Origin of the sequence: Klebsiella sp. JN_Kp127, assembly GCF_040062505.1 — a bacterium.
In the GTDB taxonomy this organism is placed as follows: Bacteria; Pseudomonadota; Gammaproteobacteria; order Enterobacterales; family Enterobacteriaceae; genus Klebsiella; species Klebsiella quasipneumoniae.
This window is the reverse complement of sequence record NZ_JBEAHS010000043.1, coordinates 1-57,010: the sequence shown is the minus strand read 5'-3', so window position 1 is coordinate 57,010 and position 57,010 is coordinate 1. Positions and strand designations below refer to the sequence as shown.

Annotated in this window: 52 protein-coding genes and 4 tRNA genes (1 of these 56 cut by a window edge); 42 read left to right on the top strand and 14 right to left on the bottom strand. The window is 58.0% G+C overall.

Going from position 1 to position 57,010, the window contains the following annotated elements:
* From rfbA to ABLV04_RS16590, 12 genes are all read left to right on the top strand, one after another.
* Positions 1-787: the 3' portion of a glucose-1-phosphate thymidylyltransferase RfbA gene (rfbA, locus tag ABLV04_RS16645; protein WP_023291555.1), read on the top strand. Its footprint begins 95 nt before the window's first position; 787 of the gene's 882 nt are visible here — the last part of the coding sequence; its start codon lies off the left edge, out of view; it ends in the stop codon at positions 785-787.
* Entirely contained in the window at positions 765-1,439 is a 675-nt protein-coding gene (rffC, locus tag ABLV04_RS16640) for a dTDP-4-amino-4,6-dideoxy-D-galactose acyltransferase (protein ID WP_180266335.1), read from the top strand. The genes rfbA and rffC overlap by 23 nt, the downstream gene beginning before the upstream one ends.
* 4 nt (positions 1,440-1,443) lie before the next feature.
* A complete protein-coding gene (gene rffA / locus ABLV04_RS16635) occupies positions 1,444-2,574 on the top strand; it encodes a dTDP-4-amino-4,6-dideoxygalactose transaminase (RefSeq protein WP_044521751.1) in 1,131 nt (376 codons plus the stop codon).
* A 1-nt stretch (position 2,575) separates the two neighbouring features.
* Positions 2,576-3,826 (top strand): lipid III flippase WzxE, encoded by a 1,251-nt coding sequence (gene wzxE / locus ABLV04_RS16630; protein WP_032454508.1) that lies wholly within the window; start codon positions 2,576-2,578, stop codon positions 3,824-3,826.
* Positions 3,823-4,899: a TDP-N-acetylfucosamine:lipid II N-acetylfucosaminyltransferase gene (locus tag ABLV04_RS16625; protein ID WP_048296403.1), complete on the top strand. Its 1,077-nt coding sequence runs from the start codon at positions 3,823-3,825 to the stop codon at positions 4,897-4,899. Before wzxE ends, ABLV04_RS16625 begins: the two co-directional genes overlap by 4 nt.
* Positions 4,896-6,242, top strand: a complete 1,347-nt coding sequence (gene wzyE / locus ABLV04_RS16620; RefSeq protein ID WP_032454510.1) for an ECA oligosaccharide polymerase — start codon at positions 4,896-4,898, stop codon at positions 6,240-6,242. Before ABLV04_RS16625 ends, wzyE begins: the two co-directional genes overlap by 4 nt.
* 11 nt (positions 6,243-6,253) lie before the next feature.
* Positions 6,254-6,994: a lipopolysaccharide N-acetylmannosaminouronosyltransferase gene (wecG, locus tag ABLV04_RS16615; protein ID WP_023291561.1), complete on the top strand. Its 741-nt coding sequence runs from the start codon at positions 6,254-6,256 to the stop codon at positions 6,992-6,994.
* Between the two features lie 206 nt (positions 6,995-7,200).
* Positions 7,201-8,586 carry an amino acid permease gene (locus tag ABLV04_RS16610; RefSeq protein ID WP_117136957.1) on the top strand — a complete coding sequence of 462 codons (1,386 nt, stop codon included), beginning with the start codon at positions 7,201-7,203 and terminating at the stop codon, positions 8,584-8,586.
* Positions 8,587-8,688: 102 nt separating this feature from the next.
* Positions 8,689-8,765 (top strand) — tRNA-Arg (locus ABLV04_RS16605).
* Between the two features lie 55 nt (positions 8,766-8,820).
* A tRNA-His gene (locus ABLV04_RS16600) sits at positions 8,821-8,896 on the top strand.
* Between the two features lie 23 nt (positions 8,897-8,919).
* Positions 8,920-9,006, top strand: a tRNA-Leu gene (locus tag ABLV04_RS16595).
* A gap of 42 nt (positions 9,007-9,048) precedes the next feature.
* A tRNA-Pro gene (locus ABLV04_RS16590) sits at positions 9,049-9,125 on the top strand.
* 462 nt (positions 9,126-9,587) lie between these two features.
* Here the strand turns inward: ABLV04_RS16590 and hemY are convergent.
* From hemY to hemC, 4 genes are read right to left on the bottom strand one after another with little or no spacing between them, the layout of a single operon-like run.
* Complete coding sequence (hemY, locus tag ABLV04_RS16585) at positions 9,588-10,784, bottom strand: protoheme IX biogenesis protein HemY (protein WP_023291562.1); 1,197 nt, start codon at positions 10,782-10,784, stop codon at positions 9,588-9,590.
* Between the two features lie 3 nt (positions 10,785-10,787).
* Positions 10,788-11,969: a uroporphyrinogen-III C-methyltransferase gene (gene hemX / locus ABLV04_RS16580; protein ID WP_023291563.1), complete on the bottom strand. Its 1,182-nt coding sequence runs from the start codon at positions 11,967-11,969 to the stop codon at positions 10,788-10,790.
* Positions 11,970-11,990: 21 nt separating this feature from the next.
* The gene (gene hemD, locus ABLV04_RS16575) at positions 11,991-12,731 is read right to left on the bottom strand and encodes a uroporphyrinogen-III synthase (RefSeq protein ID WP_147734144.1); all 741 of its coding nucleotides are present in this window, start codon (positions 12,729-12,731) and stop codon (positions 11,991-11,993) included.
* On the bottom strand, positions 12,728-13,669 hold the full coding sequence (gene hemC / locus ABLV04_RS16570) for a hydroxymethylbilane synthase (protein ID WP_032454513.1): 942 nt from the start codon (positions 13,667-13,669) through the stop codon (positions 12,728-12,730). Before hemC ends, hemD begins: the two co-directional genes overlap by 4 nt.
* 358 nt (positions 13,670-14,027) lie before the next feature.
* Here hemC and cyaA point away from each other — a divergent pair, with 358 nt between their 5' ends.
* Positions 14,028-16,580 (top strand): class I adenylate cyclase, encoded by a 2,553-nt coding sequence (gene cyaA / locus ABLV04_RS16565; protein ID WP_002883383.1) that lies wholly within the window; start codon positions 14,028-14,030, stop codon positions 16,578-16,580.
* A 133-nt stretch (positions 16,581-16,713) separates the two neighbouring features.
* Here cyaA and cyaY read toward each other — a convergent pair whose 3' ends face one another.
* Positions 16,714-17,034: an iron donor protein CyaY gene (gene cyaY, locus ABLV04_RS16560; protein WP_023291566.1), complete on the bottom strand. Its 321-nt coding sequence runs from the start codon at positions 17,032-17,034 to the stop codon at positions 16,714-16,716.
* 138 nt (positions 17,035-17,172) lie between these two features.
* On the opposite strand from cyaY, the gene ABLV04_RS16555 reads away from it, so the two are divergent.
* From ABLV04_RS16555 to corA, 7 genes are all read left to right on the top strand, one after another.
* Complete coding sequence (locus tag ABLV04_RS16555; protein ID WP_004886794.1) at positions 17,173-17,376, top strand: lipoprotein; 204 nt, start codon at positions 17,173-17,175, stop codon at positions 17,374-17,376.
* A 35-nt stretch (positions 17,377-17,411) separates the two neighbouring features.
* Positions 17,412-18,236 (top strand): diaminopimelate epimerase, encoded by an 825-nt coding sequence (dapF, locus tag ABLV04_RS16550; RefSeq protein ID WP_002883394.1) that lies wholly within the window; start codon positions 17,412-17,414, stop codon positions 18,234-18,236.
* Entirely contained in the window at positions 18,233-18,940 is a 708-nt protein-coding gene (locus ABLV04_RS16545) for a DUF484 domain-containing protein (RefSeq protein ID WP_044521756.1), read from the top strand. Before dapF ends, ABLV04_RS16545 begins: the two co-directional genes overlap by 4 nt.
* Positions 18,937-19,839 carry a tyrosine recombinase XerC gene (gene xerC / locus ABLV04_RS16540; protein WP_044521758.1) on the top strand — a complete coding sequence of 301 codons (903 nt, stop codon included), beginning with the start codon at positions 18,937-18,939 and terminating at the stop codon, positions 19,837-19,839. Before ABLV04_RS16545 ends, xerC begins: the two co-directional genes overlap by 4 nt.
* Positions 19,839-20,555: a 5-amino-6-(5-phospho-D-ribitylamino)uracil phosphatase YigB gene (gene yigB, locus ABLV04_RS16535; RefSeq protein ID WP_023291569.1), complete on the top strand. Its 717-nt coding sequence runs from the start codon at positions 19,839-19,841 to the stop codon at positions 20,553-20,555. The genes xerC and yigB overlap by 1 nt, the downstream gene beginning before the upstream one ends.
* Positions 20,556-20,618: 63 nt before the next feature.
* Complete coding sequence (gene uvrD, locus ABLV04_RS16530) at positions 20,619-22,781, top strand: DNA helicase II (RefSeq protein WP_004886784.1); 2,163 nt, start codon at positions 20,619-20,621, stop codon at positions 22,779-22,781.
* Positions 22,782-23,136: 355 nt separating this feature from the next.
* The gene (gene corA / locus ABLV04_RS16525; protein ID WP_002883400.1) at positions 23,137-24,087 is read left to right on the top strand and encodes a magnesium/cobalt transporter CorA; all 951 of its coding nucleotides are present in this window, start codon (positions 23,137-23,139) and stop codon (positions 24,085-24,087) included.
* 84 nt (positions 24,088-24,171) lie between these two features.
* Here corA and rarD read toward each other — a convergent pair whose 3' ends face one another.
* Both rarD and yigI read right to left on the bottom strand, forming a co-directional pair.
* A complete protein-coding gene (gene rarD / locus ABLV04_RS16520) occupies positions 24,172-25,068 on the bottom strand; it encodes an EamA family transporter RarD (RefSeq protein ID WP_064155690.1) in 897 nt (298 codons plus the stop codon).
* Between the two features lie 48 nt (positions 25,069-25,116).
* Positions 25,117-25,581: an acyl-CoA thioesterase YigI gene (yigI, locus tag ABLV04_RS16515; RefSeq protein ID WP_002883404.1), complete on the bottom strand. Its 465-nt coding sequence runs from the start codon at positions 25,579-25,581 to the stop codon at positions 25,117-25,119.
* A 152-nt stretch (positions 25,582-25,733) separates the two neighbouring features.
* Between yigI and pldA the strand changes: the two genes are divergently transcribed.
* From pldA to rhtC, 3 genes are all read left to right on the top strand, one after another.
* Positions 25,734-26,594, top strand: a complete 861-nt coding sequence (gene pldA / locus ABLV04_RS16510) for a phospholipase A (RefSeq protein WP_044521760.1) — start codon at positions 25,734-25,736, stop codon at positions 26,592-26,594.
* Positions 26,595-26,661: 67 nt separating this feature from the next.
* Positions 26,662-28,488 carry an ATP-dependent DNA helicase RecQ gene (recQ, locus tag ABLV04_RS16505; protein WP_032454515.1) on the top strand — a complete coding sequence of 609 codons (1,827 nt, stop codon included), beginning with the start codon at positions 26,662-26,664 and terminating at the stop codon, positions 28,486-28,488.
* Between the two features lie 61 nt (positions 28,489-28,549).
* A complete protein-coding gene (gene rhtC / locus ABLV04_RS16500) occupies positions 28,550-29,170 on the top strand; it encodes a threonine export protein RhtC (protein ID WP_023291572.1) in 621 nt (206 codons plus the stop codon).
* A gap of 44 nt (positions 29,171-29,214) precedes the next feature.
* Here the strand turns inward: rhtC and ABLV04_RS16495 are convergent, their stop codons facing one another.
* Positions 29,215-30,147, bottom strand: a complete 933-nt coding sequence (locus ABLV04_RS16495) for an Rpn family recombination-promoting nuclease/putative transposase (RefSeq protein ID WP_023291573.1) — start codon at positions 30,145-30,147, stop codon at positions 29,215-29,217.
* 162 nt (positions 30,148-30,309) lie between these two features.
* Positions 30,310-30,930, bottom strand: coding sequence for a homoserine/homoserine lactone efflux protein (rhtB, locus tag ABLV04_RS16490; RefSeq protein ID WP_002883411.1), 621 nt, complete (start codon positions 30,928-30,930; stop codon positions 30,310-30,312).
* A 109-nt stretch (positions 30,931-31,039) separates the two neighbouring features.
* Here rhtB and pldB point away from each other — a divergent pair, with 109 nt between their 5' ends.
* The 3 genes from pldB to ABLV04_RS16475 all read left to right on the top strand — a co-directional run bounded on the left by pldB (position 31,040) and on the right by ABLV04_RS16475 (position 33,865).
* Positions 31,040-32,032, top strand: coding sequence for a lysophospholipase L2 (gene pldB, locus ABLV04_RS16485; protein WP_008807942.1), 993 nt, complete (start codon positions 31,040-31,042; stop codon positions 32,030-32,032).
* Positions 32,033-32,076: 44 nt separating this feature from the next.
* A complete protein-coding gene (gene yigL / locus ABLV04_RS16480; protein WP_017899394.1) occupies positions 32,077-32,877 on the top strand; it encodes a sugar/pyridoxal phosphate phosphatase YigL in 801 nt (266 codons plus the stop codon).
* 88 nt (positions 32,878-32,965) lie between these two features.
* Complete coding sequence (locus ABLV04_RS16475; RefSeq protein WP_023291574.1) at positions 32,966-33,865, top strand: carboxylate/amino acid/amine transporter; 900 nt, start codon at positions 32,966-32,968, stop codon at positions 33,863-33,865.
* On the opposite strand, the gene metR is transcribed toward ABLV04_RS16475, so the two are convergent.
* Complete coding sequence (gene metR / locus ABLV04_RS16470) at positions 33,753-34,706, bottom strand: HTH-type transcriptional regulator MetR (RefSeq protein WP_032454519.1); 954 nt, start codon at positions 34,704-34,706, stop codon at positions 33,753-33,755. The genes ABLV04_RS16475 and metR overlap by 113 nt on opposite strands.
* Positions 34,707-34,937: 231 nt before the next feature.
* On the opposite strand from metR, the gene metE reads away from it, so the two are divergent.
* Entirely contained in the window at positions 34,938-37,202 is a 2,265-nt protein-coding gene (metE, locus tag ABLV04_RS16465; protein ID WP_180266334.1) for a 5-methyltetrahydropteroyltriglutamate--homocysteine S-methyltransferase, read from the top strand.
* 59 nt (positions 37,203-37,261) lie between these two features.
* On the opposite strand, the gene ABLV04_RS16460 is transcribed toward metE, so the two are convergent.
* Positions 37,262-38,074 carry a dienelactone hydrolase family protein gene (locus ABLV04_RS16460; RefSeq protein WP_180266333.1) on the bottom strand — a complete coding sequence of 271 codons (813 nt, stop codon included), beginning with the start codon at positions 38,072-38,074 and terminating at the stop codon, positions 37,262-37,264.
* Positions 38,075-38,346: 272 nt separating this feature from the next.
* Between ABLV04_RS16460 and udp the strand changes: the two genes are divergently transcribed.
* The 9 genes from udp (at position 38,347) to tatD (ending at position 46,298) form a co-directional block, all read left to right on the top strand.
* A complete protein-coding gene (gene udp, locus ABLV04_RS16455) occupies positions 38,347-39,108 on the top strand; it encodes a uridine phosphorylase (protein ID WP_002883419.1) in 762 nt (253 codons plus the stop codon).
* 133 nt (positions 39,109-39,241) lie between these two features.
* Entirely contained in the window at positions 39,242-40,690 is a 1,449-nt protein-coding gene (gene rmuC, locus ABLV04_RS16450) for a DNA recombination protein RmuC (protein ID WP_023291578.1), read from the top strand.
* A gap of 70 nt (positions 40,691-40,760) precedes the next feature.
* Entirely contained in the window at positions 40,761-41,516 is a 756-nt protein-coding gene (gene ubiE, locus ABLV04_RS16445) for a bifunctional demethylmenaquinone methyltransferase/2-methoxy-6-polyprenyl-1,4-benzoquinol methylase UbiE (protein WP_023291579.1), read from the top strand.
* Between the two features lie 13 nt (positions 41,517-41,529).
* The gene (locus tag ABLV04_RS16440) at positions 41,530-42,135 is read left to right on the top strand and encodes an SCP2 domain-containing protein (protein ID WP_032454522.1); all 606 of its coding nucleotides are present in this window, start codon (positions 41,530-41,532) and stop codon (positions 42,133-42,135) included.
* Positions 42,132-43,772, top strand: coding sequence for a ubiquinone biosynthesis regulatory protein kinase UbiB (ubiB, locus tag ABLV04_RS16435; RefSeq protein WP_032454523.1), 1,641 nt, complete (start codon positions 42,132-42,134; stop codon positions 43,770-43,772). The genes ABLV04_RS16440 and ubiB overlap by 4 nt, the downstream gene beginning before the upstream one ends.
* A gap of 129 nt (positions 43,773-43,901) precedes the next feature.
* The gene (gene tatA / locus ABLV04_RS16430) at positions 43,902-44,153 is read left to right on the top strand and encodes a Sec-independent protein translocase subunit TatA (protein WP_002883425.1); all 252 of its coding nucleotides are present in this window, start codon (positions 43,902-43,904) and stop codon (positions 44,151-44,153) included.
* A gap of 3 nt (positions 44,154-44,156) precedes the next feature.
* Entirely contained in the window at positions 44,157-44,681 is a 525-nt protein-coding gene (tatB, locus tag ABLV04_RS16425; RefSeq protein WP_023291582.1) for a Sec-independent protein translocase protein TatB, read from the top strand.
* A gap of 2 nt (positions 44,682-44,683) precedes the next feature.
* The gene (gene tatC / locus ABLV04_RS16420; protein ID WP_004886745.1) at positions 44,684-45,463 is read left to right on the top strand and encodes a Sec-independent protein translocase subunit TatC; all 780 of its coding nucleotides are present in this window, start codon (positions 44,684-44,686) and stop codon (positions 45,461-45,463) included.
* A 43-nt stretch (positions 45,464-45,506) separates the two neighbouring features.
* Complete coding sequence (tatD, locus tag ABLV04_RS16415) at positions 45,507-46,298, top strand: 3'-5' ssDNA/RNA exonuclease TatD (protein ID WP_023291583.1); 792 nt, start codon at positions 45,507-45,509, stop codon at positions 46,296-46,298.
* Here tatD and rfaH read toward each other — a convergent pair.
* On the bottom strand, positions 46,295-46,783 hold the full coding sequence (rfaH, locus tag ABLV04_RS16410) for a transcription/translation regulatory transformer protein RfaH (RefSeq protein ID WP_004886742.1): 489 nt from the start codon (positions 46,781-46,783) through the stop codon (positions 46,295-46,297). The genes tatD and rfaH overlap by 4 nt on opposite strands.
* 178 nt (positions 46,784-46,961) lie before the next feature.
* Here rfaH and ubiD point away from each other — a divergent pair, with 178 nt between their 5' ends.
* Positions 46,962-48,437 carry a 4-hydroxy-3-polyprenylbenzoate decarboxylase gene (ubiD, locus tag ABLV04_RS16405; protein ID WP_023291584.1) on the top strand — a complete coding sequence of 492 codons (1,476 nt, stop codon included), beginning with the start codon at positions 46,962-46,964 and terminating at the stop codon, positions 48,435-48,437.
* 49 nt (positions 48,438-48,486) lie between these two features.
* Positions 48,487-49,188 carry an NAD(P)H-flavin reductase gene (fre, locus tag ABLV04_RS16400; RefSeq protein ID WP_004886735.1) on the top strand — a complete coding sequence of 234 codons (702 nt, stop codon included), beginning with the start codon at positions 48,487-48,489 and terminating at the stop codon, positions 49,186-49,188.
* A gap of 193 nt (positions 49,189-49,381) precedes the next feature.
* Here the strand turns inward: fre and fadA are convergent, their stop codons facing one another.
* Complete coding sequence (gene fadA / locus ABLV04_RS16395; protein ID WP_004886733.1) at positions 49,382-50,545, bottom strand: acetyl-CoA C-acyltransferase FadA; 1,164 nt, start codon at positions 50,543-50,545, stop codon at positions 49,382-49,384.
* A 9-nt stretch (positions 50,546-50,554) separates the two neighbouring features.
* On the bottom strand, positions 50,555-52,744 hold the full coding sequence (gene fadB, locus ABLV04_RS16390; protein WP_180266332.1) for a fatty acid oxidation complex subunit alpha FadB: 2,190 nt from the start codon (positions 52,742-52,744) through the stop codon (positions 50,555-50,557).
* A 191-nt stretch (positions 52,745-52,935) separates the two neighbouring features.
* Between fadB and pepQ the strand changes: the two genes are divergently transcribed.
* Genes pepQ through hemG form a run of 4 tightly spaced genes read left to right on the top strand, consistent with a single transcriptional unit; the run spans position 52,936 to position 56,926 of the window.
* Complete coding sequence (gene pepQ, locus ABLV04_RS16385) at positions 52,936-54,267, top strand: Xaa-Pro dipeptidase (RefSeq protein ID WP_032454527.1); 1,332 nt, start codon at positions 52,936-52,938, stop codon at positions 54,265-54,267.
* On the top strand, positions 54,267-54,881 hold the full coding sequence (locus ABLV04_RS16380) for an IMPACT family protein (RefSeq protein ID WP_109546759.1): 615 nt from the start codon (positions 54,267-54,269) through the stop codon (positions 54,879-54,881). The genes pepQ and ABLV04_RS16380 overlap by 1 nt, the downstream gene beginning before the upstream one ends.
* Before the next feature lie 39 nt (positions 54,882-54,920).
* Complete coding sequence (trkH, locus tag ABLV04_RS16375) at positions 54,921-56,372, top strand: Trk system potassium transporter TrkH (RefSeq protein ID WP_004886724.1); 1,452 nt, start codon at positions 54,921-54,923, stop codon at positions 56,370-56,372.
* Positions 56,373-56,383: 11 nt separating this feature from the next.
* Entirely contained in the window at positions 56,384-56,926 is a 543-nt protein-coding gene (gene hemG, locus ABLV04_RS16370; protein WP_023291587.1) for a menaquinone-dependent protoporphyrinogen IX dehydrogenase, read from the top strand.
* Positions 56,927-57,010: the final 84 nt, after the last annotated feature.

Below are 57,010 nucleotides of genomic sequence, written 5' to 3'. Positions count from 1 at the left end.
GATGATCTACTACCCGCTGTCGGTATTAATGCTGGCCGGGATCCGTGAGATCCTGATCATCACCACGCCGGACGATCTGCGCGATTTCCAGCGCCTGCTCGGCGATGGCTCAGAGTTTGGCATTGCGCTGCACTATGCCGTACAGCCGACGCCGGATGGTTTAGCCCAGGCGTTTATCATCGGCGAAGCCTTTCTTAACGGCGAACCGGCGTGCCTGGTGTTAGGCGACAACATCTTCTTCGGCCAGAGCTTCAGCCCCAAGCTGCGCAGCGTGGCTGCCCGCACGGAAGGGGCGACGATTTTTGGCTATCAGGTGATGGATCCTGAGCGCTTTGGCGTGGTGGAGTTTGATGACAACTTTCGCGCGCTGTCGCTGGAAGAGAAGCCGAAGCAGCCGAAGTCGAACTGGGCGGTCACCGGTCTCTATTTCTACGATGGCAAGGTGGCGGAGTACGCCAAACGGGTCAAGCCATCCGAGCGCGGCGAACTGGAAATCACCTCTATCAACCAGATGTACCTTGAAGATGGCGCATTGACCGTCGAACTGCTTGGACGCGGCTTTGCGTGGCTGGATACCGGCACCCACGATAGCCTGATCGAGGCCAGCATGTTCGTGCAGACCGTCGAGAAGCGTCAGGGCTTCAAAATCGCCTGTCTGGAAGAGATCGGCTGGCGCAACGGCTGGCTGGACGACGACGGTGTCAAACACGCGGCGAAGCGGTTGGAAAAAACCGGCTACGGCCAATATCTGCTGGATCTGCTCCGTGCCCGTCCGCGCCAGTATTGATCCCCTGGAGTGGGAGAACCGCTTCTTTGCCGTTAACAGCGCCGTCGTTCACTTTGACGAGCATGCGCCGCGGCTGACGCCTGAGGCGCTGGCGGGGTGGTCGCGAGTGCAGGCGAAGGTAGCCGCCAGCGACACCGTCCGGCTCGACGCGCTGCAGCAGCTGGGTTTTCAGCTGGTGGAAGGCGAGGTCGATCTGACGCTACCGGTGGGCAACCCTGCGGATGCGGGCGCCGACGTCGCCGTGGAGGCGGATATTGCGCCACTGCGCGAGCAGGCGGCGCAGGCCTTTGCGATGAGCCGCTTTCGCGCGCCCTGGTATGCTGCCGACGCCAGCGGCCGTTTCTATGCCCAGTGGATTGAAAATGCGGTGCGCGGCACCTTCGATCATCAGTGCCTGATTTACCGCCATCCAGAGGGCGATATTCGCGCCTTTGTCTCCCTGCGCCAGCTCAATGCCACCGAGGCGCGTATCGGCCTGCTGGCCGGACGCGGCGCCGGGGCGCAGCTGATGCAGGCGGCGCGGTACTGGGCCGCTTCGCGCGGACTTTCTACACTGCGGGTGGCGACCCAGATGGGCAACACCGCCGCGCTTAAACGTTATATTCTCAGCGGTGCTAATGTGGAAAGCACCGCCTACTGGCTATACAGGTGACCCCATGATCCCATTTAACGCGCCGCCGGTGGTTGGAACCGAGCTTGATTACATGCAGTCTGCGATGAACAGCGGCAAGCTGTGCGGCGACGGCGGCTTTACGCGCCGCTGCCAGCAGTGGATGGAGCAGCGTTTTGGCACGGCAAAAGCCCTGCTAACCCCTTCCTGCACGGCTTCGCTGGAGATGGCCGCGCTGCTGCTGGATATCCAGCCGGGCGACGAAGTGATTATGCCCAGCTATACCTTTGTCTCCACCGCCAATGCCTTTGTGCTGCGCGGGGCGAAAATCGTCTTCGTCGATATCCGTCGCGATACGATGAATATCGATGAAACGTTAATCGAAGCCGCTATCACCGATAAAACCCGGGCGATCGTCCCGGTGCACTATGCCGGCGTAGCCTGCGAGATGGATACCATCATGGCCATCGCCGACAAGTACAACCTGTTCGTGGTGGAAGACGCCGCGCAGGGGGTGATGTCCACCTACAAGGGGCGCGCGCTGGGCACCATCGGCCATATCGGCTGCTTCAGCTTCCATGAAACTAAAAACTACACCGCCGGCGGTGAGGGCGGGGCGACGCTGATCAACGATCGCACGCTGGTGGAACGTGCGGAGATCATTCGCGAAAAAGGCACCAACCGCAGCCAGTTCTTTCGTGGCCTAGTGGATAAATATACCTGGCGGGACATTGGCTCCAGCTATCTGATGTCCGACCTGCAGGCCGCCTATCTGTGGGCGCAGCTGGAAGCGGCGGAGCGCATCAACCAGCAGCGTCTGGCGCTGTGGCAGAATTACTATGACGCGCTGCTGCCGCTGGCCCGCGCGGGACGTATTGAACTGCCGACGGTCCCGGCTGACTGCGGGCAAAACGCGCACATGTTCTACATTAAGCTGCGCGATATCGAGGATCGCAGCAGGCTTATCGCCTGGCTGAAAGAGGCGGAGATCCTCGCGGTATTCCATTACATTCCCCTGCACAGCTGTCCGGCAGGCGAACACTTCGGCGAATTCCACGGTGAAGACCGCTATACCACCCAGGAGAGCGAGCGCCTGGTGCGCCTGCCGCTGTTTTACAATCTGTCTGTGGTGAACCAGCGGACGGTGATTAACTCGCTGCTGAGCTACTTCTCCTGATATGTCGTTAGCAAAAGCCTCATTGTGGACGGCGGCCTCGACGCTGGTCAAAATCGGCGCCGGGCTGTTGGTCGTCAAGCTGCTGGCCGTCTCGTTTGGGCCCGCGGGCGTTGGTCAGGCCGGTAACTTCCGGCAACTGGTCACCGTGCTCGGCGTGCTGGCCGGGGCCGGGATATTTAACGGCGTCACGAAGCTGGTGGCTCAGCATCACGACGATCCCCCGCGCCTGAAGCAGGTGGTGGGCACCTCGTCGGCGATGGTGCTTGGCTTTTCCACGCTGCTGGCGCTGGTGTTTTTACTGGCGGCGGCGCCGATAAGCCAGGGGCTGTTCGGTCATACTCATTATCAGAATCTGGTACGGCTGGTGGCGCTGGTGCAGATGGGGATCGCCTGGGCGAACTTCCTGCTGGCGCTGATGAAAGGCTTTCGCGATGCGGCGGGAAACGCCTTCTCGCTGATTGCCGGCAGCCTGATTGGCGTGGCGGCCTATTATGCCTGTTACTACTTCGGTGGTTACCAGGGGGCGCTGCTGGGGCTGGCGTTAGTGCCGGCGCTGGTGGTGATCCCGGCGGGCATCATGCTCTGGCGGCGGGGTAATATTCCGCTGAGCGCCCTGCGTCCGCGCTGGGATAACGGTCTGGCGGGACAGCTATCGAAATTTACCCTGATGGCGCTGATAACCTCAGTGACCCTGCCGGTGGCTTATGTGATGATGCGTAATCTGCTGGCGGCGCATTATGGCTGGGAGGCGGTCGGTATCTGGCAGGGGGTGAGCAGTATCTCCGATGCCTATCTGCAGTTTATTACCGCCTCGTTCAGCGTCTATCTCCTGCCGACGCTGTCGCGGCTGAGCGCCAAAACGGATATCACCCGCGAGATAGTCAAGTCGCTGAAATTCGTCCTGCCGGCAGTGGCGGCGGCGAGCCTGACGGTCTGGCTGCTGCGCGATTTTGCCATCTGGTTGCTGTTTTCCGATCGCTTTACCGCGATGCGTGACCTGTTCGCCTGGCAGCTGGTGGGCGACGTTTTAAAAGTAGGCGCCTACGTCTATGGCTATCTGGTGATCGCTAAAGCGTCGCTGCGTTTTTATATTCTGACGGAAATCAGCCAGTTCACGCTGCTGACCGCATTCTCACACTGGCTTATACCGGCGCACGGCGCGGTTGGCGCGGCGCAGGCGTATATGGCCACTTATATTGTTTATTTCGCCCTTTGTAGTGGCGTGTTTTTACTCTGGCGTAAACGGGCATGACAGCACTGATACATGTACTGGGATCGGATATCCCGCATCATAACCAGACCGTACTGCGGTTCTTTAACGACGAACTGGCCGCCGATCCGCAGGCCAGGAGATTTATGGTCGTCGGTGATGAGGCCAGCGTGCGTGATGGGTATCCGGCGCTGGACATCACCTGCTATCCGGGGAAGAAGTCGCTGGCGCAGGCGGTGATTGCGCAAGCCAAAGCCAACCGTCAGCAGCGCTTTTTCTTCCACGGCCAGTTCAATACCGGCCTGTGGCTGGCGCTGTTGAGCGGCGGTATTCGCCCATCGCAGTTTAACTGGCATATCTGGGGGGCGGATCTGTATGAAAACGCGACCAGCCTGAAGTTCCGCCTGTTCTATCCGCTGCGCCGCCTGGCGCAGGGGCGGGTAGGGCGCGTTTTCGCCACCCGCGGCGATCTTAGCTGGTTCGCTAACCGCCATCCGCGCGTTCCGGGCGAACTGCTCTACTTCCCGACCCGTATGGATCCGGCGCTGAATACCCTGGCCGAAAACGCGCCGCGCGGCGACACGCTGACCATTCTGGTGGGCAACTCCGGGGATCGCAGCAATGAACATATTGCCGCGCTGAAGGCTATCCATCAGCAGTTTGGCGATACGGTAAACGTCATCGTGCCGATGGGCTATCCGGCGAATAACGAGGCCTATATCAATGAGGTTCGTGAGGCGGGGGCGGCGCTGTTTAGTCGCGAGCATCTGCAGATCCTCAGCGAGAAGCTTGAGTTTCATGATTATCTGGCGCTGCTGCGCCGCTGCGATCTGGGCTATTTCCTGTTTGCGCGTCAGCAGGGGATCGGCACCCTGTGCCTGTTGATTCAGGCGGGCATTCCCTGCGTGCTCAACCGCGAAAACCCGTTCTGGCAGGATATGACCGAGCAGCATGTGCCGGTGCTGTTCACCAGCGATGCGCTGGACGTCAGCGTGGTGCGCGAAGCGCAGCGCCAGCTGGCGAGCGTGGATAAGTCGGGTATCGCTTTCTTCCGGCCGAACTATCTGACGGGCTGGCAGCGGGCGCTACGGTTAGCGGCGGAGGGGCAGGCATGACGTTAATGCAATTTAGCGGGCTGCTGGTGGTCTGGCTGCTGTCGACGCTGTTTATCGCCACCGCCACCTGGTTTGAGTTCCGTCGGGTACGCTTCAACTTCAACGTCTTTTTCTCGTTGCTGTTTCTGCTGACCTTTTTCTTCGGTTTCCCGCTGACCAGTATTCTGGTGTTCCGCTTTGACGTCAGCGTGGCGCCGCCGGAGATTTTGCTGCAGACGCTGCTGATCGCGGTGTGCTTCTACGCGATCTACTACGTGACCTATAAAACGCGGCTGCGTCCGGCATCGCGTGAGGTTACGCGTCGGCCGCTGTTTACCATGAACCGGGTGGAAACCCATCTGGCGTGGGGCATACTGATGGGGCTGGCGCTGCTGTGCGTCGGCATCTTCTTCGCCCACAATGGTTTCCTGCTGTTTAAGCTCAACTCCTACAGCCAGATTTTCTCTGCTGAAGTCTCCGGCGTGGCGTTGAAGCGCTTCTTCTACTTCTTTATCCCGGCGATGCTGGTGGTCTATTTCCTGCGCCAGGATTATAAGGCGTGGATTTTCTTCCTCGTCAGCACCGTGGCCTTTGGTCTGCTGACCTACGCTATCGTCGGCGGGACTCGCGCCAATATCATCATCGCCTTCGCCATCTTCCTGTTTATCGGCATTATTCGCGGCTGGATCAGCTTGTGGATGCTGGCTGCGGCGGGCGTGCTGGGCATCGTCGGCATGTTCTGGCTGGCGCTGAAGCGCTACGGGATGAACGTCAGCGGCGACGAAGCGTTTTATACCTTCCTCTATCTCACACGCGATACCTTCTCGCCGTGGGAGAACCTGGCGCTGCTGCTGCAAAACTATGACAAGATCGATTTCCAGGGGCTGGCGCCGATGATCCGCGACTTCTACGTCTTTATCCCCAGCTGGATGTGGCACGGTCGTCCGACGATGGTGCTCAATACCGCCAACTACTTCACCTGGGAAGTGTTAAACAACCATTCGGGGCTGGCGATTTCGCCGACGCTGATTGGCTCGCTGGTGGTGATGGGCGGCGTCTGGTTTGTGCCGCTGGGCGCTGTGGCGGTCGGGTTGATTATTAAATGGTTCGACTGGCTGTATGAGCTCGGCAACCGGGAGAGCAATCGCTATAAAGCGGCAATCCTGCATAGTTTCTGTTTCGGCGCTATCTTCAACATGATAGTGCTGGCGCGCGAGGGGCTGGATTCGTTCGGCTCCCGCGTGGTGTTTTTCCTCGTGATCTTTGGTATCTGCTTGCTGGCGGCGAAACTGCTGTACTGGTTCCTGGATAGCGTGGGACTGATTCATAAGCGCGTAAAACCGCTTTCGCAACCGCAAGTCTGAGAAGGATGGACATGACTGGGACCATTTCCGCGCCGTTGTACCTGTTAAGAGGGCTGCAGCTCATAGGCTGGCGCGATATGCAGCACGCTCTGGATTATTTATATGCCGACGGCGTTCTCCGGGAGGGGACGTTGGTGGCGATTAATGCCGAGAAAATGCTGGCCGTAGAGGATAACCCCGAGGTGCGGGCGCTGATTGAGGCGGCGGAGTTTAAATATGCGGATGGCATCAGCGTGGTACGTTCGCTGCGTAAAAAATATCCGCAGGCCCAGGTGTCCCGCGTGGCGGGAGCCGATCTCTGGGAAGCGTTAATGCAGCGCGCCGGCGCTGAAGGCACTCCGGTGTTTTTGGTCGGCGGTAAACCTGAAGTCCTGGCGCAGACGGCGTCCAGCCTGCGCCAGCGCTGGCAGGTGAATATCGTCGGCAGCCAGGACGGCTATTTTGCGCCTGAGCAACGGCAGGCATTGTTCGAACGCATTCGCGACAGCGGGGCGAAAATCGTCACCGTCGCCATGGGGTCCCCGCGTCAGGAGATCTTTATGCGCGACTGTCGGCGCCTGTACCCGCACGCGCTGTATATGGGCGTCGGCGGCACTTACGATGTTTTCACCGGGCACGTTCATCGGGCGCCGAAGTTCTGGCAGGATCTGGGGCTGGAGTGGTTTTACCGCCTGGTTTCCCAGCCGAGCCGGATTAAAAGGCAGGCCCGACTGCTACGATATTTACGTTGGCATTACACCAATAAACTCTAATATTCCTCTGCATTCTGGCGAGTTTGTATCCATTTTCTGTTTAATGTCTTTACTCGCCTGATACTTTATTTGCCATTTCCATAAAATTCATTAACCATTCGCAGGCTTCATACGCGCGGGGGGAGACCTGCGCGTCGGCAAGGCTATGAGTTCAGTTAATAACAATAACCGGGAGTACCCGGAATACGGCAAACACAAGAGGATATATGACTGAGAAAAAAGCGGAGCTCCAGCGTGGACTGGAGGCCCGGCATATTGAACTGATCGCCCTTGGGGGGACGATTGGCGTGGGGTTGTTTATGGGGGCGGCCAGTACCCTGAAGTGGGCTGGGCCTTCCGTGCTGCTGGCGTACATTATCGCTGGCCTGTTCGTCTTTTTCATTATGCGCTCAATGGGCGAAATGCTGTTCCTTGAGCCCGTCACCGGCTCCTTCGCGGTGTATGCGCATCGCTATATGAGCCCCTTCTTCGGCTACCTGACCGCCTGGTCGTACTGGTTTATGTGGATGGCGGTGGGCATCTCTGAGATTACCGCCATCGGCGTCTATGTGCAGTTCTGGTTCCCGGAGATGGCGCAGTGGATCCCGGCGTTAATTGCCGTGGGGCTGGTGGCGCTGGCTAACCTCGCGGCGGTCCGGCTGTACGGTGAAATCGAGTTCTGGTTCGCCATGATTAAAGTGACCACCATTATCGTGATGATCGTCGTGGGCCTGGGCGTCATTTTCTTCGGCTTTGGCAACGGCGGCCACTCCATCGGTTTTGGCAACCTGACCGAACATGGCGGCTTCTTTGCCGGCGGCTGGAAGGGCTTCCTGACGGCGCTGTGTATCGTGGTCGCGTCCTATCAGGGCGTGGAGCTCATCGGCATTACCGCTGGTGAAGCGAAAAATCCGCAGGTCACACTGCGCAGCGCGGTGGGCAAAGTGCTGTGGCGGATCCTGATTTTCTACGTCGGCGCGATTTTCGTTATCGTCACCATCTTCCCATGGGATCAAATCGGCTCCAACGGCAGCCCGTTCGTACTGACGTTTGCCAAAATCGGTATTACCGCCGCGGCGGGGATTATCAACTTTGTGGTGCTGACGGCGGCGCTTTCCGGCTGCAACAGCGGGATGTACAGCTGCGGACGTATGCTGTACGCCCTGGCGAAGAACCGTCAGCTGCCGGCGGCGATCGGTAAGGTATCGCGCAACGGCGTTCCGGCCGTCGGCGTGGCGCTGTCTATTCTGATCCTGCTGGTAGGCTCCTGCCTGAATTACATCATTCCTAATCCGCAACGGGTGTTTGTCTATGTCTATAGCGCCAGCGTCCTGCCGGGGATGGTGCCCTGGTTTGTGATCCTGATTAGTCAGCTGCGTTTCCGTCGCGTACATCGGGCAGCGATAGCCAGCCATCCGTTCCGTTCGCTGCTGTTTCCGTGGGCCAACTATTTCACCATGGCTTTCCTGATCTGCGTGCTGATCGGGATGGGGCTGAATGATGAAACCCGGATGTCGCTCTTTGTCGGCATTATTTTCCTTGCTGTCGTTACCCTGATTTATAAGGTGTTTGGCCTTGGAAGGCAGGGGCAAGTCAATAATACGGCTGAATAAGCGCCAAAACGAACAAAGCATGAGCAAACGATAATTTTCTTTTAAAAGGCACTAGACAGCGGGGGAGGAAGTCCGTATTATCCGACCCCGCAACGGCGCTAAGCGCCCGTAGCTCAGCTGGATAGAGCGCTGCCCTCCGGAGGCAGAGGTCTCAGGTTCGAATCCTGTCGGGCGCACCATTAACCCGGTGCTGGAGCTGCGGTGGTTTTAATACCGCGTAAAAGGTTTGCAGTGGTGGCTATAGCTCAGTTGGTAGAGCCCTGGATTGTGATTCCAGTTGTCGTGGGTTCGAATCCCATTAGCCACCCCATTATTTGATAGAGTTGTGAATTTGCGAAGGTGGCGGAATTGGTAGACGCGCTAGCTTCAGGTGTTAGTGTTCTTACGGACGTGGGGGTTCAAGTCCCCCCCCTCGCACCACGACTTTAACGAATTGAACTAAAAATTCAAAAAGCAGTATTTCGGCGAGTAGCGCAGCTTGGTAGCGCAACTGGTTTGGGACCAGTGGGTCGGAGGTTCGAATCCTCTCTCGCCGACCAATTTTGAACCCCGCTTCGGCGGGGTTTTTTGTTTTCTGTGACTTCCTGCCATGACTTATTCCCCTGATCTTGCTGATAAAAAATCTTCTCTTTGCTTAAGAATACGTGTCAGGAAAACTCTCAATTCATCACTGTGGTAGATGCAATTTCCCTGGATCCTGTGCGATAATAATCGGGTAGATGCTCATTCCATCTCTTATGTTCGCCTTTGTGCCTCATAAACTCCGGAATGATGCAGAGCCGTTCTTACGGTGCTTATCGTCCACTGACAGATGTCGCATTTATGCCTCATCAAACACCATGGACATTACGTTGAGTGAAGCACCCAATTTGTTGTCAAACAGACCTGTTTTAACGCCTGCCCTGATTTCAGCGCAGGCGTTTTTTTCTTTCAGGGGGAGCGTCAACGGGAAGGCGGGGGAGAAGGGCTATCGCCCCGCAGGAGGCGATAGCCAGGTGAGGTTATTGCTGAGGGTTATTCTGCAACGTCAGCAGCAGACCATCGCGGCGCATGGTGGCCGCTTCCTCCGGTTGATGGAGGCGATCCAGAGCATCCGCCAGCCAGGCGTAATCAAAGGCATCCGGACGCTGCTTAAGCGCGGCGCGGAAGGCGATGCTGGCCTCCTGCCATTCGCCGTGCCGCATCAGCGACTGGCCCAGGGTGCTCCACAGCAGCGGACGATCGCCAACGGCTTTGATCTGCTGGCGCAGTACTTTCTCCAGCTGTTCCGGGTTATTGGTCTTCAGGCGCGGGATCGGCATCACCAGACGGTCGTCATACTGTTTCTTCAGACCATCAATAATAATTTGCTGCGCGGTATCGTGATCGTCGCTCTCGATGAGGCGCTCGGCCATCGCCACCTGCAGCGGTACCAGCGCCCGCGTTTTACGGCTCTGGTTGCGCCACCATTCGCGCAGCCCCTCGCTGCCGCCGTCGGCCAGCGCTTTGTCCATCAGGCCAACCCATGCCAGCTGTTCCAGCGCGGCGCGGTGCTCTTCATCGCCGACGTTAGCTTTCGCCATCGACGGAATGATATCCAGCAGCGACTGCCAGGCGCCGGTACGGGTATAAGCCTGTTCGGCGAGGCGCAGCACTTCCGGATGACGCGGGGTGATTTCCAGTAGCTTATCGATGCCATGGCGCGCGGCGTGATTTTCATTGCGCGCCAGCTGCAGGCGAACGCGGGTGATTTCCACCGGGATCAGGTCATCGCCCGCCAGGTCGGTGGCGCGCTCCAGATGCTGGTTAGCCCGCGCTTCATCGCCGCGCTGCTGGGCCGCTTCCGCCGCCAGCAGATAGTTCACCACCGGCTGTTCGGCGTGATCGGCGTTTTTCGCCATCAGCTTCTCAACCTGCTGGTAATCACCTTCCGCCAGCTTAAGCAGCGCCTGCTCGGTTTGCTTACGCGCGCGACGGCGTTTACGGCCGACAAACCAGCCGCGCGTATGCGCCCCGGTGCGGAAAATACGGCGCAGCAGCCATTCAATGGCGAACAGCACCACCATGGCGAGGATCAGGATGATCACCAGCCCGGTCACGCTGGTCTCGATATTGTAATTATCGGTCTGGATCAGGACGTAGCCCTGATGCCCGGCGATCATCGGGCCAAGCACGATCCCGGCGATCAACAGTGCGAAGAGTAAAAGAATTTTCAGCATGCGTTACTCTCCTTGCGGCGCAGCGGGGGCGGCCGGTGCTGCAGGTGCAGGCGAGGGCGCGCCGCCTGCGGAAACGGCAGGCTGCGCCATCAGATTACGCACCCGGGTCTGCATCAGTTTTTCCAGCAACGCCTGGCTCTGCAGCGTTTCCGGCACCGTCATAGTAATGCTTTGCTGACTGAGCTTATCCACCTCTTCAAGGAAGGCTTTAGTGGTGGCGTCATCGGTATCGTAATAGGCGCGTACCCAGGTCGAGACGTTATCCAGCGACTGTTTCCAGGTCTCTTCCTGATGGCGCGGCACTGCCTGCGCGGCGACCAGCAGGCGAGAGCGAATATTTTCCCGCAGATAGATATCCTGATTCGGCGCCAGCAGCGGGACCGCCGTTTCATCGCGGCGGCGCACGGTGATAAAACTGTCCATAAAATTCTGCCAGCTTTTCTGCAGATTGACGCGCCATTCGCTGATGGAGCTGGAGAGCTCATCGCTATCAGAATCCATCGGCGAATCGTCATCGTTATTATCCGCCAGCCGCAGGTTATCGATTTGGTTCGCCAGCTGATTAACCTTGAGGATCATGCCGTCGTAGTCGACCTGGTTTACCGCGGAGAGGGTGGCGATATCGTCGGTGATCGCCCGGCGGGCGCCGATCAGGCTTGGGTCATTCATGTCGGCGAGGCTGGCGTCGGCGCTTTTCAGCAGCGCGGCGGCGGTGGTGACATCCTGATCGCTCCACAGCTTACGTCCCGCCAGCTTGACGAGGAAGTCGGCCTGGGCCAGCAGCCAGGTTTTGGCGTCGCTACCGGAAATGACCGCCACTTTTTGCTGGACTTCGTCCAGCTGTTTGGCCAGCGTCTCCTGCTGATGTTTGGCTTCGTTTAGCTGCTCGGCCTGCTGTTTGATAATGCCTTCCAGTTCGCTTTTTTGGCTCTCCTGCGCTTTCTGCAGCGCCGCGACCTGGCTTGATAATTCAGAGGTGGTTTCGTTTTGACGCGAGGCCTGCTGTTTGTTCAGGCCATACAGGCCGATACCGGCGGCTATCGCAATGGCGATAGCGATCGCGCTGAGCGCCAGGCTGGTTTTGTTGCCAGCCTTCTTCTTATCAGTGTTCTCTGGCTGTGGTGTGGTCTCCACGGCCTCCCTGGTCTCTTCAACCACGGCGGATTGATTTTGTTGTTCCGTCATTATGGCTTCCAATGTTGAGAGTTATTGTAATGCGCGTAGCAGCGCATCGTTGTCGGCGCTATCGGCAACCTGAATCTCCTGCCAGCCCAGCTCCCGGGCCTGAAGGGCCAGACGTTCGCTGACAACGACAACGCGGCAGTGCAGGAGCCACCGTTCGCGATACCATTGCGGTATTAACGACCATAGCTGCTGCAGCATCTCGCCGCTGGTGACCACCAGCGTGGTGACCCCGCGAGATTGCCAGCGCATCGCTTCTTCTGCGCCATCGTAATGCTTTGCACTACGTTGATAACATTCACAAAATGTGACCCTGGCGCCGCGCTCGGTCAGCGTCGCGCCTAAGAGTTCCCGCCCACCATTGCCGCGTAAGATCAGCGCATTCTTCCCGGCAATGTTTTGTAATTCAGGTAATTGTAGCAAGACTTCGCTAATTTCCCGATCTAACGGGTAATGGATGTGCTGCCCGCTGACCGTATGCAGGGCCAGCGCCGTCGTGCGGCCAATGGCAAAATAACGCGGGGAAGTGGGCCAAGGCATACCCTGTTGCTGCAGACGGGCATGGGCGAACTCCACCGCATGCTGGGACAGCGCGAACAGCAGATCGTCAGGCCCCAGGCGGGCAAGCGCGTCGCCCAGCGCGGGAAGCTCCCGACCGGGCGTAAATTCTAGCAGCGGAAAGCTCCAGGCCACGCGTCCCATGGCCCGCAGACGGCTGACCAGCGCTTCTCCTTGCGGTAGTGGACGAGTGACCAGGATGCTCATCGTGGGGCTTCTCCATCATAAACTGCCGCGAGAATATCGCGGGCGCCGTTATCCAGGAGCTCTTCCGCCAGCGAGATGCCAAGCGCTTCGGCCTGCTCTGCTGGCCCGCGCCGTTCGCCGCGTACCATCTGCGAACCATCCGGGGCTCCAACCAGCGCCCGCAGCCACAGTTCACCGTCTTTCAGTTCCGCATAGCTACCAATCGGCACCTGACAGCCGCCTTCGAGACGCGTGTTCATCGCCCGCTCGGCGCGCACGCGCACTGCCGTTTCCGTATGGTTGAGAGGCGCTAACAGCCCCTGGGTCCATGCATCGTCGAGACGGCATTCGATGCCCACCGCGCCCTGGCCGACCGCCGGCAGAGATTGCTCAGGCGACAGCGGCTGGCGAATTCGCGCCTCGAGCTGCAGGCGCTTCAGGCCGGCGGCGGCGAGGATGATGGCGTCATACTCGCCGTTATCCAGCTTACTCAGTCGGGTACCGACGTTACCGCGCAGAGAGCGGATCACCAGATCCGGACGGGTGGCGGCCAGCTGGCACTGACGGCGTAAACTTGACGTGCCAACGACGCTGCCGGCCGGGAGTTCATCAATCGAGGCATAGCGATTGGAGACAAACGCGTCGCGCGGATCGTCGCGCTCGCAGATAGTCACCAGCCCCAGCCCCTCCGGGAATTCCACCGGCACATCTTTCATCGAATGAACGGCGATATCGGCGCGCCCTTCGAGCATGGCAAGCTCTAACTCTTTCACAAATAAGCCCTTGCCACCCACCTTTGCCAGGGGAGTATCAAGGATGACATCCCCGCGAGTGACCATCGGCACCAGCTCGACCTTCAGTCCGGGATGCGCTTGTTCCAGGCGCGCTTTAACATATTGCGCCTGCCATAGCGCAAGCGGGCTTTGCCGTGTGGCAATTTTCAAAACTTTGTCTAACATGCTTGTTACCGTCATTGTCGACCACTAACCATCCTAACATTGTTGTCTTACGGATGTTAGTTTTCACGGTTTATGTGGGAGATAGCTCCGGCCCACTCTTTTTTAACCTTTCATGCGCGTGGGCGGTTGCCGGAGGCGTAGTGAGGAATTTACAGGTAATAAACGGTGCTACACTTGTATGTAGCGCATCTTTCTTTACGGTCAATGAGCAAGGTGTTAAATTGATCACGTTTTAAACCATTTGTCTGTCCGCTGCTCTTCACAACCACACCGACGACGAATGGTGACGGTTTTTGTTGAAATACTGAAATCCTCCGTACTATTGTACCTCGGGTTTTTGAACATCAGGCGATATGTCTTGTACCTCTATATTGAGACACTGAAACAGAGACTGGATGCCATCAACCAACTGCGCGTGGATCGCGCGCTTGCTGCCATGGGACCCGCTTTCCAGCAGGTTTACAGTCTACTGCCAACGTTATTACATTATCATCACCCGCTGATGCCGGGTTACCTTGACGGTAACGTTCCCCGTGGCATTTGCCTCTACACGCCTGATGAAACCCAACGCCACTATCTTGAAGAACTGGAACTGCATCGCGGCATGCAGACCCAGGAGCCGCCGAAAGGCGAGCTGCCGATCACCGGCGTCTACTCGATGGGCAGTACCTCCTCCGTCGGCCAGAGCTGTTCTTCCGATCTGGACATCTGGGTATGTCACCAGGCCTGGCTGGATAGCGAAGAGCGCCAGCTGCTGCAGCGAAAATGCAGCCTGCTTGAGAGCTGGGCGGCCTCGCTCGGTGTGGAAGTCAGCTTCTTCCTGATCGACGAAAACCGCTTCCGCCATAACGAAAGCGGCAGCCTCGGCGGCGAAGACTGCGGTTCGACCCAGCATATTTTACTGCTCGATGAGTTCTACCGCACCGCGGTCCGTCTCGCCGGCAAGCGTATTCTGTGGAATATGGTGCCGTGCGATGAAGAAGAGCATTACGACGATTACGTCATGGGGCTGTATGCCCAGGGCGTGCTGACGCCAAACGAGTGGCTCGATCTCGGCGGCCTCAGTTCGCTGTCGGCGGAAGAGTACTTCGGCGCCAGCCTGTGGCAGCTGTATAAGAGTATCGACTCCCCCTATAAAGCGGTGCTGAAAACGCTGCTGCTGGAAGCCTATTCCTGGGAATACCCCAATAACCGCCTGCTGGCGAAAGATATCAAACAGCGCCTGCACGATGGCGAGATCGTCTCCTTCGGCCTCGACCCGTACTGTATGATGCTGGAGCGCGTCACCACCTACCTGCAGGCCATCGAAGATGAAACCCGTCTCGACCTGGTGCGCCGCTGCTTCTATCTGAAAGTGTGTGAAAAACTCAGCCGCGAACGCGCCTGCGTTGGCTGGCGTCGCGAAGTCGTCAGCCAGCTGGTCAACGCGTGGGGCTGGGATGAAAAGCGTCTGATGATGCTCGACAACCGCGCGAACTGGAAAATTGATGAAGTGCGCAAGGCGCACAACGAACTGCTCGATGCGATGATGCAGAGCTATCGTAATCTGATCCGCTTCGCGCGGCGCAATAACCTCAGCGTCTCCGCCAGTCCGCAGGATATTGGCGTGCTGACGCGTAAGCTGTATGCGGCTTTTGAAGCGCTGCCGGGCAAAGTGACGCTGGTGAACCCGCAAATTTCGCCGGACCTGTCGGAACCGAATCTGACCTTTATCCACGTGCCGCCGGGTCGCGCCAACCGTACCGGTTGGTATCTGTACAACCGCGCGCCGGATATGGAATCGATCATCAGCCATCAGCCGCTGGAATATAACCGTTATCTTAATAAGCTGGTGGCCTGGGCCTGGTTTAACGGCCTGCTGACCTCACGCACCCGCCTGTTTATTAAGGGCAACGGCATCGTCGATCTGGCGAAGCTGCAGGAGATGGTGGCCGACGTGTCGCACCACTTCCCGCTGCGCCTGCCGGCGCCGACGCCAAAAGCGCTATACAGCCCATGCGAAATTCGCCACCTGGCGATTATCGTCAACCTCGAATATGACCCGACGGCGGCCTTCCGCAATCAGGTGGTGCACTTTGATTTCCGTAAGCTTGATGTTTTCAGCTTCGGCGAAGAGCAAAAATGCCTGATCGGCAGCGTCGACCTGCTGTATCGCAACTCGTGGAACGAAGTGCGTACCCTGCATTTCAACGGCGAGCAGGCGATGATCGAAGCGCTGAAAACGATCCTCGGTAAAATGCATCAGGACGCCGCGCCGCCGGACAGCGTGGAGGTGTTCTGCTATAGCCAACATCTGCGCGGCCTGATCCGTACCCGCGTACAGCAGATGATCTCCGAGTGCATCGAACTGCGTCTCTCCAGTACCCGCCAGGATACCGGGCGCTTTAAAGCGCTGCGCGTCTCCGGCCAGACCTGGGGGCTGTTCTTCGAGCGTCTCAATGTTTCGGTGCAGAAGCTGGAAAACGCCATTGAATTCTACGGCGCTATCTCGCACAACAAGCTCCACGGCCTGTCGGTGCAGGTGGAAACCAATCACGTTAAGCTGCCGGCGGTGGTGGACGGCTTCGCCAGCGAAGGGATTATTCAGTTCTTCTTTGAAGACGCGGATAACAACGACAGCGGCTTTAACATCTATATTCTCGATGAGAGCAACCGCGCTGAGGTGTATCACCACTGCGAGGGCAGCAAAGAGGAGTTGGTGCGCGACGTCAGCCGCTTCTATTCGTCATCGCACGATCGTTTTACCTACGGCTCCAGCTTTATCAACTTCAACCTGCCGCAGTTCTATCAGATTGTCGAGGTGGATGGGCGCACCCAGGTGATCCCTTTCCGCACTCAGGCGATTGCCGCCGCGATACCCACCAGCCAGGACGTTACCGCCTCGCCGGTGCTGCAGCAGCGCTACTCGTAGATTTGGCCCGGATAAGTCGTGAGCCGCTATCCGGAGATATTCCCTGCTTGCGCTGCGCTTAGCAGGGCTACGGTTCTAAGACGTCGGGTAGCCCGGATAAGGCGCGATGCGCCGCCATCCGGGAAACACGTCATTAACGGAATCTCACCGTCTCACCGGCCTGCTGACTTGCCGCCTGCTCCAGCAGATCCCAGAAGGTCTCGCCGCTGCGATCGCAGATCCACTCGTCGCCTTTGAGATCGAAATGGTAGCCGCCCTGTTTGGCGGCCAGCCATACCTGGTGCAGCGGCTCCTGACGGTTAATAATGATTTTGCTGCCGTTTTCAAAGCTGATGGTCAGCACGCCGCCGTTGATTTCGCAGTCGATGTCGCTATCGCCGTCCCAGTCGTCCAGGCGTTCTTCGATGGTCATCCACAGGCTGTCGGCAAGGCGATGAAATTCACTGTCATTCATGATTCTGTCCCGCATTTTTGAGATTGGCGGCAGTATAGCGCGAAACAAAAGCGCGCGCAGTCAGATGCTAAAGGCTTGCTTTTACGCCTTCTCCTGCGATGATAGAAAGCAGAAAGAATGAATCACGGGCAACTATCAATGAAAAACGTTTTTCCTACGCTTGCCGTTTTGTTTGCGATCTTCAGCCTGACCGGCTGCGGTCTGAAAGGGCCTCTCTATTTCCCGCCGGCTGACAAAACTGCGCCGCCGCCGACCAAACCGGTTAACCCGGGCATTCAGAGCTCAACGCCGGATCGTAACGATCGTGGCGATACCGGTGGTCCGAGCCAGGTCAATTACTAACGATAACGTTCTGTTCCGCGCAACTGGAGTAGATGATGCAGTTCTCTAAAATGCATGGCCTTGGCAACGATTTTATGGTCGTTGACGCGGTAACGCAGAATGTTTTTTTCTCGCCGGAGCTGATTCGCCGCCTGGCGGATCGCCACCTTGGCGTCGGGTTCGATCAACTGTTAGTGGTGGAGCCGCCCTACGATCCGGATCTGGATTTCCATTACCGGATCTTTAATGCCGACGGCAGCGAAGTGTCGCAGTGCGGCAACGGCGCGCGCTGTTTCGCACGCTTCGTCCGGCTGAAAGGCCTGACCAATAAACGTGACATCCGCGTGAGTACGGCCAACGGCCGTATGGTATTAAGCGTAACGGAAGACGATCTGGTGCGGGTGAACATGGGCGAGCCCAACTTCGAGCCCTCCCAGGTGCCGTTCCGCGCCAACAAAGCGGAAAAGACCTATATCATGCGTGCCGCCGAGCAGACAGTATTGTGCGGCGTGGTATCCATGGGGAACCCGCACTGCGTTATCCAGGTGGATGATGTGGATACGGCGGCGGTGGAAACCCTCGGCCCGGTAATGGAAAGCCATGAGCGTTTTCCGGAGCGCGCCAATATCGGCTTTATGCAGGTGGTCGGCCGGTCCCATATCCGTCTGCGCGTCTACGAACGCGGCGCAGGGGAAACTCAGGCCTGCGGCAGCGGCGCCTGCGCCGCGGTGGCGGTGGGGATCCAGCAGGGGCTGCTCGCTGAAACGGTACGTGTGGAATTACCCGGCGGTCGTCTTGATATCGCCTGGAAAGGCCCGGGCCAGCCGCTGTTTATGACCGGCCCGGCGGCCCATGTCTATGATGGATTTATTCATTTATGAAACCAATCGGGGAAGAACAACAGGAGGTCGCCAGCGCATTGAACGATCGCGCCGTGGTGGACTATCTGTTGCAACATCCTGAATTTTTTATTCGTAATGCCGCCCAGGTCGAACACCTCCGCGTCCCGCATCCGGTACGCGGTACGATTTCGCTGGTGGAGTGGCATATGATGCGGGCGCGTAACCATATTCATGTGCTGGAAGAGAATATGTCGCTGCTGATGGAGCAGGCGGTCGCCAATGAAAGCCTGTTCCAGCGCCTGCTGCAGCTGCAAACGCGGCTGGCGGCGGCGGAGAGCCTCGACGATATGCTCAACCGCCTTCACCGCTGGGCGCGCGAGCTGGGGCTGGCGGGCGCCACGGTGCGCCTGTTCCCTGACAGCTGGCGCCTCGGCGCGCCTTCGAAGTTTACCCATCTGGCGTTAAGCCGGCAGGCGTTTGAGCCGATCCGTATTCAACGTCTGGGCCAGGCGCGCCACTACCTTGGGCCGCTCAACGGTCCGGAGCTGCTGGTGGTGCTGCCGGAGGCGAAAGCCATTGGGTCAGTGGCGATGTCGCTGCTGGGCGGCGATAATGCCCCCGGCGTGATGCTCTTTAGCAGCCGCGATGCGCAGCATTATCAGCCAGGACAGGGGACGCAGCTGCTGCAGGAGATTGCCCAGATGCTGCCCGGCCTGCTGGAGCGCTGGATTGAACGCGCATGACCGATTCTCCTCTCTTCTCCGCCGTCTCCCGCTTTCTGCGCCACCTGGGCGTTGAACGCCAGCTCAGCCCGATCACGTTACTGAATTACCAGCGACAGCTGGACGCGCTGATCGCCCTGGCGGATGAGGCGGGTCTGAAAAGCTGGTCGCAGTGCGATGCCGCTCAGGTGCGAAGCTTTGCGGTGCGCAGTCGCCGCGCGGGGTTAGGCCCGGCGAGCCTGGCGCTTCGCCTGTCGGCGCTGCGCAGTTTCTTCGACTGGCTGGTCGGCCAGGGCGAGCTCAGCGCCAACCCGGCGAAAGGGATCGCCGCGCCGAAAATTCCCCGTCACCTGCCGAAAAATATCGATGTCGATGACGTCAATCGGCTGCTGGATATCGATCTCAACGATCCGCTGGCGGTGCGCGACCGGGCGATGCTGGAGGTGATGTACGGCGCGGGGCTGCGTTTGTCCGAGCTGGTCAACCTTGATATCAAACATCTCGATCTCGAAAGCGGCGAGGTCTGGGTGATGGGCAAAGGCAGCAAAGAGCGCCGTTTGCCGATCGGTCGCAACGCCGTGATGTGGATTGAGCACTGGCTGGATTTACGCGGCCTGTTCGGTACCGACGACGACGCGCTGTTTTTGTCGAAACTGGGCAAGCGCATTTCGGCGCGCAACGTACAGAAGCGGTTCGCCGAGTGGGGCATTAAGCAGGGGCTGAACAGCCATGTGCATCCGCACAAGCTTCGCCACTCCTTTGCCACTCATATGCTGGAGTCCAGCGGCGATCTGCGCGGTGTGCAGGAGCTGTTGGGTCATGCTAACCTCTCCACCACCCAAATTTATACCCATCTCGACTTTCAACACCTTGCCTCGGTGTACGATGCCGCGCATCCGCGCGCAAAACGGGGGAAATAATGCGTTTTTACCGACCTCTGGGCCAGATTTCCGCGCTGACGTTTGACCTGGACGATACCCTTTATGATAACCGCCCGGTAATTGACCGGACGATGCACGAGTCGCTGGCTTTTGTGCGCAGCTACCATCCGTCGCTCAGCCAGTTCGACGCCCATGAGCTTAATCAGCTGCGCCAGACGCTGCTGGCATCCGAGCCTGAGATCTATCACGACGTGACCGTCTGGCGCCACCGTGCGCTGGAGTTAGGCATGCGTAACGCCGGCCTCTCCGCCGACGCGGCGAAAGCGGGGGCCGATGCGGCGATGGAACACTTCGCCCACTGGCGTAGCCGCGTCGATGTCCCGCAGGAGACCCACGATACGCTGGCGAAGCTGGCGGAGAAGTGGCCGCTGGTGGCGATTACCAACGGCAACGCCCGACCAGAGCTGTTCGGCCTGAGCGACTATTTCCGCTTTGTGCTGCGCGCCGGGCCGGATGGCCGCTCCAAGCCGTTTGCCGACATGTACCATCTGGCGGCGGAGCGCCTGAACTTACCACTCGGGCATATTCTGCACGTCGGCGATGACCTGACCACTGACGTCGCCGGATCGCTGCGCTGTGGCATGCAGGCCTGCTGGATCAAACCGCAAGGCGCGGACCTGATGCACACCGCGGACAGCCGCCTGCTGCCGCATATTGAAATTTCACGGTTGGCATCTCTGACCTCGCTGATATAATCACCAGTCACTCTGTATATATTAACAGGGGTTCGTGGAACCCCTTCTCTTCCGGCGGTGCCAATGGACGTTTCTTACCTGCTCGACAGCCTCAATGACAAACAGCGTGAAGCCGTAGCGGCCTCGCGCACCAACATGCTGGTGCTGGCAGGGGCGGGCAGTGGTAAGACGCGCGTTCTGGTGCACCGTATCGCCTGGCTGCTGAGCGTAGAGAACTGCTCGCCGTATTCTATTATGGCGGTGACCTTTACCAACAAAGCGGCGGCAGAGATGCGCCATCGTATCGGCCAGCTGATGGGCACCACCCAGGGCGGCATGTGGGTGGGCACCTTCCACGGCCTGGCCCACCGCCTGCTGCGCGCGCACCATCTGGACGCCAACCTGCCGCAGGATTTCCAAATCCTTGATAGCGAAGACCAGTTGCGCCTGCTGAAGCGTCTGATTAAGGCGATGAACCTCGATGAGAAGCAGTGGCCGCCGCGTCAGGCGATGTGGTACATCAACAGCCAGAAAGATGAAGGGCTGCGTCCGCATCATATTCAGAGCTACGGCAATCCGGTCGAGCAGACCTGGCAGAAGGTCTATCAGGCCTATCAGGAAGCCTGCGATCGCGCCGGGCTGGTGGACTTCGCCGAACTGCTGCTGCGCGCCCACGAGCTGTGGCTGAATAAGCCGCATATCCTCCAGCACTACCGCGAGCGTTTCACCAACATCCTCGTCGACGAATTCCAGGATACCAACAACATTCAATACGCCTGGATCCGCCTGCTGGCGGGCGATACCGGCAAGGTGATGATCGTCGGCGATGACGATCAGTCGATTTACGGCTGGCGCGGCGCGCAGGTCGAGAACATTCAGCGCTTCCTTAACGATTTTCCCGGTGCGGAAACCATCCGCCTTGAGCAGAACTATCGCTCGACCAGCAACATCCTCAGCGCCGCCAACGCCCTGATTGAAAACAACAACGGTCGCCTGGGCAAGAAGCTTTGGACCGACGGCGCCGACGGCGAGCCGATCTCGCTGTACTGCGCTTTCAACGATCTCGACGAAGCACGCTTCGTGGTGAACCGGATAAAAACCTGGCAGGAGAACGGCGGGGCGCTGGAGCAGTGCGCCATCCTCTATCGCAGCAACGCCCAGTCGCGCGTGCTGGAAGAGGCGCTTCTGCAGGCCAGCATGCCGTACCGCATCTATGGCGGCATGCGCTTCTTCGAGCGCCAGGAAATCAAAGATGCGCTCTCGTACCTGCGTCTGATCGCCAACCGTAACGACGATGCGGCGTTTGAGCGCGTAGTCAATACGCCGACCCGCGGCATCGGCGACCGCACGCTGGACGTGGTGCGCCAGACGTCGCGCGATCGTCAGCTGACGCTGTGGCAGGCCAGCCGCGAGCTGCTGAAAGATAAAGCGCTGGCCGGTCGCGCCGCCAGCGCCTTGCAGCGCTTTATGGAGCTGATTGACGCGCTGGCGCAGGAGACCACCGATATGCCGCTGCACGTCCAGACCGATCGGGTGATTAAAGACTCCGGGCTGCGCGCGATGTACGAGCAGGAGAAAGGCGAGAAGGGCCAGACCCGTATTGAAAACTTAGAGGAGCTGGTGACGGCGACGCGCCAGTTCAGCTACAACGAAGAAGATGAAGATCTGATGCCGCTGCAGGCGTTCCTCTCCCACGCCGCGCTGGAAGCGGGCGAAGGGCAGGCGGACACCTGGCAGGATGCGGTTCAACTGATGACCCTGCACTCGGCGAAAGGGCTGGAGTTCCCGCAGGTGTTCATCGTCGGCGTCGAAGAGGGGATGTTCCCGAGCCAGATGGCCCTTGATGAAGGCGGCCGCCTGGAAGAAGAGCGTCGTCTGGCCTACGTTGGCGTGACGCGCGCCATGCAGAAGCTGACGCTGACCTACGCGGAAACCCGCCGTCTGTACGGCAAAGAGGTTTACCATCGCCCGTCGCGCTTTATTGGAGAACTGCCGCAGGAGTGCGTAGAAGAGGTGCGTCTGCGGGCCACGGTAAGCCGCCCGGTAAACCATCAGCGACTGGGCGCGCCGATTGCCGAGAGCGATACCGGCTACAAATTAGGCCAGCGCGTACGACATCCGAAGTTTGGCGAAGGCACCATCGTCAACCTCGAAGGCAGCGGCGAGCACAGCCGGCTACAGGTGGCTTTTCAGGGTCAGGGGATCAAATGGCTGGTAGCGGCTTACGCCCGGCTCGAGGAAGTGTAACTTTAAGAAAAATATCATTATTTTGTAATATTCTGCTACCTTTATACGTTAAGGCGCCTGATTTGCGCTTTCGCGTTCCGTTGCGTGTTGACGCCGATTTTGCGCTGGCGTAACATGCGCGCACGATTACGCTAAGAGGACATTCGCCTTGGACACACCCAGTAGATGCTGGCTCAACTTCCTGTCATTCAGGAACAACTCCTAAGGCTATCCTCTTATGCTGATAGCCTTAGCGGTTGTCAGCGACCTGCCCCATTCCCGTCGCGCTGAGTCAGGCTTAATGGTCTGAAACCCAATTTGTTTCTGTGTGCCCACCGAACTGTCCGATAATTTTTTTGCATTGGGAGTCCCGGTCATGCTGAGCGCATTTCAACTGGAAAACAATCGTTTAACGCGCCTGGAAGCCGATGAGATCAAGCACCTCGCCAGCTCGGTGTGGGTCGATCTGGTCGAGCCTGACGATGATGAGCGAAGCCGCGTGCAGACGGAACTGGGTCAGAACCTGGCGACGCGCCCTGAACTGGAAGATATCGAAGCCTCCGCACGTTTCTTTGAAGATGAAGACGGGTTACATATCCACTCCTTCTTCTTTTTCGAAGATGCCGACGATCACGCGGGTAACTCTACCGTGGCGTTTACTATCCGCGAAGGGCGCCTGTTTACGCTGCGCGAGCGTGAACTGCCGGCTTTTCGCCTCTACCGCATGCGCGTGCGTAACCAGACGCTGGTGGACGGCAACGCTTACGAGCTATTGTTAGATCTGTTCGAGACCAAAATCGAACAGCTGGCGGATGAGATAGAAAACATCTACAGCGACCTGGAAAAGCTGAGCCGCGTGATTATGGAAGGCCACCAGGGCGATGAGTACGACGAAGCGCTGTCGACGCTGGCGGAACTGGAAGATATCGGCTGGAAGGTCCGCCTCTGTTTGATGGATACCCAGCGCGCGCTGAACTTCCTCGTGCGTAAGGCGCGCCTGCCGGCGGGCCAGCTGGAGCAGGCGCGGGAGATCCTGCGCGATATCGAATCCCTGCTGCCGCACAACGAATCGCTGTTCCAGAAGGTGAACTTCCTGATGCAGGCGGCGATGGGCTTTATCAATATCGAACAGAACCGCATCATTAAGATCTTCTCGGTGGTGTCGGTGGTGTTCCTGCCGCCAACTCTGGTGGCCTCCAGCTACGGAATGAACTTTGAATTTATGCCGGAGCTGCACTGGAGCTTCGGCTACCCGGGGGCGATCGTCTTTATGATGCTTGCCGGCCTGGCGCCGTATCTCTACTTCAAGCGTAAAAACTGGCTGTAGTTGTTGTGCCGGATGCGCTTCGCTTATCCGGCCTGGGTGCTGGACTTTTGTAAGCCGGATAGGGCATAGACGCTATCCGGCAATCTACTGGCTCCGACGCCCCCGTCTTTGCGTATACACCGCATCCATCACGAATATCGCCAGCGCCACCCAGATAAAGCCAAAGGTGACCATTTTATCCTTGCCCGGCACTTCGCCGTAGAACGTCACCGCCAGCAGGAACATCAGCGTTGGGCCGATGTACTGGAAAAAGCCCAGCGTGGAGAGCCGCAGACGCGTTGCCGCCCCGGTGAAGCACAGCAGAGGGATGGTGGTCACCACGCCCGCCGCCATCAGCAGCAGATTGAGCGACCAGGGGTTCTGCCCCATATGGCTGGTGGGGCTGTCGGTGATGCCGAACAGCCAAATCGCCGCCACCGGCAACAGCCACAGCGTTTCCACCAGCATGCCGGTCTGCGCATCGACAGCGATTTTCTTGCGCACCAGGCCATAAAAGGCAAAGCTGAAGGCCAGCCCAAGGCCGATAATCGGCAGCGAACCAAAGGTCCAGAGCTGTACCAGCACGCCGCAAAAGGCGAGGATCATCGCCAGCCACTGCAGGCGACGGAAACGTTCGCCAAGGAAAATCATCCCTAACAGAATGTTCACCAGCGGGTTGATAAAGTAGCCGAGACTGGCTTCCAGCATATGGTGGTTATTCACCGCCCAGATGAACAGCAGCCAGTTGCCGCCGACCAGCACCGCAGAGAGCGCCAGCAGGAAGATCTTGCGCGGCGTCTTCAGCAGCTTTTTCACCTGCGGCCACTGGCGGCTGACGCTGATGAGCGCCACCATGAAGAAGAAAGACCAGATCACGCGATGGGTCAGAATTTCATCGGCGGGAACATAGTAGATAAGTTTGAAGTACGCCGGCGCGATACCCCAGATAAAGTAGGCGGCGAGGGCCAGAATAATCCCCAACCGCGTCTGTTTCACATCCATCGGTAAAATCCATTGCCAAAGAGAGTGATGTTACTCGATTTTGGCTAATCAACCCACCATATAGGTCGCTGTTGCGCTGGCAATATATACCTGCGCTTCGTTATGCAGTTCCACACGGGCTACCGCCACTTTATTGCCGGCGCGCAGCAGGGTGCTGGTCGCGGTAAAACGTTCGCCGCGGCCCGGACGCAGGTAGTCCACGCGCAGGTCGATGGTTCCCATGCGGGAAAGCCGCTGGCGCAGCTCTTCTTCGTTGATAGTGTCATGGCGGGTAAGGGTGCTGCCAACGCAGACCAGCCCTGCGGCGACGTCCAGCGCGGAGGCGATCACTCCGCCATGCAGAATGCTTTGCGCCCAGTTGCCGACCATCATCGGCTGATTATTAAAGCTGAGCTGGGCAAACGCTTTTTCATAGCGCTCCAGTTCGAGGCCGAGGGCGCGGTTAAACGGCATGTGATAGACGAAAATCTCCCCCACCAGTTTCAGAGCTGCTTCGGCAGTAAGTTCGGACATAACACCGGTTCCATTCGTTAATAAAATGTTGATTTTATGCTTCTAAAATATTGATTTCCACTTTCGGAGTGGATTAGGGGGCAGGGGATTAATAAACAGGTAGAATGTCTTCAGGTTAAACAAAAATAAAAACTATTTATCAGGAGACCAGCATGCGTATCTCTTTGGCCTGCCTGGCGGCGCTGTGCGCGCTACCGGCTGGTGCTATGGCGCAGGATGCGTCGGTACACGACAAACCAGCAGTGCGCGGCAGTATTATCGCCAACCTGCTACAGGATCATGATAATCCTTTTCTGCTCTACCCTTATGAAAGCAACTATCTGCTCTACACGTGGACCAGCGATCTCAATAAAGAGGCGATTCGCAGCTATGACTGGGCCGAAAATGCCCGTAAAGATGAAGTGAAGTTTCAGCTGAGCCTCGCCTTCCCGCTGTGGCGCGGCATCCTGGGGGATAATTCGCTGCTCGGCGCGTCCTATACCCAGAAATCCTGGTGGCAGCTCTCCAACAGCAAAGAGTCGGCGCCGTTTCGCGAAACCAACTACGAACCCCAGCTGTTTCTTGGCTTTGCGACCGACTATCAGTTTGCCGGCTGGACGTTGCGCGATATCGAAATGGGATATAACCACGACTCGAATGGCCGTTCCGATCCCACCTCGCGCAGCTGGAACCGGCTTTATGCCCGCCTGATGGCGCAAAATGGCAACTGGCTGGTGGAAGTGAAACCCTGGTATGTGGTGGGCAGCACCGATGATAACCCGGACATCACCAAATATATGGGTTATTACCGCCTGAAGGTGGGCTACCAGCTGGGCGAGGCGATCCTTAGCGCGCAGGGGCAATACAACTGGAATACTGGCTACGGCGGGGCGGAACTTGGGGTGAGCTATCCCATCACCAAACATGTTCGCGCTTACACCCAGATCTACAGCGGCTACGGCGAATCGCTTATCGACTACAACTTTAATCAAACGCGCGTCGGCGTCGGGCTAATGCTTAACGATCTGTTTTAATCGTTGCACTCTGGCTCGCAGGCGCTGAAAATAGCGCCTGTTTTCTTTTCAGGCAAATGGGGTCAACGTGGCACAGGCGGAAGTATTAAATCAGGAATCGCTGGCTAAGCAGGTTTTACAAGAGACCTTCGGCTACCAGCAGTTCCGTCCTGGCCAGGAGACGATTATCGAGACGGCGCTCGAGGGCCGTGACTGCCTGGTGGTTATGCCGACCGGTGGCGGCAAGTCGCTGTGTTATCAGGTACCGGCGCTGGTCATGGGCGGCCTGACGGTCGTGGTCTCGCCGCTGATCTCGCTGATGAAAGATCAGGTCGATCAGCTGCTGGCCAACGGCGTGGCGGCGGCCTGTCTGAACTCGACGCAGAGCCGCGAACAGCAGCAGGACGTGATGGCCGGCTGCCGCAGCGGGCAGGTTCGTCTGCTGTATATCGCCCCGGAACGGTTGATGCTCGACAACTTCCTTGAGCATCTGGCGAACTGGAATCTGGCGATGCTGGCGGTGGACGAAGCGCACTGCATCTCTCAGTGGGGCCATGACTTCCGCCCGGAATATGCCGCGCTGGGCCAGCTGCGTCAGCGGATGCCGCAGATCCCGTTTATGGCGTTGACCGCCACCGCCGATGACACCACCCGCCGCGATATCGTCCGTCTGCTGGGACTTAACGATCCGCTGATTCAGGTCAGCAGCTTCGACCGGCCGAACATCCGCTATATGCTGATGGAGAAATTCAAGCCGCTCGACCAGCTGATGCGCTACGTCCAGGATCAGCGAGGCAAATCGGGCATTATCTACTGCAACAGCCGTTCGAAAGTGGAAGATACCGCCGCGCGTCTGCAGAGCCGCGGCATCAGCGCGGCGGCTTACCATGCCGGCCTGGAAAACGACGTGCGCGCCGACGTGCAGGAGAAATTCCAGCGCGACGATCTGCAGATTGTGGTGGCGACAGTGGCCTTTGGGATGGGCATCAACAAGCCGAACGTCCGCTTTGTGGTGCATTTTGATATCCCGCGCAATATTGAATCCTACTATCAGGAGACCGGCCGCGCCGGGCGTGACGGCCTGCCGGCGGAAGCGATGCTGTTTTACGATCCGGCGGACATGGCGTGGCTGCGCCGCTGTCTGGAAGAGAAGCCCGCCGGACCGCTGCAGGATATCGAACGGCATAAGCTGAACGCGATGGGGGCGTTTGCTGAAGCCCAGACCTGTCGTCGTCTGGTGCTGCTGAACTACTTTGGCGAAGGACGCCAGGAGCCGTGCGGTAACTGCGATATCTGTCTTGATCCGCCGAAGCAGTACGATGGCTTAATGGACGCCCGCAAGGCGCTCTCCACTATTTATCGGGTCAACCAGCGCTTCGGGATGGGTTACGTGGTGGAAGTCCTGCGTGGCGCCAACAATCAGCGCATCCGCGAGATGGGCCACGATAAGCTCCCGGTATACGGCATCGGCCGGGAACAGAGTCACGAGCACTGGGTGAGCGTGATCCGCCAACTGATTCACCTTGGGCTGGTGACGCAGAATATCGCCCAGCACTCCGCGCTGCAGCTGACCGAAGCCGCACGCCCGGTGCTGCGCGGCGACGTTCCGCTGCAGCTTGCCGTACCGCGTATCGTGGCGCTGAAGCCGAAGGCGATGCAGAAATCCTTCGGCGGTAATTACGATCGTAAGCTGTTTGCCAAGCTGCGCAAGTTACGTAAAGCGATTGCCGATGAAGAAAACATTCCCCCGTACGTGGTCTTCAACGACGCGACGCTGATTGAGATGGCGGAGCAGTCGCCGCTAACCGCTGGCGAAATGCTCAGCGTCAACGGCGTAGGGACACGTAAACTCGAGCGTTTCGGCAAGCCGTTTATGGCGCTGATCCGGTCGCATGTCGATGGCGACGATGAGTAGTCAGCTGGCTATAAAAGTGCCAGAATAGTTATCCTCTTCATTATTTTCCTGCGAGTTAACTATGCTGATGCTTTTCCTCACCGTGGCGCTGGTGCATATCATTGCGCTAATGAGCCCGGGGCCGGATTTTTTCTTTGTCTCACAAACGGCCATCAGCCGCTCGCGCAGAGAGGCGGTGATGGGAGTGCTGGGGATCACCTGCGGCGTGATGATCTGGGCGGGGGTTGCGCTGCTCGGCCTGAACCTGATCCTCGCCAGAATGGCATGGCTGCACAACATCATTATGATCGGCGGTGGCTTGTACCTGTGCTGGATGGGCTATCAGATGTTGCGCGGCGCGTTGAAAAAAGAGGCGGTGTCCCCGGCAGAACCGCAGGTTGAACTGGCCCGCAGCGGACGCAGCTTCCTGAAGGGATTGCTGACCAATCTGGCGAACCCGAAAGCGATTATCTACTTCGGCTCGGTGTTCTCGCTGTTCGTCGGTGACAGCGTTGGCGCCGGCGCGCGCTGGGGCATTTTTCTGCTGATTATCATGGAGACGCTGGCCTGGTTTTTGGTGGTTGCCAGCCTGTTCGCCCTGCCGGGGATGCGCCGCGGCTATCAGCGGATGGCGAAGTGGATCGACGGTATCGCCGGCACGCTGTTTGCGGGCTTCGGCATCCACCTGATTATCTCGCGTTAACCTGGCGCGATGCTCCACCCGGCTATATCCGGGTGGAGAAAGTGTCAATAGCGAAGCCGCTGCAGCTCGTCTTCAGACAGACCGGTCATTTCCATAATCGCTTCGTCATCAATCCCGCGTTTGCGCATCGCTTCGGCAACCTGCAGCAAGGCCTGATGTTTGCCTTCCTTTATACCTTCCTTTATGCCTTGCTGTACGCCTTTCCTGATGCCTTTTTCCATACCTTCTGCGAGCCATGTTTCCGCCAGCGTCATCAGTAATCCTCCATGCTGCGGCACGCGCTGTGCCAGCCCGTATAAGAGTGCCCGAGTATCCTCGGCATCCCCTGCCTGAGCCATATAGTTTACCAATACGGTGATTTGTTGTCCGCTCATCTGCTCCAGCATTAAGAGTTGGGTCAACTTATCCAGCAATTGCGCCATATCGCGCTGGCGGATGTGTTTTTGCACCAGCGTCAGGGCCGCCATGCTGCGGTGCTGCATAATGTCGTCGTCGGGGATCACCGTGATATCGACCAGCGGAAACGCCCCGCTATAGAGCTGGCGGGCGGTCTCGGGATCGGCGAAATTATCCAGCCAGCTCATAGACCAGGGATAGGGGCTGCGTCGTCCCTGATAGAAGAGGACCGGAATAACCAGAGGCAGCGTTTTATGGCCGCTCTCCAGATGGCGCTGCATGGCGGCGACGGCATAGCGCATTAAGCGAAAGGCCATCAGTTTATCGGGGGCGCTCTGGTGCTCGATCAGAACATGGACATACCCCTTACCGCGGGTGGTTTCCAGCGAATAGAGAATATCGCTGTAGTAGGGCCTGAGATCGTCTTCAAGAAAGCTGCCGGATTCCAGACGCAGGGTATCCAGTTTGCAGATCGCTGTTAACGACGGTGGCAGGTGGATCTCGATAAAATCGCGCGCTGTCTCAGCCCGCGACAGAAAAGTTTTAAATACCGCATCATGTGGGGTCGCCGTTTCTGCCATCGCCGTTCATCCGTGAATCACGTCTCTGGCGGCATCCTGGCACGGCGGGCTCAGCGTCGACAGCGGGCAAAAAGATTAATTTCCCGCTTTGCGCGCCGGCTCGCGCAGAGAGATGGCTTCGCCAGCCAGGCGAACCTCTCTTTGCGAGCGAGATTCCATCATTCAGGCGTGACGGGCGGAGGCGAGCAGCGCCCCAACCAGCATAAACAGTGAACCAAAGACTTTGTTCAGCGCCTTCATCTGCTTTGGCCCCTTAATCCATGCTGAAATGCGCTGTGCGAGGGTTGCATAGCCAATCATCACAATGATATCGACGACGATGGTGGTGACGCCCAGAACGAGATACTGCATCACCTGGGGCTGGTGGGGCAGGATAAACTGTGGAAACAGGGCGGCCAGAAAAACGATGCTTTTAGGATTGGTGAGATTCACGAACACCGCCCGCTGGAACAGTTTGCCGCGGGTCTGCGCCTTCGCCAGCGTATTCAGGTCGATGGCCCCTGCCGCGCGCCATTGCTGGATACCCAGCCAGATCAGGTAGGCTGCGCCGGCCCATTTCAGCACCTCAAAGGCCAGCACCGAGCGAGAGAAGAGAGTGCCGAGGCCGACGCCGACCAGCACGATATGAATGGCCAGCCCGGTCTGCAAACCGGCAATCGACGCCGCCGCGCCGCGGTAACCGTGGTTAATGGAGGTGGTCATGGTATTAATCGCTCCGGAACCCGGGGACAGGCTGAGAATGATTGATGTCAGCAGGTAGGCGAACCACCACTCAATGGTCATGAGAAACTCCCTGATTGTCTGTTTTTATGCCACAATACGCTATTGTGTCAGCATTGTGTGATACACGGCAAAAAAACGATTTTCAGCGGTTAACAGGGGTGTAAACCCGATGTTTGGGCAGAAAAAGGACTGGGAAACACGAGAAAACGCGTTTGCGGCCTTTAGCATGGGGCCGCTGACGGATTTCTGGCGACAGCGCGAAGAGGCTGAATTTAAAGGCGTCGATGATGTACCGGTACGCTTTGTTCGCTTTTGCGCGCAAAATAACGATCGGCTGGTGCTGATTTGCCCCGGGCGCATTGAAAGCTACGTGAAGTATGCTGAAGTGGCCTACGATCTCTTTCACAGCGGCTTTGACGTAATGATCATTGATCATCGCGGCCAGGGACGCTCGGGTCGTCTGCTCTCTGATACCCACCGCGGGCACGTGGTTAACTTCAGCGATTATGTTGATGACCTGGCTGCGCTCTGGCAGCAGCAGGTGGTCCCGGGCCACTGGCGAAAACGGTTTATCCTCGCTCACTCTATGGGCGGGGCGATTGCCACGCTTTTTCTGCAACGCTACCAGGCGCATTGCGATGCCATTGCGCTCTGCGCGCCGATGTTCGGGATTATCATTCGGCTGCCGGACTGGATGGTGCGGCATATTCTCGACTGGGCTGAGGGCCATCAGCGCATTCGCGAAGAGTATGCCATCGGCACCGGACGCTGGCGGGCGCTGCCTTTTGCCGTTAACGTGCTGACGCACAGTCGACAACGCTATCGTCGTAACCTGCGCTTCTATGCCGACGAGCCGCGACTGCAGGTCGGCGGCCCGACCTGGCACTGGGTGCGCGAAGGCATGCTGGCCGGTGACGAAGTGCTGGCGAATGTGGAGAAAGATACGGCCCCGACGCTGCTGCTGCAGGCGGAAGAGGAGCGGGTGGTCGATAATCTGATGCACGACCGCTATTGTGAATTACGGGCCGCCGCCGGCCATCCCTGTGAGGGCGGAAAGCCGCTCGTCATTGAAGGGGCATACCATGAGATCCTTTTTGAAAAGGACGCTATGCGCTCAGTCGCGCTCAATGCCATCGTCGAGTTTTTCAATCGACATACTTAATCCGACGATAACGCTCGTCGCCCTGCTTAGAGGTTAACTTTTTTATGTACCAGGTTGTTGCGTCTGATTTAGACGGCACGCTGCTTTCCCCCGATCATTTCCTGACCCCGTATGCCAAAGAGACGCTGAAGCTGCTTACCGCTCGTGGGATCAATTTCGTCTTCGCCACTGGCCGACACTACATAGACGTCGGGCAGATCCGCGATAATCTCGGCATCCGGTCGTACATGATCACCTCTAACGGCGCCCGCGTTCACGATAGCGATGGCCAGCAAATTTTCGCCCATAACCTCGACCGCGATATTGCCGCCGACCTGTTTGAAATCGTGCGCAACGACCCGAAAATTGTCACTAACGTCTATCGGGAAGATGAGTGGTATATGAACCGCCATCGCCCGGAAGAGATGCGCTTTTTCAAAGAGGCGGTGTTTAACTACAAGCTGTATGAGCCGGGCGAACTGGATCCGCAGGGGATCAGCAAGGTGTTCTTTACCTGTGAGGATCACGAACATCTACTGCCGCTTGAGCAGGCGATGAACGCCCGCTGGGGCGATCGCGTGAACGTCAGCTTCTCCACCTTAACCTGCCTGGAGGTGATGGCGGGCGGGGTATCGAAGGGGCATGCGCTGGAGGCGGTGGCGAAAATGCTCGGCTACAGTCTGTCCGATTGCATCGCTTTCGGCGACGGCATGAACGACGCCGAGATGCTGTCGATGGCCGGTAAAGGCTGCATTATGGCCAACGCCCACCAGCGGCTGAAGGATCTGCATCCGGAGCTGGAAGTGATCGGCAGCAACGCCGACGATGCGGTCCCGCACTATCTGCGTAAGCTGTACCTCGACTGAAAAAGATTGACGACTGGCGAATAACTGTCCAGTCGTCAACCTGACTCTTCGCTACAATGCCTGTTCTTTATCCAACGAGACGACCATTGTGGCGCTGTTAATTATCACCACTATCCTGTGGGCCTTTTCTTTCAGCCTGATTGGCGAGTACCTGGCCGGTAGCGTCGACAGCTATTTTTCGGTGCTGATGCGCGTGGGCCTGGCGGCGCTGGTGTTCCTGCCTTTCCTGCGGACGCGCGGCCAGTCTCCGCGCACGATCGTACTCTATATGCTGGTGGGCGCGATGCAGCTTGGCATCATGTACCTGCTGGCCTTTCGCGCCTATCTCTATCTGACGGTCTCGGAATTCCTGCTGTTTACCGTGTTTACCCCGTTGTATATCACGCTGATCTACGATTTGCTCAGCGGACGTAAACTACGCTGGGGCTATCTGCTGAGCGCCGCGCTGGCGGTGCTGGGGGCGGCGATTATCCGTTACGACAAAGTCAGCGATCATTTCTGGACCGGGCTGTTACTGGTGCAGTTGTCAAACCTCTGCTTCGCCATCGGGATGGTGGGTTACAAGCGCCTGATGGAGGTGCGACCGATGCCGCAGCACAATGCCTTTGCCTGGTTCTATGTCGGGGCCTTTATCGTGGCGGTGGCGGCATGGTTTATGCTGGGCAACCCACAGAAGCTGCCAACCACCAGGCTGCAGTGGAGCGTGCTGGTGTGGCTTGGCGTCGTGGCTTCCGGGCTGGGCTACTTTATGTGGAACTATGGCGCCACTCAGGTGGATGCCGGCACGCTGGGGATCATGAATAACGTCCATGTCCCCGCCGGGCTGTTGGTTAACCTTGCCATCTGGCAGGAGCAGCCGCACTGGCCGAGCTTTATTAGCGGAGCGTTGGTGATCCTGGCCTCGCTGTGGGTCCATCGACGCTGGGTCGCTCCGCACTCCGGACAAACGGCAGATGATCGCACGCGTGGTTCCGCGCAGAGCGAATAAACGCTTCGGTGACCGGTTGACGCTGTTCGCCATCGCGAACGGCCGCGTACAGCCGGCTCCATAATCCCTCGCCCAGGGTTTTGGTCACCACCAGACCCTGGCGTTCAAAACTTTCCACCACCCAGTGCGGCAGCGCGGCGATACCCATCCGGGCTGCCACCATCTGGATCAGCAACAGCGTGTTATCGACGCTTTTCAGCTGGGGACTGATGCCGGCCGGCTGCAGGAAATGACGCCAGATGTCGAGGCGTCCGCGCTGCACGGGATAAATCAGCAGCGTTTCCGTGGCCAGATCCTCCGGCGTAATCAGCGTCTTCATGGCTAACGGGTGCTCAGGCGCCAGCACCAGGCGCACCTCATAATCAAACATTGGCGAGTAGTGCAGACCGCTGCGCGGCAGGATATCTGAGGTCATGACCAGATCCAGTTCGCCCTGCTGCAGCGCAGGCTGCGGGTCGAAGGTGACGCCGGAATGGAAGTCGACTTCCACGTGCGGCCAGCGGGCGCGGAAATTCTCCAGCGCCGGCGTGAGCCACTGAATACAGCTGTGGCATTCGATAGCCAGCCGCAGCCGGGTCTGTTGTGGTTCGTTACAGTCCTGCAGGGCGCGAGCGATCTGCGGCAGCACCTGGTTGGCCAGCTGTAAGAGGATCTCCCCTTGAGGAGTAAAACGCAGCGGCTGGCTCTTACGCACAAAGAGACGAAAGCCGAGGCGCTGTTCCAGATCGCTGAACTGGTGAGACAAGGCGGACTGGGTCTGATGCAGGGCAGCCGCTGCGCCCGCCAGTGAACCGCTGTTCCGCAACGCTTGCAGCGTTTTCAGATGTTTAATTTCGATCATGAAAGTCCTTCACTTCGCCATGAGCAATTTGCGCTTGAGGAATATACAGTAACCGCCAATTATGGATGTGTAAACATCTGGATGGCTAAATCCTTTATCTTTCGAATTTATGGTGCGTTGGCTGCACTTCCTCACCCCAGTCACTGACTTCAGTAAGCTCCTGGGGATGAGCAAGTTTGCCGCCTTCCCTAAATCCGAAATCTTTCGGATTGCAATTATGAGGCTCAAAAAATGACAATTATTAACCACACCCTCGGTTTCCCTCGCGTTGGCCTGCGCCGCGAGCTGAAAAAAGCGCAAGAGAGCTACTGGGCGGGCAATGCCACTCGCGAGGAGCTGCTGGCGGTAGGCCGGGAACTGCGCGCCCGTCACTGGGAGCAGCAGAAGCAGGCCGGTATTGACCTGCTGCCGGTGGGCGATTTCGCCTGGTACGACCATGTTCTGACCACCAGCCTGCTGCTTGGCAACGTGCCGGCTCGTCATCAGAACAAAGACGGCTCTGTCGATATCGATACCCTGTTCCGCATTGGCCGCGGCCGCGCTCCCACCGGCGAGCCAGCGGCCGCTGCGGAAATGACCAAGTGGTTCAACACCAACTATCACTACATGGTGCCAGAGTTCGTGAAGGGCCAGCAGTTCAAACTGACCTGGACCCAACTGCTGGATGAAGTGGACGAAGCGTTGGCGCTGGGCCACAAGATCAAGCCCGTGCTGCTGGGGCCGGTGACCTATCTGTGGCTGGGCAAAGTGAAAGGCGAACCGTTTGACCGTCTGAGCCTGCTGAATGACATCCTGCCGGTTTATCAGCAGGTGCTGGCCGAACTGGCGAAGCGCGGCATTGAGTGGGTGCAGATTGATGAACCGGCGCTGGTGCTGGAGCTGCCGCCAGCGTGGCTGGAGGCCTTTAAACCGGCTTATGACGCCCTGCAGGGCCAGGTCAAACTGCTGCTGACCACCTATTTTGAAGGCGTTAGCGACAATCTCGAGACCATTGCTGCGCTGCCGGTCCAGGGGCTGCACGTCGATCTGGTCCACGGTAAAGATGATGTCGCCGAACTGCATAAATGTCTGCCTGCCGACTGGCTGCTGTCCGCCGGCCTGATCAACGGGCGTAACGTCTGGCGCGCCGATCTCGCCGAAAAATATGCGCAAATTAAAAACCTCGTCGGTAAGCGCGAGCTGTGGGTCGCGACATCCTGCTCTCTGTTGCACAGCCCGATCGACCTGAGCGTGGAGACGCGCCTTGATGCGGAAGTGAAGAGCTGGTTTGCCTTCGCGCTGCAAAAATGCGGTGAGCTGGCGCTGCTGCGCGATGCGCTGAACAGCGGCGATACCGCGGCGATTACCGAGTGGAGCGCGCCAGTCCATGCCCGTCGCCATTCGACGCGCGTACACAACCCGGCGGTGGAAAAACGGCTGGCGGCGATCACCGCTCAGGACAGCCAGCGCGCCAGCCCCTATGAGGTTCGCGCTCAGGCGCAGCGTCAACGCTTTAACCTGCCGGCGTGGCCGACCACCACTATCGGGTCATTCCCGCAGACGACCGAGATCCGCGGCCTGCGCCTGGACTTCAAAAAGGGCAATCTGGACGCCAGTCATTATCGTACCGGCATTGCGGAACATATTAAGCAGGCGATCGTCGAGCAGGAGCGGTTAGGATTAGACGTACTGGTGCACGGGGAAGCCGAGCGGAACGATATGGTGGAATACTTCGGTGAGCATCTGGACGGTTTCATCTTCACGCAAAACGGCTGGGTGCAGAGTTATGGCTCCCGCTGCGTGAAGCCGCCGGTGGTGATCGGCGACGTCAGCCGTCCACAGGCGATCACCGTCGAATGGGCGAAGTACGCGCAGTCGCTGACCGACAAGCCGGTGAAAGGGATGCTCACTGGACCGGTGACGATTCTGTGCTGGTCCTTCCCGCGGGAAGACGTCAGCCGTGAAACCATCGCGAAACAGATTGCGCTGGCCCTGCGTGATGAAGTGGCGGATCTGGAAGCGGCCGGTATCGGCATCATCCAGATTGATGAGCCTGCCTTGCGCGAAGGGTTACCGCTCAAGCGCAGCGATTGGGATGCCTATCTGCAGTGGGGTGTGGAAGCCTTCCGCCTTAACGCCGCGGTGGCCAAAGACGACACTCAGATCCATACCCACATGTGCTATTGCGAGTTCAACGACATCATGGACTCCATCGCCGCGCTGGACGCCGACGTGATCACCATTGAAACCTCGCGTTCCGACATGGAACTGCTGGCGTCGTTCGAAGTGTTCGAGTATCCCAATGAAATCGGGCCGGGGGTATATGATATTCACTCGCCAAACGTACCGAGCGTGGAGTGGATCGAAGCGCTGCTGGAAAAAGCCGCGCAGCGTATCCCGGCGGAGCGGCTGTGGGTTAACCCGGACTGCGGCCTGAAAACCCGGGGCTGGCCGGAGACTCGCGCCGCGCTGGCGAATATGGTGCAAGCGGCGCGTAACCTGCGTCAATCTGCCTGATCGTCACCCGAAAAAGCAAAAAGGAGGCATTTGCCTCCTTTTTTTCCTGCTTCGGACGATTACCCTTTTTTACCGCCATATTGATCAAACCAGTCGAGCATCCGCTGCCAGCCGTCTTTGGCTGACTCTTCGTGATAGCTGGCGCGATAGTCGGCGTTAAAGGCGTGATCGGCTTCAGGATAGACCACGATTTCCGCCGTGGCGTTGGCCGCCCGCAGCGCCTGGCGCATGGTTTCGACGGTGTCCTGTGGAATGCTGGCGTCTTTAGCGCCGTACAGGCCGAGTACCGGGGCGTTGAGATCGACGGCGATATCCACCGGGTGTTTTGGCGAATTCAGCGATTTTTCTCCTACCAGTTTGCCGTACCAGGCTACCGCCGCCTTCAACTGCGGGTTATGGGCAGCATATAGCCAGGTGATACGTCCGCCCCAGCAGAAGCCGGTGATCAGCAGACGATGGGCATCGCCGCCATGGCGCGCCGCCCAGCTGGCGACGTGGTCGAGATCCGCCAGCACCTGCGCGTCCGGCACCTTCGTAACCAGCTCTTTAAACAGGGTCGGGATATCGTGATACTCATTCGGATCGCCCTGACGGAAGTACAATTCAGGCGCGATAGCCAGATAGCCTTCCTGCGCCAGGCGACGACAAAGATCGCGAATATGCTCATGCACGCCGAAGATTTCCTGCACCACGATGACGATCGGCAATGGGCCATCGGCGTTTTTCGGGCGGGCATGGTAAGCCGGCATGTTTTCCCCCTGAGAGGGAATAGAGGTCTCTCCGGCGACAATATGCTCTTCCGGCGTATGAACGGCGGTTGCGGCATGCGGCGAGGCTGCAGGTGCGAATCCAGGTTGCTTGGTGGTGGTCATGGTATTCTCCGTACCCTTATTTATTAGCGCATCAGTAACTATAGACCCTTTACCTTTAGTTCGGGCGGTAATAAAGCACAGTGCCTGAAAGCGGCTATCTTTTGTTCAGTGACGATGAATATAACTTGTTAATGTGATGTTTATCACTATTTACTGAAAAACAACTGCAATCATTATTGTTCTTGGTGACTAACATCACAAAATGTTGCCAGGGGCTTCTGTACAGTACCGTTTTGCTTCTGCTGATAATTCGACCCACAGAGGAGTTTTTTATGTCCAAGTCTGATGTTTTTCATCTCGGCCTCACCAAGAACGATTTACAAGGGGCTACGCTGGCTATCGTCCCTGGCGATCCGGAGCGTGTGGAAAAGATCGCCGCGCTGATGGATAAGCCGGTTAAGCTGGCATCTCACCGCGAATTTACCTCCTGGCGCGCGGAACTGGACGGCAAACCGGTGATCGTCTGCTCCACCGGCATCGGAGGCCCGTCTACGTCTATCGCTGTGGAAGAGCTGGCGCAGCTTGGCGTGCGTACCTTCCTGCGCATTGGCACCACCGGCGCCATTCAGCCGCACATCAACGTTGGCGATGTGCTGGTGACTACCGCTTCCGTTCGTCTGGACGGCGCCAGCCTGCACTTCGCGCCGATGGAATTCCCGGCCGTCGCAGATTTCGCCTGCACCACCGCGCTGGTGGAAGCAGCGAAATCCATTGGCGCCACCACCCATATCGGCGTGACTGCTTCCTCGGATACCTTCTACCCGGGACAGGAGCGTTACGACACCTTCTCCGGCCGCGTAGTGAGCCGCTTCAAAGGCTCCATGGAAGAGTGGCAGGCGATGGGCGTGATGAACTATGAAATGGAATCCGCTACGCTGCTGACCATGTGCGCCAGCCAGGGTCTGCGCGCCGGGATGGTGGCCGGGGTTATCGTTAACCGTACCCAGCAAGAGATCCCTAACGCCGAAACCATGAAGCAAACCGAAAGCCATGCGGTGAAAATCGTCGTGGAAGCGGCGCGCCGTCTGCTGTAATTCAACGCTTTCCCTGTCAGGCCGGATCCTCCGGCCTTTTTTTTGCGTCGCCTCTCGCAGGAAATTCCTTTTAAACTGGACGTTTGTACAGCACAATTCTATTTTGTGTCATCAGGTTATCGCAGGGGGCGTCGTGGATCTCTCCATTATTATCAGCGCGGTTATCGCACTGGCTGCTGGATTAATCGTCGGCTGGCTGGCGACCAAAGCGCGCGCCGATCAAATTCGGGCCGATCTTATCGAGGAGCGGCGAGAGCTGGATATTGAGCTGAGCGCCGCCCGTCAGCAGCTGGTACAGGAAGCCCACTGGCGTGAAGAGTGCGAGCTGCTGAACAACGAGCTGCGCAGCCTGCGGGATATCAATACCTCGCTGGAGGCCGATCTGCGGGAGGTTACCACCCGGCTCGAATCCACCCAGCTGCATGCGGAAGATAAGATCCGCCAGATGGTGAACAGCGAACAGCGCCTGAGCGAGCAGTTTGAAAACCTCGCCAACCGCATTTTCGAACACAGCAACCGACGCGTCGATGAGCAAAATCGCCAGAGCCTGCATGGCCTGCTGACCCCGCTGCGCGAACAGCTGGACGGGTTCCGCCGCCAGGTGCAGGAGAGCTTCGGCCAGGAGGCGCGGGAAAGGCACACCCTGGCGCATGAGATCCGCAACCTGCAGCAGCTGAACGCGCAGATGGCGCAGGAGGCGCTGAACCTGACCAAAGCGCTGAAGGGCGATAACAAAACTCAGGGCAACTGGGGGGAAGTGGTTCTCACCCGCGTGCTGGAAGCCTCCGGCCTGCGGGAAGGCTATGAGTACCAGACCCAGGTCAGCATCGAGACCGATAACCGCTCGCGGATGCAGCCGGACGTCATCGTGCGCCTGCCGCAGGGTAAAGACGTGGTTATCGACGCCAAAATGACCCTTGTCGCCTATGAGCGCTATTTCAACGCCGAGGACGACTACACCCGCGAAGTCGCGCTGCAGGAGCACCTTGCCTCGGTGCGTAATCATATTCGCCTGCTGGGACGCAAGGATTATCAGCAACTGCCGGGCCTGCGCTCCCTCGACTATGTGCTGATGTTTATTCCCGTCGAGCCGGCATTCCTGCTGGCCATTGATCGTCAACCCGAGCTCATCAGCGAGGCGCTGCAAAATAATATTATGCTGGTCAGCCCGACGACGCTGCTGGTGGCCCTGCGCACCATCGCCAATCTGTGGCGTTATGAGCACCAGAGCCGCAACGCGCAGAAGATCGCCGAGCGGGCGGGGCGCCTTTACGACAAAATGCGCCTGTTTGTGGACGATATGTCCGCTATCGGCCAGAGTCTGGATAAAGCGCAAGAGAACTATCGCCAGGCGATGAAAAAGCTCGCTTCCGGGCGCGGTAATCTGCTGGCTCAGGCGGAGGCTTTTCGCGGGTTGGGCGTGGAGGTCAAGCGCGGGATTAATCCTGATTTAGTCGAACAAGCCACTGCTCAGGACGATCAATATCGTCTCGAAGAGGAGGATAACCTGCCGGAAAATGACGCATTTTCGCCCGACTCTGCCGAGGCGGTGCGCAGCCGGGAGGCGGCTCCGCCACGCTGAAACGTATGGGAAATGCGCTGAGTCTGATACACTCAGTGAACATTTTCTTGAAAAGCAAGCAGGCATAAAGATGGTTGAGGATTCACAAGAAACGACGCACTTTGGCTTTCAGACGGTCGCTAAAGAGCAGAAAGCGGACATGGTGGCGCATGTATTCCATTCTGTCGCCGCAAAGTATGATGTGATGAATGACTTAATGTCGTTTGGTATCCATCGTTTGTGGAAGCGTTTCACCATCGACTGCAGCGGTGTACGTCGCGGGCAGACCGTGCTGGATCTGGCGGGGGGTACCGGTGATTTGACGGCTAAGTTTTCCCGTCTGGTAGGGGAAACCGGCCGCGTTATGCTTGCTGATATCAATGATTCTATGCTCAAAATGGGCCGCGAAAAGCTGCGCAATATCGGCATCGTAGGTAACGTTGAGTATGTTCAGGCCAACGCGGAAGCCCTGCCGTTTGCTGATAATACCTTTGACTGCATCACCATCTCTTTCGGTCTGCGTAATGTGACCGACAAAGAGAAAGCGCTGCGTTCGATGTACCGCGTGCTGAAGCCGGGCGGACGTCTGCTGGTGCTGGAGTTTTCTAAACCCATTATTGAACCGCTGAGCAAAGCCTACGACGCTTACTCCTTCCATATCCTGCCGAAGGTGGGCGAGCTGGTGGCAAAAGACGGCGACAGCTATCGCTACCTGGCGGAGTCGATCCGTATGCATCCGGACCAGGAATCCCTGAAAGGGATGATGCAGGATGCAGGCTTCGAAAGCGTGGACTACTACAACCTGACGGCAGGTATCGTTGCTTTGCATCGCGGTTACAAGTTCTGACAGGAGGGACGCTATGCCTTTCACACCCCTGGTGACCGCTGGCATTGAAACGGCGCTGAATACTTTCCTCTGGCGCGACAAAGCGCTAAAACCCGCCCGCCAGCGCCTGCTGGGCAAGGTATTGCGGGTACAGCTGCAGGACTTCTCCACGCCCGTGGTGCTGGTGTTCAGCGAACGCCAGGTTGATGTCCTGAGCGCCTGGGAGGGAGAGGCCGACTGCACCGTGATTACCCGGCTCAGCGTACTGCCAAAACTGCGCAACCGTCAGCAGCTCACGGCGCTTATCCGCAGCGGCGAGCTGGAAGTGCAGGGCGATCTGCAGGTGGTGCAGAACATGGTCACCCTGTGCGATCTGGCGGAGTTCGATCCCGCTGAACTGCTGGCGCCTTACACCGGCGACATCGTGGCCGAAGGCGTCGGTAAAGTTCTCCGCGGCGGCGCTCAGTTTTTACTGAAAGGGGCGCAGCGCCAGCAGCGCTATGTCGCGGAAGCGATCACTGAAGAGTGGCGCCTGGCGCCGGGGCCGCTGGAGCTGGCCTGGTTTGCTGAAGAGACAACGGCTATTGAACGCGCGCTGGCCGCACTGGAAAAACGGCTGGAAACGCTGGAGGGCAAATGACGCCAGGAGAATTACGGCGCCTGTATTTCATCGTCCACACCTTTTTGAGCTACGGGCTCGATGAGCTCATCCCCAAAATGCGGATCACGCTGCCGCTGCGTATCTGGCGGCGGATGCTGTTCTGGATGCCAAACCGCCATCAGGATCAACCCCTTGGCGCCCGTCTGCGGCTGGCGCTTCAGGAGCTGGGGCCGGTGTGGATTAAATTCGGCCAGATGCTTTCCACGCGGCGGGATCTCTTTCCGCCGCATATTGCCGATCAGCTGGCGCTGTTGCAGGACCGCGTGGCGCCCTTTGACGGGAAGCTCGCGCAGCAGCAGATAGAGAAAGCGATGGGTGGCCTGCCGGTGGAGGCCTGGTTTGATGATTTCTCCGTTGAGCCGTTAGCCTCGGCGTCTATCGCCCAGGTGCATACCGCGCGTCTGAAAGAGAACGGCAAAGAGGTGGTGATCAAGGTTATCCGTCCGGATATTTTGCCGATCATTAAAGCGGACATGAAGCTCATCTACCGCCTGGCGCGCTGGGTGCCGCGTCTGCTGCCTGACGGCCGCCGTCTGCGCCCGCAGGAGGTGGTTCGTGAGTATGAAAAAACGCTGCTGGACGAGCTGAACCTGCTGCGGGAATCCGCTAACGCCATTCAGCTGCGGCGTAATTTCGAAGACAGCCCGATGCTGTATGTGCCGGAAGTGTACCCCGACTACTGCAGCGAAAGCATGATGGTGATGGAGCGCATCTACGGCATTCCGGTGTCCGACGTCGAGGCGCTGGAGGCTCAGGGAACCAACCTGCAGTTGCTGGCGGAGCGGGGCGTGCAGGTCTTCTTCACCCAGGTGTTCCGCGACAGTTTTTTCCATGCTGATATGCACCCTGGCAACATATTCGTCAGCTACGAGCACCCGGAAGATCCGCAGTATATCGGCATCGATTGCGGCATTGTCGGCTCGCTGAACAAAGAAGATAAGCGCTATCTGGCGGAAAACTTTATCGCCTTTTTCAACCGCGATTATCGTAAGGTTGCCGAACTGCACGTCGACTCCGGTTGGGTTCCGCCGGACACCAATGTCGAAGAGTTTGAGTTCGCGATCCGCACGGTCTGCGAGCCCATCTTTGAGAAGCCGCTGGCGGAGATCTCCTTCGGCCACGTGCTGCTTAATCTGTTCAACACCGCGCGGCGCTTCAATATGGAAGTCCAGCCGCAGCTTGTTTTGCTACAGAAGACATTACTTTACGTAGAAGGGGTAGGCCGGCAGCTCTATCCTCAGTTAGACTTGTGGAAAACGGCGAAGCCTTTCCTTGAGTCGTGGATCAAAGATCAGGTCGGTATTCCGGCGCTGGTGCGCGCGTTTAAAGACAAAGCGCCGTTCTGGATCGAAAGAATGCCTGAAATACCTGAGCTGGTGTATCAGAGCCTGCAGCAGAGCAAACAGCTGCAGACCAGCGTCGATACTATCGTGCGGGATATGCATGTGCGTCATGTGCGCCAGGGCCAATCCCGTTATCTGTTTGGTATAGGCGCGGTTTTATTGCTCAGTGGTACGCTGCTCTTTATCCATCGCCCTGAGTGGGGAATGATGCCCGGCTGGCTGATGGCCGGCGGTGTCGTGACCTGGCTGATTGGCTGGCGAAAAACCCGCTGATCGGTTCGCCACTTCATGACGCAGGCTTATTTGCGCAAAATCATGCCGGTGGCCTGACGGCGAGGCGGCTGGCAGGATGGCGTGTATAATGCGTCCACATAATTCATCATCTGTCATAGGGGAACGTGTATGGGTGGTATCAGTATTTGGCAGTTATTAATTGTTGTCGTCATCGTAGTTCTGCTTTTCGGGACGAAGAAGCTGAGCTCACTGGGGTCAGACTTAGGGGCATCCATCAAAGGCTTTAAAAAAGCCATGAGTGATGATGATAAACCCGAAAAGTCGGCGCCAGACGCAGATTTCACGGCGAAAACTATCGCCGACAAACAGGATGATGCAAAAAAAGACGAGACAAAACGCCACGACAAAGAGCAGGTGTAACTCGTGTTCGATATTGGTTTTAGTGAACTACTGCTGGTGTTTGTAATTGGCCTCATTGTTCTGGGGCCACAGCGGCTTCCCGTCGCGGTTAAAACGGTGGTTGGCTGGATCCGTACGCTACGGTCGCTGGCGACCACGGTGCAGAATGAGCTGGCTCAGGAGCTAAAACTGCAGGAGTTCCAGGAGAGCCTCAAGAAGGTGGAAAAGGCCAGCCTGAATAACCTGACGCCGGAGCTGAAAGCCTCCATGGACGAGCTGCGCGAGGCCGCGGAGTCGATGAAGCGCTCCTATAGCGCCCACGATCCGGAAAAGGCCAGCGACGAAGCGAATACCATCCATAATCCGGTGGTGAAAGGCAGCGAAGCGCAGCGGCAGGACGTCACGCCGGCGACGGCCGAACATCAGGCCAGCGCTCCGGTTCATGCGCCGGAGCCCGTGGCCGACGAGCAACCCGCTTCACCGGCAGAGAAAACATCCGCTACGGCGGCTGCCCCCCATTCTTCCCCCGCATCGAGTGATAAACCGTAAACATGGGCGTAGACGATACACAACCGCTAATTTCGCATCTGATTGAGCTGCGCAAGCGTCTGCTCAACAGCATCATTGCTATCCTGGTGATCTTCCTGGCGCTGGTCTATTTCGCCAATGATATCTATCAGCTGGTCTCGGCCCCGCTTATCAGCAAGATGCCGGTAGGCGCGACGATGATCGCCACCGATGTCGCTTCACCTTTCTTTACGCCGATAAAGCTGACCTTTATGGTGTCGGTGATCCTGTCGGTGCCGATTATTCTGTATCAGGTATGGGCCTTCGTCGCGCCGGCGCTGTATAAGCACGAGCGCCGGCTGGTGGTGCCCTTGCTGGTCTCCAGCACGCTGCTGTTCTATATCGGCATGGCTTTCGCGTATTTTGTCGTGTTTCCGCTGGCGTTCGGCTTTCTGACCCATGCTGCCCCGGAGGGGGTGCTGGTCTCGACCGATATCCGCAGCTATCTCGACTTCGTGATGGCGCTGTTTATGGCGTTCGGGGTCTCTTTTGAGGTGCCGGTCGCCATTGTGCTGCTCTGCTGGATGGGCGTCACTACGCCGGAAGAGCTGCGCAAAAAACGGCCGTATGTGCTGGTGGGCGCCTTCGTGGTGGGCATGCTGCTGACGCCGCCGGACGTGTTCTCGCAGACGCTGCTGGCCATTCCGATGTACTGTCTGTTTGAAGTCGGGGTGTTCTTCGCCCGCTTCTACACCGGGAAGCGCCTGACGCGCGATGACGATGCCGCGGCCGAAGCTGAAGCCGCTGAGCACAGAGAAGAGTAATACCGCCAACCGCCCGTCAGGGCGGTTGTCATATGGAGCGATCATGTTTGATATCGGCGTTAATCTAACCAGTCCGCAGTTTGCCCGCGACCATGATGAGGTGGTGGCGCGCGCCCGGTCGGCGGGTGTCCACGGCATGCTGCTGACCGGCACAAATTTGCCGGAGAGCCAGCAGGCGCAGAGAATGGCGAGCCATTACGCCGGCTGCTGGTCCACGGCGGGGGTTCATCCCCATGACGGCAGCAGCTGGACGCCAGCGGTCGCCGAGGCGATTTATGTCCTTGCCCGCGAGCCGCAGGTGGTGGCGATAGGGGAATGTGGTCTGGATTTTAATCGTAATTTCTCCACGCCGCAGGAGCAGGAGGCGGCATTCAGCGCCCAACTGGCGCTGGCCGCCGAGCTGTCGATGCCGGTGTTTTTACACTGCCGCGACGCCCACGACCGGTTTCTGACGCTACTTAAACCCTGGCTTGGGAAGATCCCGGGCGCGGTGCTGCACTGCTTTACCGGCAGCCGCAGCGAGGTGCAGGAATGTCTGGATCTGGGGCTGTTTATCGGCATTACCGGTTGGGTGTGCGATGAGCGGCGCGGGCTCGAGCTGCGAGAGCTACTGCCGGCGATCCCGGCGGAACGTCTGCTGCTGGAGACCGATGCGCCCTATCTGCTGCCGCGCGACCTCAAGCCGAAACCCGCCTCGCGTCGTAACGAGCCCGCGTATTTGCCGCATATCCTGGCCAGCGTCGCGGCCTGGCGCGGCGAGGAGGCGCAGTGGCTTGAGGCGCAAACGGACGCAAACGTCAGAGCGCTGTTTGGCGTCGACGTTATCGGCGCTTAGATTTTCTGGAAATCGGTGTTTTTTACGCTTTGCAGGACTTGCTTATTCAGCAGGTTTAACAGCAACATAGAGCGTGCTTCACCGTCCGGCTCGGTAAAGATAGCCTGTAAGCCTTCGAACGCGCCGTCGGTGATCAGTACGCTATCGCCTTCATGCGGCGTTTCCGGGTCGGTGATGCCTTCCGGTTTATAGATAGAGAGCTGATGGATGACCGCCGAGGGGACGATAGCGGGTAGGGCGCCAAAGCGCACGAAGTTGTTAACCCCGCGTGTGGCGCTGATGGTGGTGGTATGAATCACCTCTGGATCGAACTCAATAAACAGGTAGTTCGGAAACAGCGGTTCGCTGACCATGGTGCGTTTACCGCGAATGATTTTTTCCAGCGCAATCGTCGGCATCAGGCAGTTAACTGACTGACGTTCCAGATGTTCCTGGGCTCGTTGTAGCTGCCCACGTTTGCAATACAGTAAGTACCAGGCTTGCATAATGACTCATTCCACTTCTAATAACGGCAAGCATAACAAATGGCTGGTGTAATCGCGAAAGCCATTATAATTGAAATCCAAATTTCAGCGTTCTTTCACGCTAATTTAACAAAATTACAGCATCTCGCCGTTGAACACCGTATAATTAGCCGCCTGTAGAGAGGTCAATAACACTTTCATGAAATATCACGATCTTCGCGACTTTCTGACACTCCTGGAACAACAGGGCGAACTAAAACGTATCACTCTGCCGGTCGATCCCCACCTGGAAATCACCGAAATTGCCGACCGCACCCTGCGCGCTGGCGGTCCGGCGTTGCTGTTTGAGAATCCGAAAGGCTATACCATGCCGGTGCTGTGCAACCTGTTCGGCACGCCGCGGCGCGTGGCGCTGGGGATGGGTCAGGAGGACGTCAGTTCGCTGCGCGAGGTGGGTAAGCTGTTAGCCTTTCTGAAAGAGCCTGAGCCGCCCAAAGGTTTCCGCGATCTGTTTGATAAGCTGCCGCAGTTTAAGCAAGTGCTGAATATGCCGACCAAACGTCTGCGCGGCGCACCCTGCCAGCAAAAAATCATCCAGGGCGATGACGTCGACCTGAGGAAAATCCCGATTATGACCTGCTGGCCGGACGATGCCGCGCCGCTGATCACCTGGGGGCTGACGGTGACCCGCGGGCCGCACAAAGAGCGGCAGAACCTGGGGATTTATCGCCAGCAGCTGATTGGCAAAAACAAACTGATTATGCGCTGGCTGTCTCATCGCGGCGGCGCACTGGATTTCCAGGAGTGGAGCGCGGCGCGTCCGGGCGAACGCTTCCCGGTTTCTGTGGCGCTCGGCGCCGACCCAGCGACCATTCTTGGCGCGGTGACCCCGGTGCCGGATACTTTGTCGGAATATGCCTTTGCCGGGCTGCTGCGCGGCACCAAAACCGAAGTGGTGAAATGCGTCTCGAACGATCTTGAAGTGCCTGCCAGCGCAGAGATTGTGCTGGAAGGTTATATCGAGGCCGGGGAGATGGCGCCGGAAGGTCCGTATGGCGACCATACCGGCTACTACAATGAAGTAGACCAGTTCCCGGTGTTTACGGTCACCCATATTACCCAACGTGAAGACGCCATTTATCATTCGACCTATACCGGCCGTCCGCCGGATGAGCCTGCGGTGCTGGGCGTGGCGCTGAATGAAGTCTTCGTCCCGATCCTGCAAAAACAGTTTCCGGAAATCGTCGATTTCTATCTGCCGCCGGAAGGGTGCTCCTACCGCCTGGCGGTGGTGACGATGAAAAAACAGTATGCAGGCCATGCCAAGCGCGTGATGATGGGCGTCTGGTCGTTCCTGCGCCAGTTTATGTACACCAAATTCGTGATTGTCTGCGATGACGATGTCAACGCTCGCGACTGGAACGATGTGATTTGGGCGATCACTACCCGTATGGACCCAGCTCGTGATACGGTACTGGTAGAGAATACGCCAATTGATTATCTGGATTTTGCCTCGCCGGTTTCCGGCCTGGGTTCAAAAATGGGGCTGGATGCCACCAATAAATGGCCTGGCGAAACCCAGCGTGAATGGGGTCGCCCAATCAAAAAAGATCCTGCCGTCACGGCGCGCATTGACGCCATCTGGGATGATCTGGCCATCTTTAAACAACAGTAAGCGGGGCTAACGCCGCTGTTTTGCTCTATAGACCCGACAGAGGGGACGCATGACAACCTTAAGCTGTAAAGTGACCTCGGTGGAGGCGATTACCGATACCGTGTATCGTGTTCGATTAGTACCGGAAGCGGCATTCTCTTTCCGCGCTGGCCAGTATCTGATGGTGGTAATGGATGAGCGCGACAAACGCCCATTCTCCATGGCCTCCACGCCGGCGGAACAGGAATTTATCGAACTGCATATCGGCGCCTCGGAGCTCAATCTGTACGCGATGGCGGTCATGGATCGCATCCTGAAAGAGCGCGAAATTGAGGTTGATATCCCGCATGGCGAAGCCTGGCTGCGTGAAGATGAAGACCGCCCGCTGATTTTGATTGCCGGCGGCACCGGCTTCTCTTATGTGCGTTCTATTCTGCTGACCGCGCTGTCACGCAATCCTCAGCGCGATATCGCGATTTACTGGGGCGGCCGCGAGACCAAACATCTGTACGATCTGGCTGAGCTGGAAGCCTTGAGCGTCAAACATCCGAATCTGCGCATTGAGCCGGTGGTTGAGCAGCCGGAAGAGGGCTGGCGTGGGCGTTCCGGCACCGTGCTGACCGCGGTGCTGCAGGATTACGGTACCCTGGCCGATCACGATATCTATATTGCCGGGCGTTTTGAGATGGCCAAGATTGCTCGCGACCTGTTCTGCAACGAACGCGGCGCGCGCGAAGATCGCCTGTTTGGCGACGCGTTTGCCTTTATCTGATATCTGCAAATAAAAAACCCGCCCCTGACAGGCGGGAAGAACGGCAACTAAACTGTCTCTCTTCGCCAATGACGTCATAACTGCGTCGGCTGCGCTCGCTCACCCGAATCACTTACTTCAGTAAGCTCATCGGGATTCGCTCGCTTGCCGCCTTGTTCTGACGCCATTGGCTGTGAGATACCCTTTTGTAAATTTACACCCGCTCAAACACGGTGGCGATCCCTTGTCCCAGGCCAATGCACATGGTGGCGAGGCCGAACTGGGCATCTTTACGCTCCATCTGATTGATCAACGTGGTGCTAATACGCGCCCCGGAACAACCCAGCGGATGACCGAGCGCGATCGCCCCGCCGTTAAGGTTGATCTTCTCATCGATCTGCTCCATCAGGCCCAGATCTTTAATGCACGGCAGGATCTGCGCGGCAAAGGCCTCATTCATTTCAAAGACGTCGATATCGCTGGTGGATAAGCCCGCTTTTTTCAGCGCCAGCTTCGAGGCGGGAACCGGGCCATAGCCCATAATGGACGGGTCGCAGCCGACCACCGCCATCGAACGGACGCGGGCGCGTGGCTTCAGCCCCAGTTCGCGGGCGCGACTTTCGCTCATCAGCAGCATCGCCGCCGCGCCATCGGAAAGGGCGGAAGAGGTACCCGCCGTTACCGTACCGGTCACCGGGTCAAACGCCGGCCTCAGGGTAGACAGCGTCTCGACGGTGGTTTCCGGGCGGATCACTTCGTCATAGTTAAAGGACTTCAGTACGCCATCGGCATCGTGGCCGCCGGTGGGGATAATCTCGGCTTTGAATGCGCCGGACTGGGTCGCAGCCCAGGCGCGGGCGTGGGAGCGCGCGGCGAACTGATCCTGCATTTCCCGGCTAATGCCGTGCAGACGCGCCAGCATTTCAGCGGTCAGCCCCATCATCCCTGCCGCCTTCGCCACGTTGCGACTCAGGCCCGGGTGGAAATCGACGCCGTGGCTCATCGGCACATGGCCCATGTGCTCCACGCCGCCAATCAGGCAAACGCTGGCATCGCCGGTCATGATCATGCGTGCGGCATCGTGCAGCGCCTGCATGGAAGAACCGCACAGACGGTTAACCGTGTTTGCCGGTACCGAATGCGGGATCTCCGCCAGCAGCGCCGCGTTACGGGCAATGTTAAAACCCTGCTCGAGGGTTTGCTGCACGCAGCCCCAGTAGATATCGTCTATCGCGCTTGCCTCAAGCGACGGGTTGCGCGACAGCAGGCTACGCATCAGGTGCGCGGAGAGGTCTTCCGCGCGCACGTGGCGAAATGCGCCGCCCTTTGAACGGCCCATCGGGGTGCGAATAGCATCGACAATGACAACCTGTTCCATTGTGACTCCTTAAGCCGTTTTCAGAGCGCCAACCGGACGGGCTGGCTCTACCTTGGGATAATACGCTTCGTTATGGCGCGCTTTGTCACGCAGACCGGCAGGGACTTCATACAGCGGCCCAAGGTGCTGGTACTGCTGCGCCATATCGAGATACTTCGCGCTGCCGATGGTATCCAGCCAGCGGAAGGCGCCGCCGTGGAACGGAGGGAAGCCGAGGCCGTATACCAGCGCCATATCCGCTTCCGCCGGGCTGGCGATAATGCCTTCTTCCAGGCAGCGGACGACTTCGTTAACCATCGGGATCATCATGCGGGCGATAATCTCTTCATCGCTGAAATCGCGCTTCGGCTGGCTGACGTCGGCCAGCAGGCTGTCGACGGCAGCATCTTCTTCTTTCTTCGGCTTACCTTTGCTGTCGTCTTTATAGCGCCAGAAGCCGAGGCCGTTCTTCTGGCCGAAACGGTTGGCGTCAAACAGGGCGTCGATGGCGTCGCGATAATCTTTCTGCATCCGCTGCGGGAATCCCGCCGCCATGACCGCCTGAGCATGGTGCGCGGTGTCGATGCCGACCACGTCCAGCAGATAGGCCGGGCCCATCGGCCAGCCAAACTGTTTCTCCATCACTTTGTCGACTTTGCGGAAATCCGCCCCGTCGCGCAGCAGCTGGCTGAAGCCGGCGAAGTAGGGGAACAGCACGCGGTTGACGAAGAAACCGGGACAATCATTGACCACGATTGGCGTCTTGCCCATTTTGCTGGCCCAGGCGACGACTTTGGCAATGGTCTTATCCGAGGTTTTTTCGCCGCGGATCACTTCTACCAGCGGCATGCGATGCACCGGGTTAAAGAAGTGCATGCCGCAGAAGTTTTCCGGGCGCTGCAGAACGCTGGCCAGCTCGCTGATGGGGATCGTTGAGGTGTTGGACGCCAGCACGGTATCCGGGCGGATTTTATCTTCCGTTTCCGCCAGCACCGCTTTCTTCACTTTCGGGTTTTCCACCACCGCTTCAACGACCACGTCCACACGATCAAAACCGCTATACTCCAGCGTCGGCTGAATGGTGCTTATTACTCCGGCCAGCTTCAGACCGTCGATTTTGCCGCGTTCCAGCTGTTTATTCAGTAGCTTCGCCGCTTCGGTCATGCCGAGCGTCAGCGATTTATCGTTGATGTCCTTCATGATGACCGGCACGCCTTTCCACGCCGACTGATAAGCGATGCCGCCGCCCATAATGCCCGCGCCCAGGACGGCGGCCTGCTTCGGCGTTTCGACATCTTTGGTCAGTTTTTTCGCTTTCGCTTTGACGTACTGGTCGTTGAGGAAGATACCGACCAGCGCGCGGGCCTCATTGGTATGAGCCAGCGGGACAAAGCTTTTATTTTCCAGCACCAGGGCCTCTTCACGACCAAGACGCGCGGCGGCTTCAATGGTTTTCACCGCGGTGATCGGCGCCGGATAATGCTTCCCGGCGGTTTGCGCGACCATGCCTTTGGCGATGGTGAAACTCATCGTCGCTTCAATTTTGCTGAGCTTCAGCGGCTCCAGCTTCGGTTGCCGTTTCGCTTTCCAGTCCAGGTCGCCCTGAATCGCCTGGCGCAGGATCGCCAGCGCGCCGTCGCGCAGTTTGTCGGCAGCAACTACGCCATCCACCAGGCCGATTTTCAGCGCTTGATCGGCACCGACATCTTTCCCGGCAGCAATGATCTCCAGCGCGCTGTCGGCGCCGAGCAGGCGCGGCAAACGGACTGAGCCGCCGAAGCCTGGCATAATGCCGAGTTTGGTTTCCGGCAGACCAATGCGCAGATCCGGCGTCGCCAGGCGATAATCGGTCGCCAGGACGCATTCACAACCGCCGCCCAGCGCGTAACCGTTGACGGCGGAGACAGTGGGGATCGGAAGATCTTCCAGACGGTTGAAGACGCTGTTAGCAAAATGCAGCCATTGGCTTAACTGCTCCTCAGGGACCAGGAACAGTGAGAGGAATTCCGTAATATCCGCGCCGACGATAAACGCCGCTTTTTCAGAGCGCAGCATCAGGCCTTTGAGATCGTTTTGTTTTTCCAGTACGTCCAGCGCATGACCGAGGCTGGCTACGGTTGCGGTATCAAGCTTGTTGACCGAACCTGGGGCATCGAACACCAGTTCGGCGATGCCATCTTCCAGCCAGTCGAGGTACAGGGTGTCGCCTTTGTAGAGCATGTCAGTCTCCTGAATCCAGCAATATGATCTGGTCATACCAGATGAAACGGAGTGTGGAATTTATGTTAAAGAATTGCAAATTACTCTTTAAATAATTGCTGGTCGGATCACATCCGGCGGAAATCACCCGCACGCAGGTCGATGTGCTAAGATGCGGAGTATCACGATCCCATAAAAGCAAAGGACAAAAGATGGAATCCCTGGCCGCGCTCTATAAAAATCATATTGTTACCCTACAAGAACGTACCCGCGACGTCCTGTCCCGTTTTCAGATGGATGCTCTGCTGATTCACTCCGGCGAGCTGGTTAACGTCTTCCTTGATGACCATCCGTACCCGTTCAAGGTCAATCCGCAGTTCAAAGCCTGGGTGCCGGTGACTCAGGTGCCTAACTGCTGGTTGCTGGTGGACGGTGTGAATAAACCGAAGCTGTGGTTCTATCTGCCGGTTGATTACTGGCATAACGTTGAGCCGCTGCCGACCTCGTTCTGGACCGAAGAGGTCGATGTAGTCGCGCTGCCGAAGGCCGATGGCATCGGCAGCCAACTGCCTGCCGCTCGCGGAAATATTGGTTATATCGGGCCGGTGCCGGAGCGCGCGCTGGGTCTGGGAATCGCCGCGGATAAGATCAACCCGAAAGGGGTTATCGATTATCTGCATTACTACCGGGCTTACAAAACCGATTACGAGCTGGCCTGTATGCGTGAAGCGCAGAAGTCGGCGGTGAATGGTCATCGTGCGGCCTATGAAGCTTTTCAGTCCGGGATGAGCGAATTCGATATCAATCAGGCCTATCTTACCGCAACCGGTCACCGCGATACCGACGTGCCTTACAGCAACATCGTGGCGCTGAACGAGCATGCTTCTGTCCTGCACTACACCAAACTGGACCACCGCGCTCCGGCGGAAATGCGCAGCTTCCTGCTCGACGCCGGTGCGGAATATAACGGCTATGCTGCGGATCTGACGCGCACCTGGGCGGCACACGGCGATAACGATTTCGCCCATCTGATTAAAGACGTTAACGACGAGCAGCTGGCGCTGATTAGCACCATGAAAGCCGGGACTCGCTACGTCGATTACCATATCCAGTTCCACCAGCGTATTGCGAAACTGCTGCGTAAACACCAGTTAGTCACTGACATGAGCGAAGAGGCGATGGTGGAAAACGATCTGACCGGGCCATTTATGCCGCACGGGATTGGTCATCCGCTGGGTCTGCAGGTGCATGATGTTGCTGGCTTTATGCAAGACGACTCCGGTACGCATCTGGCGGCGCCAGCGAAATACCCGTATCTGCGCTGCACCCGTATTATCGAGCCGCGTATGGTGTTGACCATTGAACCCGGCATCTACTTTATCGAGTCGTTACTGGCGCCGTGGCGTGAAGGCCCGTTCAGCAAACACTTCAACTGGCAAAAAATTGACGCCATGAAGCCATTCGGCGGGATCCGTATCGAAGATAACGTGGTGGTTCACGAAAACAGTATCGAAAATATGACGCGCGATCTGAAGCTGGCCTAATGGAGAGCTGGTTAATCCCGGCGGCGCCCGTTTCCGTCGTTGAGGAGATCAAAAAGAGCCGTTTTATCACGTTGTTGGCGCATACCGAAGGCGTGGCGGCGGCGAAAGCCTTTGTCGAGTCCGTCAGAGCGGATCACCCCGATGCCCGTCACCACTGCGTGGCGTGGGTCGCCGGGCCGCCTGATGATTCGCAACAGCTTGGGTTTTCTGATGATGGCGAACCGGCGGGAACGGCGGGTAAACCGATGCTGGCGCAGCTGATGGGAAGCGGCGTCGGCGAGATAACCGCTGTCGTCGTGCGTTACTACGGTGGTATCCTGCTGGGCACCGGCGGCCTGGTGAAAGCCTATGGCGGCGGTGTTCATCAGGCGCTGGCGCAGTTGACGACACTGCGCAAGACGCCGTTAACGGCATATACTTTGCAATGTGAATATGGGCAACTGGCCGGCGTCGAAGCGCTGCTCGCCCAATTTTCCGGCAACGTCGTTGAAAGCGAATATCTGGCGTCGGTTCGGCTGCGCGTGGCGCTTCCCCAGGCTGAAGTGGCGGCTTTTTCAGCAAAACTGGCTGATTTTAGTCGCGGTTCATTGCAATTGCTGAAGATTAACGAATAATCCCCTCTGTTTTTTTGCCTATCAAAGGAAGCGCCAGAGATGCATTTTCGCGCCATAACCCGAATCGTTGGACTGCTGGTCATCTTGTTTTCGGGGACGATGATCGTCCCGGGATTAGTGGCCCTGATATATCGCGATGGCGCGGGACGGGCCTTCACTCAAACTTTTTTTGTCGCTCTGGCGATCGGCTCCATGCTGTGGTGGCCGAACCGTAAGCAAAAGGGCGAACTGAAATCCCGTGAAGGATTTCTGATCGTGGTGCTGTTCTGGACCGTGCTGGGTAGCGTAGGGGCCTTGCCCTTCATTTTCGCCGAACAGCCGAACCTGACGGTGACGGATGCCTTCTTCGAGTCATTTTCCGGCCTGACGACGACCGGGGCGACCACCCTGGTGGGGCTGGACTCGCTCCCGCACGCTATCCTCTTTTACCGGCAGATGCTGCAGTGGTTCGGCGGTATGGGGATCATTGTGCTGGCGGTGGCGATTCTGCCTATCCTCGGCGTCGGGGGGATGCAGCTCTACCGTGCGGAAATGCCCGGCCCGCTGAAAGATAACAAGATGCGCCCGCGCATCGCCGAGACGGCAAAGACATTGTGGCTCATCTATGTGTTACTGACGGTCGCCTGCGCATTGGCGCTCTGGTTTGCCGGTATGCCGGCCTTCGATGCGATAGGGCACAGCTTCGCCACCATCGCCATCGGCGGTTTCTCGACTCACGATGCCAGCGTCGGCTATTTCAACAGCCCGATGATCAACTCCATCATTGCCATCTTCCTGCTGATCTCCGGCTGTAACTACGGTCTGCATTTTTCGTTGTTGAGCGGACGCAGCCTGAAGGTGTACTGGCGCGACCCTGAGTTTCGAATGTTCATTGGCGTCCAGTTGACGCTGGTCATCGTCTGTACGCTGGTGCTATGGCTTCATAACGTGTACGGCTCGGTGCTGACGACGCTGAATCAGGCGTTTTTCCAGGTGGTGTCGATGGCGACCACCGCGGGATTCACCACCGATAGCATTGCGCGCTGGCCGCTGTTCCTGCCGGTGCTTCTGCTGTGCTCTGCATTTATCGGCGGCTGCGCAGGCTCCACGGGCGGTGGCTTAAAGGTTATCCGTATCCTGTTGCTGTTCAAGCAGGGCAACCGGGAGCTTAAGCGTCTGGTTCACCCGAATGCGGTGTATAGCATTAAATTAGGTAACCGCGCGCTGCCGGAACGTATTCTGGAAGCGGTATGGGGATTCTTCTCCGCCTATGCGCTGGTCTTTATCATTAGTATGCTGGCTATTATCGCCACCGGGGTGGATGATTTCTCCGCTTTCGCCTCCGTGGTGGCGACATTGAACAACCTCGGGCCTGGGCTCGGCGTCGTCGCGGACAACTTTGCCACCATGAACCCGGTCGCGAAATGGATCCTGATTGCTAATATGCTGTTTGGTCGTCTGGAAGTGTTCACCTTACTGGTGCTCTTTACTCCCACTTTCTGGCGCGAATAACAGGAGTGCTCGTGAAAACTTTAATTCTCTTTTCCACCCGCGACGGGCAGACACGTGAAATCGCTTCGTTTCTCGCCTCTGAGCTTAAAGAGCTGGGTATCGATGCGGACACCCTGAATCTGAACCGTACCGATGACGTGGAATGGCATCATTATGATCGCGTGGTGATTGGCGCGTCGATTCGCTACGGACACTTTCATCCGGCGGTGGACCGCTTTGTGAAAAAGCACCTTGCAGCATTGCAGGCGCTGCCGGGGGCATTCTTTTCGGTGAACCTGGTTGCGCGCAAACCCGAGAAGCGCACGCCGCAGACCAACAGCTATACGCGCAAGTTTCTGCTCAACTCGCCGTGGCAGCCGCAGAGCTGCGCGGTGTTTGCCGGGGCGCTACGTTACCCGCGTTACCGCTGGTACGATCGGTTTATGATCCGCCTGATTATGAAAATGACCGGGGGCGAAACGGATACCCGTAAAGAAGTGGTCTATACCGACTGGCAACAGGTCTCCCGATTTGCCCGAGAAATCGCGCAAATGATCCGCAAACAGGGCGTTTAAACAGCGTCTTGATGGAAAAGCGAGCGAACGAAAAGTTTTTTTGCATTTCCCCTTGTCACCTCAGAATTACTCCCTATAATGCGC

Bases quoted from the DNA above. Each gene is read 5' to 3' on its own strand.
- trkH (WP_004886724.1), top strand. From the start codon at position 54,921: ATGCATTTTCGCGCCATAACCCGAATCGTTGGACTGCTGGTCATCTTG.
- fadB (WP_180266332.1), bottom strand. From the start codon at position 52,744: ATGCTCTACAAAGGCGACACCCTGTACCTCGACTGGCTGGAAGATGGC.
- fre (WP_004886735.1), top strand. From the start codon at position 48,487: ATGACAACCTTAAGCTGTAAAGTGACCTCGGTGGAGGCGATTACCGAT.
- ABLV04_RS16610 (WP_117136957.1), top strand. From the start codon at position 7,201: ATGACTGAGAAAAAAGCGGAGCTCCAGCGTGGACTGGAGGCCCGGCAT.
- rarD (WP_064155690.1), bottom strand. From the start codon at position 25,068: ATGGATGTGAAACAGACGCGGTTGGGGATTATTCTGGCCCTCGCCGCC.
- hemD (WP_147734144.1), bottom strand. From the start codon at position 12,731: ATGAGCATCCTGGTCACTCGTCCACTACCGCAAGGAGAAGCGCTGGTC.
- yigL (WP_017899394.1), top strand. From the start codon at position 32,077: ATGTACCAGGTTGTTGCGTCTGATTTAGACGGCACGCTGCTTTCCCCC.
- rffA (WP_044521751.1), top strand. From the start codon at position 1,444: ATGATCCCATTTAACGCGCCGCCGGTGGTTGGAACCGAGCTTGATTAC.
- pldB (WP_008807942.1), top strand. From the start codon at position 31,040: ATGTTTGGGCAGAAAAAGGACTGGGAAACACGAGAAAACGCGTTTGCG.
- wzxE (WP_032454508.1), top strand. From the start codon at position 2,576: ATGTCGTTAGCAAAAGCCTCATTGTGGACGGCGGCCTCGACGCTGGTC.
- corA (WP_002883400.1), top strand. From the start codon at position 23,137: ATGCTGAGCGCATTTCAACTGGAAAACAATCGTTTAACGCGCCTGGAA.
- ABLV04_RS16440 (WP_032454522.1), top strand. From the start codon at position 41,530: ATGCCTTTCACACCCCTGGTGACCGCTGGCATTGAAACGGCGCTGAAT.
- cyaY (WP_023291566.1), bottom strand. From the start codon at position 17,034: ATGAATGACAGTGAATTTCATCGCCTTGCCGACAGCCTGTGGATGACC.
- pepQ (WP_032454527.1), top strand. From the start codon at position 52,936: ATGGAATCCCTGGCCGCGCTCTATAAAAATCATATTGTTACCCTACAA.
- yigB (WP_023291569.1), top strand. From the start codon at position 19,839: ATGCGTTTTTACCGACCTCTGGGCCAGATTTCCGCGCTGACGTTTGAC.
- hemX (WP_023291563.1), bottom strand. From the start codon at position 11,969: ATGACGGAACAACAAAATCAATCCGCCGTGGTTGAAGAGACCAGGGAG.
- ABLV04_RS16555 (WP_004886794.1), top strand. From the start codon at position 17,173: ATGAAAAACGTTTTTCCTACGCTTGCCGTTTTGTTTGCGATCTTCAGC.
- wzyE (WP_032454510.1), top strand. From the start codon at position 4,896: ATGACGTTAATGCAATTTAGCGGGCTGCTGGTGGTCTGGCTGCTGTCG.
- xerC (WP_044521758.1), top strand. From the start codon at position 18,937: ATGACCGATTCTCCTCTCTTCTCCGCCGTCTCCCGCTTTCTGCGCCAC.
- ABLV04_RS16625 (WP_048296403.1), top strand. From the start codon at position 3,823: ATGACAGCACTGATACATGTACTGGGATCGGATATCCCGCATCATAAC.
- hemC (WP_032454513.1), bottom strand. From the start codon at position 13,669: ATGTTAGACAAAGTTTTGAAAATTGCCACACGGCAAAGCCCGCTTGCG.
- tatA (WP_002883425.1), top strand. From the start codon at position 43,902: ATGGGTGGTATCAGTATTTGGCAGTTATTAATTGTTGTCGTCATCGTA.
- rhtC (WP_023291572.1), top strand. From the start codon at position 28,550: ATGCTGATGCTTTTCCTCACCGTGGCGCTGGTGCATATCATTGCGCTA.
- rhtB (WP_002883411.1), bottom strand. From the start codon at position 30,930: ATGACCATTGAGTGGTGGTTCGCCTACCTGCTGACATCAATCATTCTC.
- udp (WP_002883419.1), top strand. From the start codon at position 38,347: ATGTCCAAGTCTGATGTTTTTCATCTCGGCCTCACCAAGAACGATTTA.
- ubiD (WP_023291584.1), top strand. From the start codon at position 46,962: ATGAAATATCACGATCTTCGCGACTTTCTGACACTCCTGGAACAACAG.
- metE (WP_180266334.1), top strand. From the start codon at position 34,938: ATGACAATTATTAACCACACCCTCGGTTTCCCTCGCGTTGGCCTGCGC.
- wecG (WP_023291561.1), top strand. From the start codon at position 6,254: ATGACTGGGACCATTTCCGCGCCGTTGTACCTGTTAAGAGGGCTGCAG.
- ubiB (WP_032454523.1), top strand. From the start codon at position 42,132: ATGACGCCAGGAGAATTACGGCGCCTGTATTTCATCGTCCACACCTTT.
- ABLV04_RS16495 (WP_023291573.1), bottom strand. From the start codon at position 30,147: ATGGCAGAAACGGCGACCCCACATGATGCGGTATTTAAAACTTTTCTG.
- tatC (WP_004886745.1), top strand. From the start codon at position 44,684: ATGGGCGTAGACGATACACAACCGCTAATTTCGCATCTGATTGAGCTG.
- ABLV04_RS16380 (WP_109546759.1), top strand. From the start codon at position 54,267: ATGGAGAGCTGGTTAATCCCGGCGGCGCCCGTTTCCGTCGTTGAGGAG.
- pldA (WP_044521760.1), top strand. From the start codon at position 25,734: ATGCGTATCTCTTTGGCCTGCCTGGCGGCGCTGTGCGCGCTACCGGCT.
- uvrD (WP_004886784.1), top strand. From the start codon at position 20,619: ATGGACGTTTCTTACCTGCTCGACAGCCTCAATGACAAACAGCGTGAA.
- rfaH (WP_004886742.1), bottom strand. From the start codon at position 46,783: ATGCAAGCCTGGTACTTACTGTATTGCAAACGTGGGCAGCTACAACGA.
- hemY (WP_023291562.1), bottom strand. From the start codon at position 10,784: ATGCTGAAAATTCTTTTACTCTTCGCACTGTTGATCGCCGGGATCGTG.
- dapF (WP_002883394.1), top strand. From the start codon at position 17,412: ATGCAGTTCTCTAAAATGCATGGCCTTGGCAACGATTTTATGGTCGTT.
- yigI (WP_002883404.1), bottom strand. From the start codon at position 25,581: ATGTCCGAACTTACTGCCGAAGCAGCTCTGAAACTGGTGGGGGAGATT.
- ubiE (WP_023291579.1), top strand. From the start codon at position 40,761: ATGGTTGAGGATTCACAAGAAACGACGCACTTTGGCTTTCAGACGGTC.
- fadA (WP_004886733.1), bottom strand. From the start codon at position 50,545: ATGGAACAGGTTGTCATTGTCGATGCTATTCGCACCCCGATGGGCCGT.
- ABLV04_RS16460 (WP_180266333.1), bottom strand. From the start codon at position 38,074: ATGACCACCACCAAGCAACCTGGATTCGCACCTGCAGCCTCGCCGCAT.
- tatD (WP_023291583.1), top strand. From the start codon at position 45,507: ATGTTTGATATCGGCGTTAATCTAACCAGTCCGCAGTTTGCCCGCGAC.
- ABLV04_RS16545 (WP_044521756.1), top strand. From the start codon at position 18,233: ATGAAACCAATCGGGGAAGAACAACAGGAGGTCGCCAGCGCATTGAAC.
- metR (WP_032454519.1), bottom strand. From the start codon at position 34,706: ATGATCGAAATTAAACATCTGAAAACGCTGCAAGCGTTGCGGAACAGC.